This window comes from Bradyrhizobium sp. AUGA SZCCT0176 (assembly GCF_018130145.1).
Taxonomy (GTDB): domain Bacteria; phylum Pseudomonadota; class Alphaproteobacteria; order Rhizobiales; family Xanthobacteraceae; genus Bradyrhizobium.
This window is the reverse complement of sequence record NZ_JAFCMB010000023.1, coordinates 1-57,671: the sequence shown is the minus strand read 5'-3', so window position 1 is coordinate 57,671 and position 57,671 is coordinate 1. Positions and strand designations below refer to the sequence as shown.

Below are 57,671 nucleotides of genomic sequence, written 5' to 3'. Positions count from 1 at the left end.
AGTCGGTTGTTTTGAACGCGTTTTCCTGGCGCGAACCGTCTCCAAATTCGCTCGAAAACGCTATCGCTTCCTCAAGACCCCAATTGCATTGTCATGATCGAGAAAAACTACCAGCCCGCCGATATCGAAAGCCGCATGTCGGCCATCTGGGAGGAGAGCGGCGCGTTCAAAGCCGGCCGCCCCGAGCGGCGCGACGCCGAGCCCTTCACCATCGTGATCCCGCCGCCGAACGTCACCGGCTCGCTGCACATGGGCCATGCGCTCAACAACACCTTGCAGGACATTCTCTGCCGCTTCGAACGGATGCGTGGCCGCGACGTCCTGTGGCAACCCGGCACCGATCATGCGGGCATCGCGACCCAGATGGTGGTCGAGCGGCAATTGATGGAGCGGCAGGAGCCAGGCCGCCGCGAATTGGGGCGCGCGAAATTCCTCGAGCGCGTCTGGCAGTGGAAGGCGGAAAGCGGCGGTGTCATCGTCAACCAGCTGAAGCGGCTCGGCGCGTCCTGCGACTGGTCGCGCGAACGTTTTACGATGGACGAGGGCCTCTCTCGCGCGGTCGCCAAAGTGTTCGTCGAGTTGTACCGCGAAAAGCTGATCTACAAGGACAAGCGGCTGGTCAACTGGGACCCGAAGCTGCTTACCGCGATCTCCGATCTCGAAGTGCAGCAGGTCGAGGTCAAGGGCAGTCTCTGGTATCTGCGCTATCCGATCGAGGGCAAAACTTTCAGCCCTGACGATCCCACGACCTTCATCGTGGTCGCGACCACGCGGCCGGAGACGATGCTGGGCGACACGGCGGTGGCCGTGCATCCGGACAACGAACGGCTCGGGCATCTGATCGGCCAGCACGTCATCCTGCCGTTGGTCGGCCGCCGCATCCCAATCGTCGGCGACGACTATGCCGATCCCGAGAAGGGTTCGGGCGCGGTCAAGATCACGCCGGCGCACGACTTCAACGACTTCGAAGTCGGCAAGCGCCACGGTCTGCCGCAGATCAGCGTGCTCGATCAGGAGGGCTGCATGGCCCTCGTCGACAATGAGGACTATCTGCGCGGCTTGCCGGAAGGCGCGTCCCAATTCGCGGAAGAATTCCACCATGTCGATCGCTTCGCCGCGCGCAAGCGGATCGTCACGCGTCTGGAGGAATTCGGCTTCCTCGAAAAGATCGAGCCCAACACCCACGCGGTGCCGCACGGCGATCGCTCCGGCGTCGTTATCGAGCCGTATCTCACCGATCAATGGTATGTCGACGCCAAGACGATGGCGCAGCCGGCGATCGCGGCGGTGCGTGGCGGCGCGACCGCGTTCGTCCCGAAGAACTGGGAAAAGACCTATTTCGAATGGATGGAGAACATCCAGCCCTGGTGCATTTCCCGCCAGCTCTGGTGGGGCCACCAGATTCCGGCCTGGTACGGCCCTGACGGCAAGGTGTTCGTCGCCGAGACCGAAGAGGAAGCCGTCGGCAACGCGCTCGGCTATTACGTCGAACAGGAAGTCATCACGCCGGAGCAGGGGCAGGCGATGGCGGAGGATTCCGCCAAACGCGAAGGCTTCATCACGCGCGATGAAGACGTGCTCGACACCTGGTTCTCATCGGCGCTGTGGCCGTTCTCGACGCTGGGCTGGCCGGAGGAAACACCGGAGGTCGCGCGTTACTATCCGACCAACGTGCTGGTGACGGGTTGGGACATCATCTTCTTCTGGGTCGCGCGGATGATGATGATGGGCCTTCACTTCAAGGAGGAAGCGCCGTTCTCGACCGTCTACATCCACCGCCTGGTTCGCGACGAGAAGGGCGCGAAGATGTCGAAGTCGAAAGGCAACGTCATCGATCCCCTGGGCGTCATCGACGACTATGGCGCCGACGCACTGCGCTTTGCGCTGGCACGCGGCGCCGCGCACAGCCATGACATCAAGTTATCGCCGCAACTCGTTGAAACCAATCGCAATTTCGCAACCAAGCTGTGGAATTCCTGCCGTTTTGCCGAGATGAATGGTTGCGTCATGCCGGCGGGTTTTGATCACACGAGCGCCAGTGAAACCCTGAACCGCTGGATCGCGCACGAGACCTCGCGTGCCACCCGCGAAGTCACCGAGGCGATCGAGGCCTATCGCTTCAACGACGCGGCGAATGCGATCTATCGCTTCGTCTGGAACGTCTATTGCGACTGGTACATCGAACTCGCAAAACCGATGTTGCTGGGCGAGGAGGGCGCGGCGAAAACCGAGACCCGCGCCATGGTCGCCTGGGCGCGCGATGAAATTCTGAAGCTGCTGCATCCGTTCATGCCCTTCATCACCGAGGAATTGTGGGCAGTGACTGCGGCGCGTGACGGCCTGCTGGTGCTGGCGGAATGGCCACGCAAGGCGAGGGTTCCTACTGACTATGACTTGGGCACACTTGCGTATGGCGCGGATTTCGACCCACGACTGGCGTCCACGGTTTTGACTACTCGTGAGCCCGGCGAGTTCAGCGATCCCGCAGCGGAAGCTGAAATCGGCTGGGTAGTAGATCTCGTCACCGCGATCCGCTCGGTGCGCGCGGAAATGAATATCGCGCCGGCGACGCTGACGCCGCTGGTGCTGTCGGGCGCATCCGCCGAGACCAGGGATCGCGCGCAACGCTGGAGCGATACGGTCAAGCGCATGGCGCGGCTTGGCGAGATATCCTTTGCCGACCGCCCGCCGGAAGGCGCCGTGCAGCTATTGGTGCGCGGCGAAGTCGTGGCGCTGCCGCTCAAGGGCGTGATCGATCTGGCGGCCGAGAAAGCCCGGCTCGACAAGGAAATCGCCAAGGCCGACGCCGACATCAAGCGCGTCGACGCCAAGCTCGGCAACGAGAAATTCGTCGCCAATGCGCCCGAAGAGATCGTCGAGGAAGAGAAAGAGAAGCGCGAGGCGGCCGTGGCGCGCAAAGAAAAAATTCTCGAAGCGCTGGAGCGGCTGAAGAACGCGGTTTAGGGCGCAACGATATTGGCTGTCATGGCCGGGCTTGACCCGGCCATCCACGTCTTCCTTGCTTACTGTGGCCAAGACGTGGATGCCCAGCACAAGGCCGGGCATGACGAGATATACGTGATCGATGACGAAAAGTGCGGAGCTAACCCTGCATGCTGGACCACGTCTCCATCACGGTCTCCGACATCGCCGCCGCCGAGCGGTTCTACGACGCGATCATGAAAGCGCTCGGCATCGTCAAGGTTGGCCGCCGCGACGACTGGCTCGGCTATGGCGAGCGGGCGCGCCCGGCGTATCCGGACCGGGTTTATCTCACCATCCGCAAGGGCCCGAAACCGGACGACGCTTTTGGCCGCCACTGGTGCTTCAAGGCACGATGGCAGACCCAGGTCGACGCCTTCTGGGACGCCGGCATCGCCGCCGGCGGCACCGACGACGGACCGCCGGGACTGCGCGACTATCACGCGTCCTATTACGCGGCGTTCCTGCGCGATCCCGACGGCAACCGCATCGAGGCCGTGTGCCATCACGCGGTGTGAAAAGCGAGATACCGCCGCGACAAACTGACACGACGGGCAAATCACTTCTGATTGTCAGAAATTGTGTCAAGCCCCGAAATAAAAAATATTTCGCTTTCGCCGTCGGGCAAATCATCTCTACGAGTTTGCGTTATCCCGTCCCACTCAGAGGGGCGTCGGCCGTCGTCACGACGAGGGGCGGGTTGCGATGGACGTAACAGTTGCGATTGACGGTCGCGGCTGAAGCGTACGGCGAAAGCGTGTGGTCCTGGCGCCCGTAACGGCGTTAAGTCCTGCGGGAGCTAACGCTTCCGAGGGGCGACGGTGGCAATAGAGGCCGTCTCACCGGGGAGAGCGCGTCATAAGCCGTAAAGCCATTGCGCAGGGAAGGCTGGGTGTTCTCCGCTGCCCTGTATGCTCGTGTGCAGCCTACTTAGCACAATTCGCACACGAGACCGCGGGTGCAGCGCGCACCCGGTCTTCCCTGCGCCCTCTATTTTCGAGGGCAAGGAAGTTACTTGCAAACCTCGGGCGCATCGCGCCGCGAGAATGAGAGGGTGTGTTCAGCGTACTGTGCAACAACAATTACCGACGTCGTCCCGGGCTTGACCCGGGACCCATACGCCGCGGCCATCCGTAGGAATACTGGCGTTAGCGACCCTCTCCAACAACAACCGCTGCGGAGTACGGGTCCCCTGATGCGCAATTGCGCATCTGAGTTCGCCGGGACGACGCTAGAGCGGAGCACGCTTCCTCAAAACGCCTTGCTCAAAAACCGCGAGCCCTTCAGCCCGTAGCGCCACGGAAAATCCACGGCCTTGGTGATGCCGATGCGAATGCCGGTGACGATTTCCGCGTCGCCAATCCGCGCATGCAAGCTGATCGGCGGCGCATCGAGCGGCAATTCGCTGTGCTTGATCGTGATGCCCAGCGCCTCGCACAATTTGCCGGGCCCCGAACACAGGGTGCGCTCGTCGTGCAATCCGCGGCGGCGGCGCATCGCGGGAATGCCGTGGGTTGGCTGCAGCGCGCGGATCAGAACCGCGCTGGCCGAGCCTTCTTTCTCGCAGACGAAATTCACGCACCAGTGAATGCCGTAGGAGCGATAGACGTAGGAAAAGCCGGGCGGGCCGAACATCACGAGGTTCCGCGGCGTCGGGCCCCGGAACGAATGCGCGGCCGGATCGGTGTGGTGATAGGCCTCGACCTCGACAATGATGCCGCCGACGCCGTCGAGCAGCAGCGTGGCGCCGATCAGGTCGGGCGCGACCTCATGCACGCTGCGGGCAAAAAACGCGCGTTTCAGGGCTTTGCCGAGGCGAGGGGCCTTTGTTTCGGCCGGTTGGGGCTTTTGAATCATTTTGAGGTGGGAATCAGCGGGAACAGGAGGAATGCTCCCAACATGTTGCATGTTTCTGCTAGGTTCGGCGAGGTTGCGGCGCAGCGCGACACGGATTAGCTAAGGTTTCCAAGAGTTTTCGGACATTTTCGGACTTAACATGGTCGTTCTCGTCGATACCGTCTCATCCAACCAGGTGCGCCCGCGCCACCCCGAAAAGGTGAACCGGCCGGATGCGCTGTCGCCGCCGAAGCCGGACTGGATCCGCGTCCGCGCGCCGAACACGCGCGGCTACGCCGATACCCGGAAGATCGTGAAAGAGAACGGCCTCGTCACGGTGTGCGAGGAGGCCGGCTGCCCGAATATCGGCGAGTGCTGGGACAAGAAGCACGCCACCTTCATGATCATGGGGGACACCTGCACCCGCGCCTGCGCGTTCTGCAACGTCAAGACCGGGATGCCCGGTGCGCTCGATGCCGCCGAGCCGGAGCATGTCGCGGAGGCCACCTTCAAGCTCGGGCTCGCCCATATCGTCGTGACGTCAGTGGATCGCGACGATCTCGCCGATGGCGGCGCCGAGCATTTTGCGCAAACCATCCGCGCGATCCGCGCCCGCTGCCCGACCACGACCATCGAGATCCTGACGCCGGATTTCCTGCGCAAGGAAGGCGCGCTGGAGATCGTTGCGGCCGCAAAGCCCGACGTGTTCAACCATAATCTGGAAACGGTGCCGTCGCGCTATCTCACGGTGCGGCCGGGCGCGCGCTACTTCCATTCGATCCGGCTGCTGCAGCGGGTCAAGGAGATCGATCCGACCATCTTCACCAAGTCTGGCATCATGGTGGGCCTCGGCGAGGAACGCCACGAGGTGCTGCAGGTGATGGACGATCTGCGCTCGGCGGACGTCGACTTCCTCACCATCGGGCAATATCTGCAGCCGACCCGCAAGCACCACGCCGTGATGCGCTACGTGACCCCGGACGAGTTCGCCGGCTACGAGAAGGTCGCCTACACCAAGGGCTTCCTGATGGTGTCGGCCAGCCCGCTGACCCGCTCCTCGCATCATGCCGGCGATGATTTCGCCAAGCTGCAGGCGGCGCGCGCGGCGCGATCCCGCTGAGATAGCCGATGCCGAGGTTTTCAAGCAAGCGGCGGGCACATCACACCGCCCAGCAGATGTTCGATCTGGTCGCCGACGTCGAGCGCTACCCGGAATTCGTGCCGTTATGCCATTCGCTGAAAATCCGTCAGCGCACGGCGCAGCCTGACGGCACCGAGATCGTGGTCGCCGACATGACGGTGTCGTTCAAGCTGGTGCGGGAAACCTTCACCAGCCGGGTGACGCTCGATCGTGCGAATCTGAAAATCCTGGTGGAGTATTTGAAGGGGCCGTTCAGCAATCTCGAAAACCGCTGGAACTTCGAGCCCAAATCCGAAACCGATTGCGATGTCGGATTCTTCATCTCCTACGAATTCAAGAGCCGGATGCTGGCGATGCTGATGGGCACGATGTTCGACACCGCGTTCCACCGCTTTGCCGCGGCATTCGAGAAGCGGGCCGATGTGGTCTATGGAAAGCGGGCGTGACATGACGGCATTGGAACGCGTCGGCTTCGTCGGCCTGGGCGGAATGGGGCGCGGGCTGGTCAAGAACCTCCTCGCCAAAGGCGTCGCTGTCACGGCCTACGACCTGAACCCTGAGGCGGTTGCGATTGCCAAATCCCAGGGAGCGACGGCGGCGGGCGGTCTTCGCGACATCGGCGAATGCCGCATCATCATGATTTGCGTCAATGCCGCCGAGGACGTCGAGGCGCTGCTGACGGAGACCGACGGATTGCTCGCCCACCCGGCGCCGGGGCTTGTGATCGTCGATCACACCACGGGCAGCCCGCAAATGGTCGATAAACTCGATCGACTGGTGCGTGCAGCCGGCGGGCGGTATGCCGAGGCGCCGATGACACGAACCCCGAAGCATGCCGACATCGGCAAGGTCAACGTCCTTTACGGCGGTGACGGCGACTTGCTCGCGGAGCTCAGGCCCTATTTCGAACGCTATGCGGAGAACATCTTCCACATCGGCCCGCTCGGCCACGCCATCCGCCTCAAGCTGATCCACAACTACATCGCCTTTGCCAACGTTGCGGCGTGGTGTGAGGGGTTTGCGCTGGCGGCGAAGGACGGCCTCGATCTCAAGCAACTGATCACCATCATCTCGGCCGCCGGCGGCAAGAGCGGCATGCTCGACCTCTATGGCCAGGCGACGCTTGACGGCGACTTTACCCCGCTGATGTCGTTGGCGAACGCCCGCAAGGACGTGCGCTATTACGCGCGCTGGCTGGAAGACGCCGGATTGCCGGGGTTCATGGCGGATGCCGTGCACCAGACCTACCGGCAGGCCGCCTTGCTCGGTCATGACGGCGAATCCTGCACCGCCGTGATCAAGGCTTACGAGGCCGTCACCGGCGTCGAGGCCCGCGTCCGGCCGCACGATCGAAATCAAGGCAGTTGAATGCTATACGATTCAGAGCGTTTTCAAGCGAAGCATGCCCTCGGACTTGATCCGAGGGTGGATACCGGTTCGCGTGAAGAAAACGCGTCAAACAAAAAACTAGAGCCCCGTTCCGATTTTATCGGAACGGAAAAGGCTCTGCGGAACGGAAGGACCATGTGATGGACATCAAGGCACCCATGCGAAGCGGTGGGCATATTCTGATCGATCAACTGGCCCTGCACGGCGCCGACACGGTGTTCGGCGTGCCCGGGGAAAGTTTTCTGGCCGCGCTGGATGGCATGTACCAGAACCAGCGGGTCCGCTTCGTCAATTCCCGGCATGAGGGCGGCGCGGCCATGATGGCGGACGCCTATGGCAAGCTCACCGGAAAGCCCGGCATCGCCTTTGCGACGCGCGGCCCCGGCGCCACCAACGCCTCCGCGGGCGTTCATGTCGCGTTTCAGGATTCGACGCCGATGATCCTGCTGCTCGGCCAGGTCGGACGCGACATGATGGAGCGCGAGGCGTTTCAGGAAATCGACTACCGGCAGATGTTCGGGCCGATGACCAAATGGGTCGCCCGGATCGACGACGCGCGCAGAATTCCGGAATTCATCTCGCGGGCGTTTTACACGGCGACCTCCGGCCGTCCCGGGCCGGTCGTGCTGGCGCTGCCCGAGGACATGCTGACCGACGAGGCTGACGTTCCGGATGCGCAGCCTTACAAGCCGCAAACCGTCGCGCCCGGCGCGGAAAGCCTGCAACAGTTCGAGGAGTTGCTGGCCGCGGCACGCAAGCCGTTGCTGATCGTGGGCGGCGGCGGATGGAGCGATAAAGCGCGCCGCGACCTCGAAACCTTCGCGACCGCGCATGAGGTGCCCGTCAGCGCTTCATTCCGGTGCCAGGATTATTTCGACAATCTGCACGCTGCGTACGCCGGCCATGTCGGCATCGGCATCTCCCCGAAATTCGCCGAACGGATTCGTGACAGCGATCTGATCATCGCGCTCGGCACCCGGCTCGGGGAAATCACGACATCGGGCTACAGCCTGTTCGACATTCCGCAGCCGAAACAGCCGCTGGTTCACATCTATCCGGATCCCGAGGAGATCGGCCGCGTCTATGCGCCGAAATTGGGCATCATTTCCGGGAGCGCGGCGTTCGCGGCCGCGATCAGCCGACTGAAACCGAAGCATCAGCCGCGCGGCGACGAACTCAAGGCGGCGCATGCCGATTATCTCGCCTTTGCCGAGCCGACCCGTTCGCCCGGCGATGTTCAGCTTTCGCGTATCGTGCGTGATCTCAGCGAGCGGCTGCCGGAGGATGCGATCATCTGCAACGGCGCCGGCAATTACGCCGTCTGGGTTCATCGCTTCTGGCGCTACCGGCAGTTCCGGACCGAACTCGCGCCGACATCCGGTTCAATGGGATACGGCTTGCCGGCGGCGGTTGCGGCCAAGCATCTGCATCCGAACCGGCCGGTGATCGCATTCGCCGGCGACGGCTGCTTCCAGATGACCGGCAACGAGTTCATGACCGCGGTCGAAAATCGGCTGCCCCTCATCGTGATCGTCTGCAACAACGGCATGTACGGAACCATCCGCATGCATCAGGAGCGGCATTATCCTGGCCGGGTTTCCGGCACCAATCTGGCGAACCCGGATTTCGCCGCGCTCGCGCGTGCCTTTGGCGGCTTCGGCGCCCGGGTCGACCGTACCGAAGATTTTGCAAAGGCCTTCGACGAGGCGGTGGCTTCGCGCTTGCCGGCGATCATCGAACTCACGATCAGCCCGGAGGCGCTGACGCCGGCGGCTTCGCTCAGCGAAACCCGCGCCAAGGCGTTGGCCGCGGCGAAGTGATGACGCGGATCGCTAGGATCTCGGCGGCCGTCGTCGCTTGACGGCGCTGCCCCGGGTCGATCGCGCGACACGCGGGCGGAGCCGGCTCACGGCCTCGCGGCGCGGTTTGACGGATGCCTGCGGTCCGCGCGCCAGTTCCATCAGCATGCGCAGCGCCTCGACCACCGAGCGCTGGCGCACGCTGGTGCGGCCGATGGCGCCAAAGCGATGTTCGCGATGCAGGATGCGGCCGTCGCGCGAGGCGACCGCGAAATGCACGAGCCCAACCGGCTTGCCGGGTGTGGCACCACCGGGACCTGCAATGCCGGTGATGGAGACGGCAAGGTCGACGCCGGCCTTCTCCAGCGCGCCGACCGCCATAGCGGTGGCGGTCTCCTTGCTGACCGCGCCGAAGGTCGCCAGCGTCGTTACCTTGACGCCCAGCATCGCGCGCTTGGCATCGTTGGAATATGTGACAAAGCCGCGGTCGATGACGTCGGAGGAGCCGGGAATATCCGTGAGCGCGCCCGCGACTAGGCCGCCGGTGCAGGATTCCGCGGTCGCAATCGTCAGCTTGCGCATCCGGCACAGATCGAGCAGCGAGCGGGAGAGGGCGCGGGCGTCGCTGCCGCTCATGCTATTCGCTCCAGGGGAGACGGATGGTGGCGCTCGCGGTCGCGGCGATGCCTTCCTCGCGGCCGGTAAAGCCAAGCCGTTCGCTGGTGGTCGCCTTGACGGCGACGCGGGAGATGTCGAGCCCGGTGATCTCGGCGATGCGCGCGCGCATGACATCGCGCAGCGGGCCGATCTTGGGTCGCTCGCAGATCAAGGTGACCTCGAGATTGGCGATGCGGCCGCCGCGGGCGGTGACGCGATCGACCGCATATTTGAGGAACTTGTCGGAAGCGGCGCCTTTCCACTGCGGATCGCTGGGCGGGAAGTGCGAACCGATATCGCCGTCCGCCAGCGCGCCGAGGATGGCATCGACCATGGCGTGCAGGCCGACGTCGCCGTCGGAATGGGCGAGAAAGCCGCGGGTGTGCGGCACGCGGACGCCGCAGATCATCAGATGATCGCCGTCGCCGAAGGCGTGCACGTCGTAACCGGTGCCGGTCCTGATGTCGCCGAGCATGGCGCCGAGGCGGGCTTCCTCGCGGACGAAATCTTCAGGGGTGGTGAGCTTCATGTTCGCAGGATCGCCTTCAAAGGTCGCCACCGTCAATCCCGCCCATTCGGCAAGCGCGGCATCATCGGTGAAATCGCTGCGGCCCTCGCGCGCGGCGCGGCGATGCGCTTCGAGGATTACGTCGAAACGAAACGCCTGCGGCGTCTGGGCGATGCGCAGCCGCGCGCGGTCCGGCGTGGCTTCCACATCGCCGGCCTCACCGACCTGTTTGATCGTATCGGTGACGGCGATCGCCGGCACGGCGGCGCCGGTGCGGCCGGCGGCGTCGATCGCGCGCGAAATCACCGCCGGCGTCACGAATGGCCGCGCCGCGTCATGGATCAGAACGATGTCGGGCTTCTCGCTGGCCAGCGCCTCGAGCCCGGCATGCACCGACGCCTGGCGCGTCGCGCCGCCGTTGGTGGGGGGGTGATGGCGCAAACCGGCGACGGCCTCATTGAAGACCGCTGCGTCGTCGGGATTCACAACCGGTTGCACGGCGAAGACGTCGGGGTGGCGGCAGAACGCTTCCATCGCGCGGAAGATCACGGTCTGCCCGCCGATCGTACGGTATTGTTTGGGCCCTCCCGCGCCGGCGCGAAGTCCGCGCCCGGCTGCGACGAGGATGGCTGCTGTACGCTCAGGTTTCGACATTTGACTCAATTACGGACGGATCGGGTTGAGGAGAGGGGATCGGGCCCCTGCGGCGCACAGCCCTTACCATGCCGAATGCGTAAAAACAGAGCGTTTCCCAATAGCTGTGGGAAAAGCAGTTTTTGTTGCAGTGCACTTGCACAAATGATAGAACTGTCTAAAGTGTAGGCATGAAGCTTGACTGCACAAGATTTGTGCTCACAATATGCGCCGACAGTAGCAATGCCGCTGCTGCCAGACCAATGAGAACACCGTGACCGGCCTGGACGACCCACGCCCTAAGACGTTGAAGATAGGCGATATTTCGGTCGCCAACCGAGTTCTCCTGGCGCCGATGTCCGGCGTTACCGACGCCCCCTTTCGACGCCTTGCCGCCGCCCTTGGGGCGGGACTCGTCGTGTCAGAGATGACCGCCAGCGACGATCTCGTGCATGGCCGGCCGATGTCGGTGTTGCGCTGCGAGGCGACCGGGATCGGCCCGCACGTGGTTCAGCTTGCAGGCTGTCAAACCCACTGGATGGCGGAAGGGGCCAGGATTGCCGAGGCGGCCGGCGCCGACATCATCGATATCAATATGGGTTGCCCGGCGCGTCACGTGACCGGCGGCCAGTCCGGCTCGGCGCTGATGCGCGATCTCGACCATGCGCTCAAACTGATCGAGGCGACGATCGCTGCCGTCAAGGTTCCGGTGACGCTGAAGATGCGGCTCGGCTGGGACCACGGCTCGCTCAACGCCCCCGAACTCGCGCGCCGCGCGGAAACTGCCGGCGTGCAGATGATCACGGTGCACGGCCGCACGCGCTGCCAGTTCTACAAGGGCGAGGCGGACTGGAGCGCGGTGCGCGCGGTCAAGGACGCGGTCTCGGTTCCGCTCGTCGTCAATGGCGACATCACGTCGTTCGAGAAGGCGGTGAGCGCGCTCGAAATGTCTGACGCCGATGCCGTGATGATCGGGCGCGGTGCGCAGGGACAGCCCTGGCTGCCCGGCCAGATCGGACGCCAGCTGCAAACCGGAAAGCCCGAAGCCGCGCCCTCGCTGGCCGAACAGCTCGCCCACATCCGCGCGCTCTATGACGAAGTCTGCCGTCTCTACGGTTTGCGTATCGGCCTCAAGCACGCGCGCAAGCATCTCGGCTGGGCGCTCGAGATCGCTGCCGAATGCAGCCGCGCGCCGGCGGAGAAACTCAAGAGCTGGCGGCAAGAGATACTGACGTCGGAGGATCCGCACCGGGTACATCGATCGCTCGAGGACGCCTACGACGATTTTGCATGGAGTGCTGCAGCATGAATTCGGCCGCAGAACAACGCCGGCGACTGCCGTCCGAAAGCGATGCGATCCTCAATGCGCTGCCGAATCCGGTGCTGCTGATCGCGCCCGACGGGCGCATCGTCGACGCCAACATCGCCGCGGAATCCTTTTTCGAGATTTCGACCCAGTTCCTGCAACGACAGTCGCTGAAGGAACTGGTGCCATTCGGAAGTCCGCTGCTGGCGCTGATCGATCAGGTGCGATCGAGCGGCTCGCCGGTCAACGAATACAAGGTCGATCTCGGTACGCCCAGGATCGGCGGCGACCGCCAGGTCGATCTTCACGTCGCGCCGCTGACGGAGCGGCCGGGCCACATCGTCGTGATGCTGCAGGAGCGCACGATCGCGGACAAGATGGACCGGCAATTGACGCATCGGAGCGCGGCGCGTTCGGTGATCGCGCTGGCGGCGATGCTGGCGCATGAAATCAAGAACCCGTTGTCCGGCATTCGCGGAGCGGCACAATTGCTCGAGCAGGCGGCCTCATCCGAGGACCGTATGCTGACGCGGCTGATCTGCGACGAGGCCGACCGCATCGTCACGCTGGTCGACCGTATGGAAGTGTTCGGCGACGACCGGCCGGTGGCGCGCGGTCCGGTCAACATTCATTCCGTGCTCGACCACGTCAAACGGCTGGCGCAATCGGGCTTTGCCCGCAACGTCCGCTTCGTCGAGGAATACGATCCGTCGCTGCCGCCGGTGCTGGCCAATCAGGACCAGCTCATTCAGGTCTTCCTCAATCTGGTGAAGAACGCCGCCGAAGCGGTCGCCGATCTCGGCAGCGACGCCGAAATCCAGCTCACCACCGCGTTCCGCCCGGGGGTCCGCCTGTCGGTACCGGGCAAGAAGTCGCGGGTATCGCTGCCGCTTGAATTCTGCGTCAAGGACAACGGCTCCGGCGTGCCGGAAGACCTGTTGCCGAACCTGTTCGATCCGTTCGTGACCACCAAGCAAACTGGCAGCGGGCTCGGTCTCGCGCTCGTCGCAAAAATCGTCGGCGATCACGGCGGTATCATCGAATGCGAATCCCAGCCGCGGAAGACGACGTTCCGCGTGCTGCTGCCGATGTTCAGCTCCACCAAACAATTCGACCAAAGCAATCGCGATGACGTTTCGGGTACGCCATCGCCTGCCTCACAGGCCGCAAGATGAGGAATAATGATGCCCGCAGGTAGTATACTTGTCGCTGATGACGACACCGCCATCCGCACAGTTCTAAACCAGGCTCTCTCGCGCGCCGGATACGAGGTGCGCCTGACCGGAAACGCGGCGACGCTGTGGCGATGGGTGAGCCAGGGCGAGGGCGACCTCGTCATCACCGACGTCGTGATGCCCGACGAGAATGCGTTCGACCTGCTGCCGCGGATCAAGAAGATGCGGCCGAACCTTCCCGTCATCGTCATGAGCGCGCAGAACACCTTCATGACGGCGATCCGGGCCTCGGAGCGTGGCGCCTATGAATATCTGCCGAAGCCGTTCGACCTGAAGGAGCTGATCACCATCGTCGGGCGCGCCTTGGCTGAGCCGAAGGAGCGCGTGGCGAGTTCTGCCGACGAAGGCGAATTCGACTCTATCCCGCTGGTCGGCCGCTCGCCGGCAATGCAGGAAATCTACCGCGTGCTGGCGCGTCTGATGCAGACCGACCTCACGGTGATGATCTCCGGTGAATCCGGCACCGGCAAGGAGTTGGTCGCTCGCGCGCTGCATGACTACGGCAAGCGGCGCAACGGCCCCTTCGTGGCGGTCAACATGGCGGCAATCCCGCGCGATCTGATCGAGTCCGAACTGTTCGGCCATGAACGCGGCGCGTTCACCGGCGCCAATACGCGGGCTTCCGGCCGGTTCGAACAGGCCGAGGGCGGTACGCTGTTTCTCGACGAAATCGGCGACATGCCGATGGAAGCGCAAACCAGGTTGCTGCGGGTACTGCAGCAGGGCGAATACACCACGGTGGGCGGGCGCACCCCGATCAAGACCGACGTGCGGATCGTGGCGGCGAGCAACAAAGACCTGCGCATCCTGATTCAGCAGGGCCTGTTCCGGGAGGACCTGTTCTTCCGTCTCAACGTGGTGCCGCTCCGGCTGCCGCCGCTGCGCGAGCGCATCGAGGATCTGCCCGACCTGATCCGGCATTTCTTCTCGCTCGCCGAGAAAGACGGGCTGCCGCCCAAGAAGCTGGATACGCTGGCGCTGGAGCGGCTCAAGCAGCACCGCTGGCCCGGCAACGTGCGCGAGCTTGAAAATCTCGCACGCCGGCTCGCAGCGCTCTATCCGCAGGACGTCATCACGGGCTCAGTGATCGACGGCGAGTTGGCGCCGCCGGCCGTGGCGTCGGGTGGCAATGCGCCGCTCGGTGTCGAGAATCTCGGCGGCGCGGTCGAGGCCTACCTGTCATCGCACTTCTCGGGCTTCCCGAACGGCGTCCCGCCGCCGGGCCTCTACCATCGCATCCTCAAGGAAATCGAGGTGCCGCTGCTCACGGCGGCGCTCGCGGCGACACGGGGCAACCAAATCCGCGCCGCCGATTTGCTCGGCCTCAACCGCAATACGCTGCGGAAGAAGATCAGGGATCTGGATATTCAGGTCTACCGCAGCGGGGGCTAGCTGGTTAGATCTCGTCGAAATCCTGGTATCGAACGCTTTCGCGGCGGGGTGCGCCGCGGAATTGTCGCAATTTGGCAACATTGTGATATGAATGCATCAGTCCGCGGCAGGCGGACACAAAGCCTTTCAGCTCACCGATTGCCGGAATGACCACCGCAGAGACCTCGGCGCCTACGTTTGACCCGTCGCTTGCCCAATCCACAGGAGGAATCCTGCGGAAATGGGTGGCGCCGTTTGCCGTCGGGATCGCGCTGCTGTCGGCGTTCCTGACCTTTGTCGTGCTCAGCGGCCTGACGCCGATCGAACCTTCGCGCAACGTCGTCTACTCCTTCCTGTTGATCAATGCCGCGACCATCCTGCTGCTGGTTGCCATCATCATCCGCGAAGTCTGGCTGGTGGTGCAGGCGCGGCGCCGTGGCAAGGCGGCGGCAAGGCTGCACGTCCAGATCGTGGGTCTTTTCTCGGTGATTGCCGTGCTGCCGGCGGTGCTGGTGGCGATCGTGGCCAACATCACCATCGATCGCGGCCTCGACCGGCTATTCTCGGGCCCGACGCGGGAGGTGATCCAGAATTCGCTGATCATCGCGCGGGCCTACACGTACGAGCACGCGCAGCTCATCAATGGCGACATCCTGGGCATGGCCAATGATATCGCCAACGCGTGGCCGTTGTTCGTCCAGGACCGGCGTACGTTTCTGGAATTGCTGACGGCGAGTGCCTCCAAGCGCAACTTGCCGGGCACGATGCTGCTCGACAAGGAAGGCAACGTCGTGGTGTCTGCGCAAACCGGCATCAGGCAAGCCTTTGCGACGCCGCCAAAGGAATTGCTCGACAATGTCGGCGAGGACAAACCCGAGATTTCGGTTTTCCCGGAGGAGAATTACGTCGCAGCGGTGGTCCGCCTGCGGGCCTTCGACGATACCTTTCTCTACGTCGCGCGCCTGCTCGATGCACGGGTGGTTGGCCAGTTGCGGCAGACCCAGGCCAGCGTCGCCGAATATGCCCAGATCGAAGCACGCCGGCTCGGCATTCAGGTCGCTTTCGCGCTGATGTTCGCAGTGATCGCGCTTACGATCCTGATGGCGTCAGTGCTGATCGGGTTGAACTTTGCCAACTGGCTGGTGGCGCCGATCCGTAATTTGATGAGCGCCGCCAACATCGTCTCCACCGGCGATCTGCATGTCCAGGTACCCGTCCATAAATCGGAAGGCGATCTGGCCCAATTGGGCGAGACCTTCAACAAGATGACCCAGGAACTGCGCACCCAGCGCGACGAACTGGTCAGCGCCAGCGACCTGATCGACAGCCGCCGCCGTTTCATCGAAGCGGTGCTGTCCTCGGCCAGCGCGGGCATCATCGGCGTCGATGCCTCCGGCAGCGTCGGTATCCTGAACCGTTCGGCGGAAAAACTCATCGGTCATGTGGAATCAGAAACGCTCGATCATCCGCTGTCGGACGTGCTGCCCGAACTCGACGACATGATGAAAACCGCGCGCGAGGGTACGCAGAAGCTGGTGCAGGGCCAGATCACCATCACCCGCGACGGCCATGAGAGTAATCTGTCGGTCCGCGTCAGCGCCGAACAGACCGGGCAATCGCGCGACAGTTACATCATCACGCTCGATGACATCACGGATCTGGTTTCCGCGCAGCGCACCTCGGCCTGGGGCGACGTGGCGCGCCGCATCGCCCACGAAATCAAGAATCCGCTGACGCCGATCCAGCTTTCGGCCGAACGTATCCGACGCAAGTTCGGCAAGGTCATTATCGAGGACAAGGGCATCTTCGAGCAATGCACCGACACCATCGTGCGCCAGGTCGACGACATCAGGCGGATGGTCGACGAGTTCTCCCGCTTTGCGCGGATGCCGAAGCCGGTAATGGAAGGCGAGGACGTCGCCGATACCGTACGGCAGGCGGTATTCCTGATGAAGGTCGGGCATCCCGACCTCGATATCGAGACCGAAATCAAGCAAGACCCGATCCGGGCGCAGTTCGACCGCCGGCTGATTTCGCAGGCTTTGACCAACATCATCAAGAACGCGACCGAAGCAATCGAGCAGGTTCCGCCGGACGAGCTTGGCAAGGGTCGTATCGATGTCGTCGCCGCGCAAGAGAACGACGACATCGTGATCGACGTGATAGACAACGGTATCGGCCTGCCGAAGACCGCGCGTTCGCGCCTGCTAGAGCCTTACGTGACGACGCGGCAGAAGGGCACCGGCCTTGGGCTCGCGATCGTCGGGCGGGTGCTGGAGGACCATGGCGGCCGCATCGAGCTCAAGGATGCGTCTGACTTTCGGCCGGGGCAGCGCGGGGCCTGGATGCGGCTCCGCTTTGCCGTCTCCGGCCAGGCGCCGAAGGCCGAATCGAAAGAACCGGCCGCGGCCGTAAAAGGGCAGGGCGACGAAACAAAAGCGCCGGCTTCCGAAACCAATGAGGCGGCAAACGCGACTAATGATGAACCGAAAATCAAAGCCGCAACAGGCAACTGACAAGACAGGTGTAACCCATGGCCAGTGACATTCTGATTGTCGACGACGAAGCAGATATCCGGGACCTTGTTGCGGGCATTCTGGACGATGAGGGTTTCAGCACCCGGACCGCGCGTGACAGCGATTCGGCGCTTGCCGAGATCGCCAACCGCCGCCCCCACCTGGTGTTTCTCGACATCTGGCTGCAGGGCTCCAAGCTCGACGGCCTGCAATTGCTCGAGCAAATCAAGAAGGATCACGCCGACGTGCCGGTGGTGATGATCTCCGGCCACGGCAACATCGAGACCGCGGTCGCCGCCATCAAGCGCGGCGCCTATGACTTCATCGAAAAGCCCTTCAAATCGGACCGCCTGATCCTGGTGGCGACGCGGGCGCTGGAAACCTCGCGCCTCAAGCGCGAGGTAAAAGAACTCAAGCAACTGGCTCCGGCTGCTAGCGTTCTGACCGGGCGCTCGGCCTGCATGAACCAGCTGCGCCAGACCGTCGACCGGGCCGCCAAGGCCAACAGCCGCATCCTGATCGTCGGCCCTCCTGGTTCAGGCAAGGAGCTGGCGGCGCGGACACTGCATCACGCCTCGAGCCGCGCCGAAGGGCCGTTCGTCGTCATCAACGCAGCGGCGATCACGCCGGAGCGGATGGAAGTCGAAATGTTCGGGGTTGAGCAGACCAATGGCGAACAGGCGCGCAAGGCTGGCGCGCTCGAAGAGGCTCATGGCGGCACGCTGTTCATCGACGAAATCGCCGACATGCCGCGCGAAACCCAGAACAAGATCCTGCGCGTGCTGGTCGATCAGACCTTCCAGCGTTCGGGCGGCACCGCCAAGGTCCATGTCGACGTCCGCATCGTCTCCTCGACCGCGCGCAATCTGGAAGAGGAGATCGCCGAAGGGCGATTCCGCGAGGACCTTTATCACCGGCTATCGGTGGTGCCGATCCGGGTGCCCCCGCTGTCGGAACGCCGCGAAGATATTCCCGAACTGATCGACTACTTCATGGATCAGATTTCGATCGCGACCGGCTTGCCGAAACGCCAGATTGGCCAGGATGCGATGGCGGTATTGCAGTCGCATGTCTGGCCCGGCAACGTCCGCCAGCTCCGCAACAACGTCGAGCGGGTGATGATTCTGGCCGGCGGCGGGCCGGAAGCGATCGTCACTGCCGACATGCTGCCGCAGGACGTCGGCTCGATGGTGCCGGCCATGCCGACCAGCAACAATGGCGAGCACATCATGGGCTTGCCGCTGCGCGAAGCGCGCGAAGTGTTCGAGCGCGATTATCTGATTGCCCAGATCAGCCGGTTCTCGGGCAACATCTCTCGCACAGCGGAATTCGTCGGCATGGAGCGCTCGGCCCTGCATCGCAAGCTCAAAGCGCTCGGGGTTGGTTGAAGTTTATGCCGATCGGCATCCGGCCGGCGGCCGCGCCGATCCATGCACTTGCTTGAGAATATTCGTCTCTTTCCGGAGTTTTACGGAGAATGGTCACTGGGTTCCGCGGGGGTGACGCGCGAACTGGCTTGCCTAAAAAGCGCGCCTGCCTTCTAATCATTCCGCCGAGCCGACCAGAGGGGGATCTCAGGGGAAGCCGGCGACCGGGGCAGGCTCCGTGAGAGAGCAACAACCGGTTAAATAAAAAGAAGCACAAGACGGCGGGACAAAAACAATGGCGGCAGACCGCGCACAAAACCTACAAGACACCTTCCTAAATCACGTTCGCAAAACCAAAACGCCACTAACGATCTTTCTGGTCAACGGAGTAAAGCTGCAGGGGATTGTCACCTGGTTCGACAATTTCTGCCTGCTGCTTCGGCGCGACGGTCACTCGCAGCTTGTATACAAGCACGCGATCTCGACCATCATGCCGGGCGCTCCGATCCAGTTGTTCGAAGGCGGTGAGGATGCTCCGGCTTGAGAGTGACCTGATTGGAACCCCTCAATCGTGAAGGGGGCGCCGACCGTCCGCGGTCGGCGGGGGGCAGACAGACCGGGCGGGTGATCGTCATCGGTCCTTATTTGCGTATGCGCCGCGGCGATGCCGATGCGCAGGCGAACGAGGCTGTGCGCGATTCCGAGGCGCGGCTGGAGGAGGCCGCAGGTCTGGCGCGCGCCATCGACCTGGCGGTCGCCGATTCCCTGATCGCTCCGATCAGCCAGATCAGGCCCGCGACCTATCTCGGCAAGGGCAAGGTCGAGGAGATCCTCGGCCTCATCAAAGGCCATGACATCGAACTCGTGGTGATGGACTGCGCGTTGTCGCCGATCCAGCAGCGCAATCTCGAGAAGGCCTGGGACACCAAGGTGCTCGACCGTACCGGATTGATTCTGGAAATCTTCGGCCGTCGCGCCAAGACCAAGGAAGGCTCGCTGCAGGTCGAGCTTGCGCATCTGAATTATCAGCGCAGCCGGCTGGTGCGATCATGGACCCATCTGGAGCGCCAGCGCGGCGGCTTCGGATTCATGGGCGGCCCCGGCGAGACCCAGATCGAGGCCGACCGCCGCCTGATCGGCGACCGCATCACGCGCCTTGAGAACGAAATCAAGAAGGTGCAGGCGACGCGACGACTGCATCGTGCCGGCCGGCAGCGGGTGCCGTATCGCGTCGTCGCACTGGTCGGCTACACCAACGCCGGCAAATCGACGCTGTTCAACCGCCTGACGCGTGCCGACGTGCAGGCCGCCGACATGCTCTTTGCTACGTTGGATCCTACATTGCGCGCGCTGACTCTGCCGCATGGCGGCAAGGCGATGCTGTCGGACACCGTGGGATTCATCTCCAACCTGCCGACGCAACTGGTTGCGGCGTTTCGCGCGACGCTGGAAGAGGTGCTCGAAGCGGATATCATCCTGCACGTCCGCGACATCTCGCATGAGGACGCGGAAGCTCAGGAGCGCGACGTCGACGCCGTGCTGCGCCAACTGGGGATCGATCCGGAAGCTGGCGCGCGCATCCTCGAAGTCTGGAACAAGATCGATCGCTTCGATTCCGAAGAGCGCGACAATCTGCGCAACATCGCCGCGCGCCGACCGCCGGAGCGGCCGTGCTTTCTGGTTTCCGCCGAGACCGGCGAGGGGATCGAAGCTCTGCTAACCGCGATCGAGGATCGGCTCGCCGCCTTCCGCATGACGCTCGATCTTTCGATCGACGCCTCCGATGGAGCCGGCATCAGCTGGCTGCATCGTAACGCCGAAGTGCTCACCAAGGAGCTTCACGGCGAGCGGTTCGACATGACGGTGCGGGTAGACGAGACCAAGCGCGATATCGTGGTGTCTCGGTTCGGGGCCGTGCCCCACGCGGCCTAGGCCGCGAGGGCAACAAGCGACAGGGCGAACGCTGCCAGGCAGATCAGCACACGCGCCCGATGCCAGCCGGCCCAGCGCGCCAGTACGGCCGGCAAATCCTCAGGCGACACCGCGTGCCGTGCAAAGGCATCGTTCGCCGACCTGAAATAAACCAAATAGATCGCGACCAGACTCCACGCCAGAACGGCTGCGGTGATCGCCGCGGTGGTGCGCGGCCCAAACCCCTCGGATTGCAGCACGATCTGTATCGCAGCCAGCACAGCGGCCATTGGCGCAGCCGTTGTCAGCGGCGCAAAGAAGCGGTACAGGCGCGGCCCATAGCTTGGATGTAGCGCGTAGAACGTGTCCGCAGACAGCGTGCGCCAGTAAGGCAGCAGCAGCCGGTCTTCGGCCAGCAATGCACCAGCGAGAAGGCCAAGGCTGGCGGCCGCCACGAAAGGAAGCAGTTGGCTCACCAAACCGGTCAAAGGCATGGCCCCTCAATTGAGACAATATCGCGGGACGGTATCGGCCAGCTGATGCAGGTTCAAGCCTTCGCTACCGTTGTCGGCTCCGCCGGCCGCTCCTCGCCCTTGGCCTCATTCCACAATGCGTCCATCTCGGCGAGCGAGGCGTTATCGAGCGAGCGGCCCTTGGCCGTCAACGCGCGCTCGATGTAGGCAAAGCGGCGCTCGAATTTCGCGTTGGTGCCGCGCAGCGCGGCTTCGGGATCGGCGCCGACCTGCCGCGCCAGATTGACCAGGGCGAACAGGAGGTCGCCGGTTTCGCTTGCGAGCTCCTCGGTATCGCCCTTGTCGAGCGCGGCCTCGATCTCGTCGGCCTCTTCGCGGATTTTATGCAGCACGGCCCGAGGATCGTTCCAGTCGAAGCCGACGGTCGAGGCCTTGCGCTGCAATTCCATCGCGCGCGTCAGCGCGGGCTGACCGGCCTTGACGCTCGATAGCAACGATTTGGGTCCGGCCGGCTCCGGCGGCCGGCGCGCGGCACGTTCGGCCTTCTCCTCGGCCTTGATGCGCTCCCAGGCGCTCTTGACGCCGGCCGGCTGGATGTTGCCGTCCTTGTCGGCGAAGACGTGCGGGTGCCGCCGGATCATCTTTTTCGTGATCGCCTCGACGACGTCGCCAAAAGCAAAGGCGTTCTGTTCTTCGGCCATACGCGCATGATAGACGACCTGCAGCAGGAGATCGCCGAGTTCCTCGCGGAGATCATCGAGATCGCCGCGGGTGATGGCGTCGACGACCTCATGGGCCTCTTCGATGGTGTAGGGCGCAATCGTCGCAAAATTCTGTTCGAGATCCCACGGGCAACCGGTGACCGGCGTGCGCAGCGCCGCCATGATTTCGAGCAGCCGGGAAATATCGCGGGAAGGGGTCATGGGTTTACCGACGCCGGGGAGAGGACAGACATTGGCTTTATGCCGCAAGCGGCGAACCGATCCCAGCGGAACGCGCCGAAACCGGATTGATTTCCACCGATTGGCCTGCGCGCCCGGGAATGGTAATGGGGCCCCATGATCGATCCGTTCCAATCCGAAACCGCGCTGGTGCTGTTTTCCGGCGGACAGGATTCCACCACCTGCCTGGCCTGGGCCCTGCAGCGCTTCGCGCGCGTGGAAATGCTGGGATTCAGCTACGGCCAGCGCCACGCAATTGAGCTTGGGTGCCGGGATCGTCTGCTATCGGGCATCAAATCATTGCAGCCGGATTGGGCCGCGAGGCTCGGGGAGAGCCATACGCTGGAGATTCCGACGCTGGCGGAGATTTCCGACACCGCGTTGACGCGCGATGTCGCCATCGCGATGGGCGAGGACGGGCTGCCCAATACGTTCGTGCCCGGCCGCAATCTGGTGTTTTTGACGTTTGCCGCGGCGCTGGCGTACCGGCGCGGCATCCGCCACATCATCGGCGGCATGTGCGAGACGGATTATTCCGGCTATCCGGATTGCCGTGACGAGACCATCAAGGCGCTGCAATCCGCGCTCAATCTTGGCATGGCCAGACAATTCGAACTGCACACACCGCTGATGTGGCTGGACAAGGCCTCGACTTGGAAGCTTGCACATGATCTCGGCGGGGCAGGGCTGGTCGACCTGATCCGCGAACATTCCCACACCTGTTATCTCGGCGAGCGGGGCGACCAGCACGATTGGGGCTATGGCTGCGGCGAATGCCCGGCCTGCGCCTTACGCGCCAAGGGCTGGCGCGAATATGCGGCTACCTAGTTATTTGTCTTGACGCATTTTCTTAACGCGAACCGGTGTCCACCCCGGATCAAGCTTTCGCTCGAAAACGCTTTAGCTAGTGAAATCCGAACGAGTGCGGCAACCACAGCGACACGGCGGGGATGTAGGTCACGATCATCAGCACCGCGAACATAACGTAGTAGAACGGCCAGATTTCGCGCATGATGTCGTCCACGGACACCTTGCCGATCGCGCAACCGACGAACAACGTTGTACCCACCGGCGGCGTCAACAGGCCGATGCCCAGATTGAGCAGCATGACGATGCCGAAATGCACGGGATCGATGCCGAAGCTCTTGACCACCGGCAGCAGGATCGGCGTGCAGATCAGCAACAGCGGCGCGAGATCGAGCGCCGTGCCCAGCACCAGCAGCATGATGTTGAGCCACATCAGCAGCACGTATTTGTTGGCTGAAATGGCGACGAAGAATTCCGTCATCTTGGCGGGCATCTGCATCACGGCGGCGATGTAGCCGAAGCAGGATGCGGTGGCGACCAGCGTCAGCACCATGGCCACGGTCTGCAGCGTCCGGTAGGCCAGCTGCGGCAGTTCCGACCATTTGTAGTCGCGGTAGATGAACATGGTGACGAAGAAAGCCCAGACGCAGGCCACGGCGCCGGCCTCGATCGGCGTAAAGACGCCCGTGAGGATGCCGCCGAGCACGATCACAAGCGTCACGATGCCCCAGAGGGCTTCGACCAGCATTTTGGCGGCCTGTCGGATCGGCACCGGCTCGCCCTTCGGATGCTTGTCGCGATAGGCGTAGAACAAGCACAACAGCATCAGCGAAAAGCCCAGCAGCAAGCCGGGCAGGATTCCCGCCAGGAACAGGCTCGTGATCGAGACGACCCCGCCGGTCGCCAGCGAATAGATCACGGCGTTGTGGCTCGGCGGCACGACGATGGCCTGCAGCGAGGCGCTGATGGTGACGTTCGTTGCGAAGACGCGCGGGTAGCCCTTTTTGGCCATCTGCGGGATCATGACCGAGCCGATCGCGGACGTATCGGCGACGGAAGAACCGGAGATGCCGCTCATGATCGTCGTTGCAAGAATGTTGACTTGGGACAGTCCGCCGCGAATGCGCGTGAAGCCGACGATGACGGCGGCAAAGTCTACCAACCGTCGCGCCATGCCGCCCTCGGCCATGATCGCGCCGGCCAGGACAAAAAACGGAATGGTCAGCATCGACACCTTGCCGACACCGCTAGACAGTTGCTGCATGATCGCGGCGACCGGAAGGTCGATCCACAGCGCGCCGACCAGCGCGGACAGCGCCATGGCATAGGCGATCGGCATGCCGATGGCGAAGAACACACACATGCTGAGAAGGAGAACTGCGATATCCATCGGACGTCCGTGCTGGAAGAGAAACGTTATTCGATAGGGACGTGGGGATCGCCGCCGCTTGACGGCGGAGGCCCGATGGTCAGCCGTTCGATCACGAACAGCAGCATCATCGCGCCGCTGATCGGGATCGGCAGGTAAGTGATGCCGACGGAAAGCCAGGGAAACTCATCGACTGAATTTCCCCAAGTCGCCAGAGCGAGCTTCATGCCCCACACCATCATGAAAACCGCCACGGCCCCCATCAGCAGTTCGCTGATCACGGCTGCTGCCCCGCGCAGGCGAGGGGGCAGAAGATCGGTGCCCACGGTCATGTTCATGTGGATGCGCTGGCGATAGCAATTCGCGGCGCCGATGAAGGTGATGCCAACCGTCAGCAAGACGGCCAGCGGCTCAGGCCAGGACGAGGCGCTGTTGAGAACGTAGCGGGTGTAAACCGCCCAGGGAATGATCGCCGAGACCAGGACGAGCGCCGCACACGCGATCACGGCGCCGGTCCAGTAGACTGCGTTCATGGCACTGCGGAACAGTCCGGCTCCGGGATCGCCGGCCACTCCAGTCTGCGTACTCATCCGCCGGGCCTACTTCACGGCGTCGATGCGCTTGACCATCTCGGCATATTTGGCGCCGTATTTGTCCCACACCGGCTTGACCGCCTCGCGCCAGGGTTTCTTGTCGACGTCCATGATCATCTCGGTGCCGGCGGCCTTCATCTTGTCGATCGCGACTTTCTCCGCCTCGTGCCACAGCACGCGCTGTTCGGCCTGACATTCCTTCGACAGTTTCTTGATCAACGCCTGATCCGCCGGCGTCAGTTTCTGCCACGAGATCTTCGAGAACACGAGCAGTTCGGGAATGATCAGATGCTCGGTCATGGTGAAGTATTTGGCCACCTGATTGTGGTTCTGGGCGATGAAGGAGGGCGGGTTGTTCTCCGCGCCGTCGATGACGCCGGTCTGCATCGAACTGAAGACCTGGTCGAAGCCCAGGGCGACGCCGTTGCCGCCAAGCGCGTTCATCGTATCGACGAACAGCGGGTTGCCCATCATGCGGACCTTGAGGCCCTTCAAATCCGCCATCGTCTTGATCGGCCGCTTGCTGTTGTAGATGTTGCGCGAACCCGCATTCATCCAGCACAGTGCAATCAGATTGGTCTTCTCATTCGCCGAAATCTTCGCCAGCAGCTCGTCGCCGATCTCGCCATCGATCACCGCTTCCATATGCTTGGAATCGCGGAAGACGAACGGCATGTTGAAGACGTTGACGTCGTCCACGACAGGGCCGACGGCGCCGACGGAAATCCGGGCCATCTGCAGCGCGCCGAGCTGGGCCTGCTCGATCATCTCCTTTTCGCCGCCAAGCTGCATCGACGGGAACATCTGAATGGTAAGGCGGCCGTCGGTGGCGGTTTCCAGCTTCTTGCCCATGCGCACCACGGCCTCGACCGTCGGGTAGCCGAGCGGATGAACGTCCGATGCTCTGATGACCATCTTGGTCTGGGCGAACGCGCGTCCCGCACCGCCGATGCCGCCCGTCGCAGCCAACGCAAACGTCGCGGCTCCAGCTCCGAGAAAATCTCTGCGCTTCATGATTGTCCTCCCTCGATGTTTTATTTGTCGCTGCCGGCATCGTTGGCCGACAGCCTTATTTTCGTGAACAGACTATGCAGTCCGGATTGGCGAAGTAAACAGGGACCGATGCCGCGGCAGATTAATTATTGGATCGAATGATCCATTGATTGGATGGTTCAGGCACCGGCGGCCAATCGCGGGCGATCGACACGTTGGAAACAACGGGCCTCAAAGGGCGCGTACGTGAGCCTAGCCGAAATCGCCCGGCGTCAGCTCAATCGGCGCACCGTGCGGGGTACGGTCGGCGGCGTGATCCCAGGCATCGCGATAGCGGTGCAGGACATCCGACGTCGTGACGCCCTTGGCGGCGACCAGCGTCTCCAGCGTCGCCAGCCAGTGCTGGTAATAGGTCTCGCCCGTATCGGGATCGCCGGCGGCCTGGGCGCGCTTGATCTCTGCGCCGAGTGTCTCCGCCCATTCCTTCCAGGTGAAAACCCCGACTTCGTGCAGTGCCAGCGCCATGGCAAAGGCGCGGGCTTCCCAGGGCTCCCGAAACACCGGGCCATCCTCGTCGCGGGGCACGCCGGGGACGGCAACCGCCGCCCGCATCGCCTGTTGCGGGGTCAAGTTCATCACACGCGCTCCAGGTAGGATTCCCAGGCGTCGACGGATATGCTGAGCGTCGGATCGGTGTCCTTGCCCCACAATTCAGGTCCGTCGAACCGCACCGTATAGAGCCATTGCGGGCTCTCGCCGACGCCGAGCGAATTGAGATCGGCGAACACGTGGCACCCGTGATTGAGCTCGATCGTGCCGAGATGCCCGCGGACATATTGCGGCAGCCGCGTATGCGTCTGCGGATGAATCTCTTTCATCCGCACCGTTTCGCCGACCGCGAACAGCGCAGGCGACGTTGCCGTGCGTTCGGTCGAGGCGCCACGCCGGATCGTCGGCACGACGTCTTGCGGGGGCAGGGTCTTTACGTCGGGCTTCGGCGGCGAGAGCATCTTGCCGGCCTCGATTTCCTCTGATGTCACCAGTCCGCGTTCGATCATCAACGTTTCCAGACCGGCGAGCCAGATCTGGAAATAGCTCTTGCTGAGGTAGTCCTCAGGCGGGCGGTTCTCGCGCGCAAAGCGCGACATGTCGATGTTCCAGCCGCCAGGACGTGACATCGCGACCGTCAGCGCAAAAGCGCGGCGCTCCCATTCGCCATGAAACACCGGCTCGTTCGGCTCGGGCACGACGGGGCCAAAGCCTTTGGCGCCGCCCATATCGTGCGCGCCGTCCATCAGGCGGTCTCGCCAAGCTGTTTCGGCAATCCGGTGCCGATCATGCTGTCGCGGGTGACGAGTTCGGCGAGCTGCTCGGCGCTCCAGCCGTCCGTGCCTTTGGGCCGCATCGGCAGCACGAGGTAGCGGATTTCGGCGGTGGAATCCCAGACGCGGATCCTTGTCGTCTCGGGCAGGGCGACGCCAAAATCCTGCAACACGCCGCGCGGATCGGAGACGGCGCGGGAGCGGTAGGGCGCGGATTTGTACCACACCGGCGGCAGCCCGAGCACCGGATGCGGATAGCAGGAGCACAGCGTGCACACGACCATGTTGTGCTGTTCGGGCGTGTTCTCGACCACCACCATGTGCTCGCCTTGCCGCCCGCTATAGTCGAGCTCGGCGATTGCCGCCGTCGCATCCTTCATCAGCCGCGCGTGATAGGCCGGATCGCTCCAGGCTTTTGCGACGACGCGGATGCCGTTGCGCGGGCCGATCTTCTTTTCATACAGGTCGATCAGGAGGTCGAGCGAGGCCGGATCGACATAGCCCTTTTCGGTCAGGATCGATTCCAGCGCCCGCACCCGCAGCTCGGTCTCCGACAATTCCGAATGGTCGTGATCGTGGTGGTGATGATGGTCGTGATGATCGTGGTCATGGCCTGTCATGCGGCCAAGATAGTCGCAAAATCCGGGCTATGTCGAGGCGAAGACTCTGCTAGCATTTGGCCATGGGGATTGGGGCAGGGCGCATCGCAATCGCGGCGGCAGCGGCCATTTCGGCTTGGCTTCCGATTTGGTTTCCGGCCGGCGATGCGCGCGCCGCCAACGGCGCCTATGCGGTCGATGCCGCCGACATCGCCGAGGTCGGCTCCTGCAAGGTCGAGAGCTGGCTGCAGGCGGCGACCAATACGGATTTTACGGCCGTGGCCAATCCATCCTGCGCGGTCAATGTTTTCAGACCGGTGGAATTGAGCATGCAGACCGTCCGGTCGCGCAGCGACGGCGACTGGAGCAACAGCCTCGCGCCCAAAGCCAAGTGGAACTTCATTCCGACCGGAGTGGGAAGGTTCGGCCTGTCGTTCTATGCCGGCGGATCATTCGACGCGCTGACCGGAGAAAACCTCACCGCATTCGCGGTCGTGCCGGTGACCTACAGACTGTCCGAGACGATGCGGATCAACCTCAACGGCGGCTGGATGTGGGACCGCATGGCCGACCGGCATTACCCGGTCTATGGCGCCGGCTTTGACTGGAAACTCACGGACACGTTGCAGTGGACCATCGAAGCGTTTGGCCAGGCCGGCCAGTCGGACGAGCCGAGCGCGATCCGGCCGCGATTCCAGACCGGCATTCGTTACCGGCCCAACGATATATTCTCGGTCGACCTGATCTACGGCCACAACATATCGGGCGAAAACGCCAATTGGATCACGCTTGGCACCACGATCCGCTTTCCCGTCCCGGGAGGCAAACCCGACCACCAGCGTACGGGCCATTTGTGAGCCTCCACGCGGCCGGTTGCACCGCCGGGCAGGAGGGGCCGGCATGCAAACAGCGCGCGGGCCGACCGCGGACTTCTGCGCTAAGGTTCTCAAAAATAACGGGTAGGGAGACGCCGCTTGACCGGGTTTGTCACCATTGAAAGAGGCCTTGGGCCCGATGGCCGTATCGCCGTCGTCCGCTTCGACCGCGGCGATGGCATCAACGCAATGTCGCCGGAGGCGATGCGCCAGCTTACGGATGCCGCCCGCAGCTTTGAGGATGACGGCGCGACCTCGGTCGTGGTGTTGACCGGCGCCGCCAAGGCGTTCACGGCTGGCTTTGATCTCAAGGACCCCGAGGGCCGGGCGCGGAAAACCATGGACCTCGGCACCCTGCGCCGCCACCTGAAGCTCGGGCCGCGCCTGACGCGGGCCTGGCAGGACATGGAACAGATCACGATCGGCGCCATCGAAGGTTTTTGCGTCGGCGGCGGCGTCGCGCTGGCGGTGGCGCTGGATTTCCGGGTCATGGCCCGTGACGCCCATATGCGCGTGCCCGAGATTGGTCTCGGCATGAACATGAGCTGGCAGAGCGTGCCGCGCATGCTGCACCTGATGGGACCGGCGCGGACCAAGCAGGCCGTGATCCTGGCCGACCACCGCATCACGGCGGCCGAGGCCCATGAATGGCGGCTGGTCGAGGAGGTCGCCGAACCCGGGCAGGCGTTCGACGCCGCCATGGCGCTCGCCACCAAGGTCGCGGCCCAGCCGCCGCTGTCGGTCGCCATGACCAAGCTGACCGTCAACCGGCTCACGCATGCGCTCGACGATCTCACCAGCCATATGGACGTCGACCAGTTTGCGCTGGCGAGCCTGAGCGAGGATCACAAGGAAGGTGTCGCTGCGTTCCTGGAGCGGCGGAAGCCGCGGTTCAAGGGGCGGTAGGATCGGGCTTCGAGCGGGCGTAGCCGTGCCGCATCGTGGCTGTTGCCAATATCTGCGATTCGCATAAGGTATATTATGGAATATTTATATCTACAATTAGATCAGATATTTAGCGTGAATTCCTTCCAAGCCAGGTCAGATTGATCCGGTTTTTCGATCCAGACTGCCGGCCCCAAACATCTCGCAAAAGCCAACGCATGACTGCTCGCGGCTGCGTCCCGAAAACCGATATTGCCGCGGCCGGCGGACGCTGCAATAAGCCGCCCGGCGAGATCGCTCGCAGCATCCGGTCCGCATAGGATTGGGTCTCAAGAACAACAACCCTCAAGGGAGAAACCAGATGAGCTTTTCACGACGCACGCTTCTCAAGGCATCCGCTGCGTCAGCGGTGCTGGGTGGCATCGGCGCGCCGTTTGTGGCGCGTGCCCAGACCGCCGAATTCACCTACAAATATGCCAACAACCTCCCGGATGGCCATCCGCTGAACGCCCGCGCCAAGGAGATGGCGGCGGCGATCAAGGCCGAGACCAATGGCCGGTTCGACCTGCAGATTTTCCCGAACAACCAGCTCGGTTCCGACACCGACATGTTGAGCCAGATCAGATCCGGCGGCGTCGAATTCTTCACGCTGTCAGGCCTGATCCTGGCGACGCTGGTGCCGGCGGCGTCCATCAGTGGCATCGGCTTCGCTTTCCCGGATTACGACACGGTCTGGAAGGCCATGGATGGCGGGCTGGGCGCCTATGTCCGCGGCGAGATCACCAAGGCCAATCTGGTGGTCATGGACAAGATCTGGGACAACGGGTTCCGCCAGACCACGTCGTCGAGCAAGCCGATCAACGGGCCTGAGGACCTCAAGGGCTTCAAGATCCGGGTGCCGGTTTCGCCGCTGTGGACCTCGATGTTCAAGGCGTTCGATGCGGCGCCCGCCTCGATCAATTTCAGCGAAGTCTATTCGGCACTGCAGACCAAGATCGTCGAGGGCCAGGAAAATCCGCTGGCGATCATCTCGACCGCCAAACTCTACGAAGTTCAGAAATTCTGTTCGCTGACCAACCACATGTGGGACGGCTTCTGGTTCCTGGCCAACCGCCGCGCGTGGGAAAAACTCCCGGAGGATGTCCGGACCATCGTCACCAAAAACATCAACGCCGCGGGCGTCAAGGAACGCGAAGACGTCGCCAAGCTCAATGCCGGACTGCAGCAGGAATTGGCCGGCAAAGGCCTTGTCTTCAACCAGCCCAACGTCACGCCGTTCCGAGACAAACTTCGCTCGGCCGGCTTCTATGCGGAATGGAAGGGCAAATACGGCGAACAGGCTTGGGAGCTGCTGGAAAAGTCCGTCGGCAAGCTGTCGTAGCCGGATAGGGGTCTCAGACCCCTATCCTGTCTTTTGTTCATGCTGTGGTGCAGGGCGCTGCGATGGCTCATGCCGAACTGACCGAGAACGTGACCGGCGAGGTGGCAGAGCCCCCTCGCCGCCGTTCCCTGCTCGCGTCCACTGAAAACTTCCTTGGGATGCTGGTTGAGATCCCGGCAGCGCTCCTGGTCGTCGCCGAGATCGTCATCCTGTTCGCGGGCGTGGTGGCGCGCTACGGGATGCACCGGCCGTTGATCTGGTCGGACGAACTGGCCTCGATGCTGTTCCTGTGGCTGGCGATGCTGGGGGCTGCCGTGGCGTTCCGGCGAGCCGAGCACATGCGGATGACGGCCGTGGTCGCGAGCGCCAAGCCTGCGCTGCGCGCCTATCTCGATGTGGTAGCGACTTCGGCCGCGCTGGCGTTCCTTCTGATGATCGCCTGGCCGGCCTTTGAATATGCCTACGAGGAAAGTTACATCACCACGCCGGCACTGCAGGTCACCAATATCTGGCGGGCGGCGGCGCTACCGGTCGGCATCGCTCTGATGGCGCTGTTTGCGTTGCTGCGGCTGATGCGGGCGGGCAACGTCCGTACCGTATGCGCGGCCATCCTGTCCGTTGCGCTTGTCATCGCGGCCTTCTGGCTGCTGAAGGGCTCGCTGAAGCCGCTGGGCAATCTCAACCTGATCATCTTCTTCGTTGGTGTGGCCGGCTTCTGCGTGTTCGCGGGCGTTCCCATTGCGTTCGGCTTTGGGCTGGCGACCTATGGCTATCTCGCGCTGACGACCAATACGCCACTGATGGTGCTGGTCGGCCGCATGGACGAGGGCATGAGCCACCTCATCCTGCTGTCGGTGCCGCTGTTCGTGTTCTTAGGGTTGCTGATCGAGATGACCGGCATGGCGCGCGCCATGGTGGCGTTCCTGGCGAGCCTGCTGGGGCATGTCCGGGGCGGGCTGCATTACGTGCTGGTCGGCGCGATGTATCTGGTTTCGGGCATCTCCGGCTCCAAGGCCGCCGACATGGCTGCCGTTGCCCCGGTGCTGTTTCCGGAAATGAAGGCGCGGGGCGCCAAGCCGGGCGATCTGGTCGCCCTGCTCTCGGCCACCGGCGCCCAGACGGAAACCATCCCGCCCAGTCTGGTGCTGATCACGATCGGCTCGGTCACCGGCGTATCGATTGCGGCGCTGTTCACCGGCGGCCTGCTGCCGGGCGTGGTGCTGGCGATCACCCTGTCGGCGCTGGTGTGGTGGCGCTACCGCGACGAAGACCTGACACATGTCGCCAGGGCCAGCGGCGGTGAGATCGCCCGTGCGTTCATCATCGCCCTGCCCGCCGTGGCGCTGCCTTTTGTAATCCGCTACGCCGTGGTCGAGGGCATCGCGACCGCGACCGAGGTCTCCACCATCGGGATCGTCTATGCCTTCGTCGTCGGCTACCTGATCTACGGGCTGTTGATCTACCGCAACTTCGACTGGCGGCGGATCATGCCGATGCTGGTCGAGACCGCGTGCCTGTCGGGCGCCATCCTGCTGATCATCGGTTGCGCCACCGGAATGGCCTGGGGCCTGACCCAGTCCGGCTTCTCACGGACGCTGGCGGCGGCCATGACCGGCCTGCCCGGCGGTTCGGCGACCTTCATCGCGGTATCGATCGTGGCCTTCGTGATCCTCGGCAGCGTGCTCGAGGGCATCCCGGCGATCGTGCTGTTCGGGCCGCTGTTGTTTCCGATCGCGCGTGCGGTCGGGGTGCACGAGGTTCACTATGCCATGATCGTTATTCTGGCGATGGGTATCGGGCTATTCGCGCCGCCGTTCGGAGTGGGCTATTATGCCGCCTGCGCCATCGGACGCGTCGATCCGGCCGAAGGGATCAGGCCGATCTGGGGCTATCTGCTGGCGCTGATGGTCGGACTAATTATTGTGGCGATCTTCCCGTGGATTTCGATCGGGTTCTTGTAGGTTCAATTTTGCTGACGGGACAAAGCCGATGAGCGCAGCCCAAACTCCAGACCAAGGTCAATACAGCATCGGATTGGACAAGACGCCGGCGAATTACGTGCCGCTGACGCCGCTGAGCTTCCTCGCACGCAGCGCGGCTGTTTATCCCGATGCCGTCAGCACCGTCTACGAAGGCCGCGTCTTCACCTGGTCGCAGACCCATGAGCGCTGCCGGCGCTTTGCCTCCTACCTCGCCGGCCGCGGCATCGGCCATGGCGATACGGTCGCGGCGATGCTGCCGAATATTCCCGCGATGAACGAATTGCACTTCGCAGTGCCGATGGCGGGCGCGGTGCTGAATGCGCTCAACATCCGGCTCGACGCGCCCTCGATTGCGTTTCAGCTCGATCATGGCGGCGCCAAAATCATCCTGGTCGATCCGGAATTTTCCGGCGTGATCGCGGAAGCGCTGACGCTGATGAAGGGGCCCAAACCTTATGTCATCGACGTCGACGATGCGGCATTTGCCGGCGGCAAGCGGATCGGCGAACTCGAATATGAAGCGGCGGTGGCGCAGGGCGATGCTGGATTTGTGGCACGACTGCCCGGCGATGAATGGGACGCGATCGCGCTGAGCTATACGTCGGGCACGACGGGCAATCCGAAGGGCGTTGTCACCCATCACCGCGGTGCCTACCTCAACGCCGTCAGCAACATCCTGGCGGGCAATCTCGGCCAGCATCCGGTCTATCTCTGGACGCTGCCGATGTTTCACTGCAACGGCTGGTGCTTTCCGTGGACGGTCGCGGCCTCCGCCGGCATCAATGTCTGCCTGCGCAAGGTGGATCCGTCGAAGATTTTCGAACTGATCCCCAAACACGGCGTCACCCACATGTGCGGCGCGCCGATCGTCTACAACACACTGATCAATGCGCCGGACGCCCCGAAGGGCGCCAAGGCCCGGCCCGTGGTCGGGTTGATTGCAGGCGCAGCGCCTCCCGTTGCCGTGCTCGAGGGCGCCGAGAGCATCGGCATCAAGCTGACGCATGTCTACGGCCTGACCGAGGTCTATGGCCCGGCGTCGGTCTGCGCCGAGCAACCGGGCTGGGACGAACTGCCGGCCGATCAGCGCGCGCAGCTCAAGCGCCGGCAGGGCGTGCCCTACCCGCTGCAGGAAGGCGTCACGGTGCTCGATCCCGAAACCATGCGCGAAGTGCCGCGCGACGGCGAGACCATCGGCGAGGTGATGTTCCGCGGCAACATCGTGATGAAGGGCTATCTGAAGAACGAGAAGGCGACGAGCGAAGCGTTTGCCGGCGGCTGGTTTCACACCGGCGATCTCGGCGTGCTCGATGAGAGCGGCTACGTCATCATCAAGGACCGCTCCAAGGACATCATCATTTCCGGCGGCGAGAACATCTCCTCCGTCGAGGTCGAGGACATCCTCTACAAACACCCGGCCGTGCTGTTCGCGGCTGTGGTCGCCAAGCCGGATCCGAAATGGGGCGAAGTGCCCTGCGCCTTCGTCGAGCTGAAGGACGGCGCGAAAGCAACCGAAGCCGACATCATCGCGTTCTGCCGCGGCCACATGTCCGGCTTCAAGACGCCGAAGTCCATCGTGTTCGGCGCGATCCCGAAGACGTCGACAGGGAAGATCCAGAAATTCCTGCTGCGCAACCAGGTGGGTTCGGTGAAGGCGTTTTCGGCGTAAGACATGAACTCATAAACCCATAGACATTGGCGGACGTCCGCTTTGGTGGGCACTACGGACTTCAATCGGACATCGCCAGGTCCGCAAAGTGCCCAGGAGCGGACAAAACTTCGTCTGCAGTTCAAACCAACCCAGGAACACTGTTTAACTAAACGGCAACCCTTCGATAGAATTGAGACCATCGCATTAATGCGCGATTTGACAGGGAGGCGCATACTCGCGGCATGGGATTATCTTTCCTTGTCATGTGGGCGCTCGTCGCAGCCATCGTCGGATGGGGTTCGTTTGTATTTGCAAAGCACGACCCGCGCTCAACGTCGTGGACAAAGATTACCTTCGCAGCAGTTCCCTTAGGCGCCTTTGGCTTGATCTCAATCTGCTTCTTTCTGCCTAGCGGCACCCTAGGCGAGGCTCTGGGCGAGGGACTTCTCGCACACGGAATGCTTATCTTCTTTTGGCCTATGGCTGTTATCGGCGCGCCTGTGTGTATCGGCTGTATCATGGGCATTTTGCTTGGGATGTATGGAAGACAACACTGAGCACTCCTCTCGCCGCATCGGCTCAATCGAAATTTCTGGTTGAGATTGCGGTAAGGAGTTCGGAAGACACCATGTCGGCTTCGGGGTCATGTCCGGAAGTCAGTCGGCGTTCTTTCATCTTCCGCTGTGAACTCAAAAGCGAAGATCAGCCACCAAAAGAAAAGTGCCAAAAGCGAAAACGGCACTGATCTGGTCTACGCCTAATCTCGCTCGACCGGCGGATAATACTGCGGCGCCTCGGTTCGCTCGTACATTCCGTAGTCTCGCATGACTTCGAAGACGCGGAAGTATTCAGTGGTTGAATCGGTAAACAGCTTGGCGCCGAATTCGACGCCGGCTTGAGGGTCCGGCAAGTCGATCAAGTGCGCGAAGTATCCGTCACGATAGACGCTCGCGAACGCGCCATGGTGCCATTCGGTTTCCACCGGAATCGTGGCGCTCTTGCATTCCGAAGCGAGGACGTAAGTTGGCGGGCGCCTTGCGGGGTCGTTGTAGGGCGTACGTCGCTCGGGCTGCCAGACCGGCCGTCCTGGCCTGGCTTCGTGAATGACCTGGGCGACGCGAATACGATAGTCCGAAAAGACCTTCTCGCGGCCGATCGTCTGGACCTCGTGATGGTAGGCGTGGGCCCTCCAGGCCGTCAGAGCCCCCTCGTCCTGCCATATCTGGTAGGACAGCAGCAGGTTCTCCCGTGTCAGACTCCTGAAACGATCGATGAACAGACAGCCACCCATGGCCTCAAGCTCGGGCTTCAACGAAGCGGCAAGATTCAGATACTGGTCCCGGTGCCCGGGCCTTGTTTGAACTTCGAAGAACAGGCCGATCATTAAACTACCCTGCTTTTCTCCCAACGTAGTCCGTTTGCTCCACCCGCTCCAGCATCAACCGTCATGGGCCGGGATCAGCCAGCCTGCAGAGTCTGGCGCAGCACGTCATAATCCTGTTGGAGACAAGAAGTGGCGCGGCTTGAAGCGCGCTCGGACGATCTAGCTCTTTCCGCTCGCCGGCGGCTGCTCGACGAACACGACCGGCGTTCCCTTTTTGATGCTCCGGCCCAACAAGCCGGCATCCCAATTGGTCAGTCGAACGCAACCGTTGGATTCAGACTTGCTGACCGTCGAAGGGTTGGACGTGCCGTGGATGCCGTATCCTTCGGCCGATAACCCGATCCAATAGGATCCCGCCGGATTATTCGGGCCGGGTTTGATGGTGAACACCTCTTTTGATTTAACACCCTTGAATTTGTAGTCGGGATTATAGCGATAGTTCGGGTTGGCATCGACGGACACCACCTTGAGCGTGCCGCTGGGTGTCGGCTTTTCCTTACTCCCCACTGTCGCTGGAAAAAACCCGACAAGCTCACCGGACGAGGTGAAGACCTTTACCGTCTGACCTGATTTGTCCACCTCGATGCGGTCACCTTTCAATTTGGCGTCGTTGCCAGGCACGGCCGCGACCAGAACGATTTCACTAACCTGGTCGAACTTCTTCTTGGGGTTGAGAGCTTCCAGCAGCCCTTCACTCATGTGAAATTTCTCGGCGATGGCTTCGCGCGGGCTGGTGTAGCCGAGAGCTTTGAGGTGCCGCATATCTTCCATCCTGGCGGGCAGCTTTTCCAGGAAGGGTCCCTTGATGTCGCCGCTGGAAATCTTGTACTCGATAACGACAGCGTCCGAGCTCGTCCCCGCAAGCGCTTTCCATACCTCTGGCGTCAGCGCCTGAGCAGGCTTCAAGCCTTTCGCCTCGGCGAAGGCCTTTAACGCCTTCTGCGCGTTTTCGCCGAGCTTGCCGTCGATTTCTCCCGGAGAGAACCGCGCCCGATCCAGCAGAACCTGGACCTTGATGACGAGCGGATCGACTTTCCTTTCCGCCGGAGGTTTTGCAGATTCAAATTCTGCATTGTTGATCGACGCGGCGTCCAGTCCGGCCGCTGGCAATACCAGCGAGACCCACAGAACCGGTGCGGCCAACAAGCGGCGGATCATCTCGGCTCTCCTGAAAGCGGAACTCCGGTGATAATCAGTTCGTGCCGACGAAGTTCCGCCGGGCTGCCGGAGCCTCAGCCGGTCCGCTCCAGCGTTAGCCGCATCCCGTCAAAAGCCGGGGTCACGTCAGCCGGCAGGCTCTGGCGCAGCACCTCGTAATCGAGGTCGGAATGCATGTTGGTGATGACGGCGCGGCGCGGCTTGAAGCGCCCGATCCAGGACAGCGCGTCGTTGATGCTGAAATGGCTGGGATGCCCGGCATAGCGCAGCCCGTCGATGATCCAGAGCTCGAGGTTTTCGAGCAATGGCCAGCTCTCCTCGGGAATGTCGTGGACGTCGGGTGTGTAGGCGGCATCCCCAATGCGAAATCCCAGCGCGGGAATCTTGCCGTGGTGAACCAGGAAGGCGGAAAGCTCCACCGGGCCGCCCTTCCCTTGCGTGGTGTGGCTCTCGCCAGCTTCGATGGAATGACGCGTCAGGATTGGCGGGTAATCGCTACCCTCGGGCGAGATGAAGCAATAGGAGAACCGCGCCATGATGTCTTTCGCGGTCGACTGATTGAAGTAGACGGGAATGCGGCGGCGCTGGTGCAGCACGACCGAGCGCAGATCGTCGATGCCGTGGGTCTGGTCGGCGTGCTCATGCGTCAGGAACACCGCGTCGATATGGTCGACATTGGCGTCGATCAATTGCTCGCGCAGGTCGGGCGAAGTGTCGATCACGATCCGCGTGGTGCCGTGGGCGCCCGTGCGCTCAACCAGCAGCGAACAACGGCGGCGACGATTCCTGGGGTTGTCGGGATCGCAGGCACCCCAACCGAGCGCCGGACGCGGCACGCCGGCGGAGGAACCACAGCCGAGGATTGTCAGCGTCAGCGTCATGCGGCCGCTTTCGGCGCGGGTACCTTGGAGAACAGGCGAAAGAAGTTTTCGGTGGTCTGCCGCGAGATCTCCTCGAGCGAAACCCCGCGCGCCTCCGCCAGCACCTTGGCCACCTCGACCACGTAGGATGGTTCGTTGCGTTTGCCACGGAATTTGCCGGGCGCCAGATACGGCGCGTCGGTTTCGACCATGATGCGATCGGCCGGCAGGTCGGCGGCGAGTTCGCGCAAGGCTTCTGATTTCTTGAACGTCAGGATGCCCGTGAACGAGATCGAAAGTCCCAGCGCGATCGCCTTCATCGCCAGTTCGCGTCCGCCAGTGTAGCAATGCAGCACGGCACGAAACGGTCCCTTGGCCATTTCCTCCTCGAGGATGCGACCGCAACCTTCATCGGCGTCGCGGGTGTGAATGACCAGCGGCAGGCCGGTTGCGCGCGCGGCGGCAATGTGGGCGCGAAAGCCGCGCTCCTGCGCCTCCGGCGAGCCGTCGTCGTAGAAATTATCCAGCCCCGCCTCACCCAGTGCGACCACCTTCGGGTGCTTCGTCAGCTCGATCAGCTCGGCTGCCGGAATGCCGTCTTCCTCATCGGCGTGATGCGGGTGGGTGCCGACCGAGCAATAGACGTTCGGAAACCGCTCGGCGATTTGCAGCAAGCCGCCAAGCCGCCTCACCCGCGTCGAAATAGTGACGATGCGACCGATCCCGGCGCTCTCGGCCCGCGCAACGATGCCGTCGAGATCCTCGGCGAAATCGGGAAAGTCGAGATGACAGTGGCTGTCGACGAGCATGGCGTTCGAACCGATCAATCTGCCTTTGGCTCGACGTAGCGCGGAAACACCCCGACCGGCGCCGGCAAGGCTGTACCTGCGGCGATGCGCGTGGGTAGTGCTGCAAAATTACGCGCCTTGATATCTTGGGGGATACCAAGACTGTCCAGCAGCTTGCCGGAGGATTCCGGCATCACCGGCTGTGCCAGGATGGCAATCTGGCGCACGACTTCCGCGGTTACGTACAAGACGGTCTTCTGCCGCGCCGGATCGGTCTTTGCCAGCGCCCACGGCGCCTCGCCCGCGAAATAGCGGTTGGCTTCAGCCACCACGGCCCACACGGCGCTCAGCCATTGATGGATTTGCTGCGTCGCCATCGCCGTGCGCGACGCCTCCAGCATGGCGTCGGCCTGCGCCAGGATCGCCTTGTCGTTGTCGCTGAACTCGCCGGGCTCCGGCAGGATGCCGCCGAGTTGCTTTGCGATCATCGACAGCGAACGCTGCGCCAGATTGCCGAGGTCGTTGGCGAGGTCGGCATTCGTCCGAGTGACGATGGCCTCATGGTTGTAACTGCCGTCCTGACCGAACGACACTTCGCGCATAAAGAAATAGCGCACCTGATCGACGCCGTATTGCGCCGCCATCGCGAAGGGATCGACGACGTTGCCGACAGATTTCGACATCTTCTCGCCGCGGTTGAGCAGGAAGCCGTGGCTGAAGACCCGTTGCGGAACCTCGACGCCGGCCGACATCAGGAAAGCGGGCCAATATACGGCGTGGAAACGCACGATATCCTTGCCGGTGACATGGAGATTGGCCGGCCAGTAACGCTGAAAGTCGGCGCCATCAACTTCCGGATAGCCGGCGGCCGTGATATAATTCGTCAACGCATCCAACCACACGTACATGACATGAGCTGGGGAGCCCGGCACCTTGATGCCCCAGTCGAACGTCGTCCGCGAGACCGACAGGTCCTGCAAACCACCTCTGACAAAGCTCGCGACTTCGTTCAGCCGCTCGCGGGGGAGCACGAAGTCGGGAACGCGCGCATAGAGGTCGAGCAGCTTGTCCTGATAGGCCGACAGGCGGAAGAAATAGGTCTCCTCCTCGGTCCACTCGACCGGCGAGCCGAGCGGCTCGCGGCGAACACCGTCGGCGTCAACGGTGGTTTCCGTTTCGTCGAAATAGGCTTCCTGACGCACCGAATACCAGCCGGCATACTTGCCGAGATAGATATCGCCGTTGTTCTCGATCGCGCGCCAGAGTGCCTGGCAAGCCTGTTCGTGGCGCGGCTCGGTGGTGCGGATGTAATCGTCATATGAGATGTTGAGCGCGGTCATCATGTCGCGGAAGCGCGCGGAGTTGCGATCCGCAAGAGCGAGCGGCGTGAGACCCTCCGCAATCGCGGTTTGCTGCATCTTGAGGCCGTGCTCGTCGGTCCCCGTCAGAAAGCGGACATCGAACCCGTCGAGCCGCTGAAAGCGGGCGATCGCGTCGGTGACCATCGCGGTGTAGGCATGGCCGATGTGCGGTATGCCGTTCGGATAGAAGATCGGCGTCGTGACGAAGTAACTGTTGCGTGGCGTCGCCACCGCTGGCGTTGCGGCAACGGGTGCCTCCGGGCGCGGCGTGGCGGCCTTCGGGCGCTTCGGTGCGGATGGCTTCTTTTCGGCTGACGAGGTCCTGCCGACGGCACTCGGCGTTTTGGGGGCTGCAACGGATTTCTTCGCCGCCGGTTTCTTCGCTGGTTTCTTCGAAAGTGTCTTCGAAGACTTCTTGGCGGTCTTCTTCGCAACCGACTTCTTTACGGCTTTCTTCACCGTCTTCTTCACTGCCTTCTTGGCAGCCTTCTTCGGCGCCTTGCGCGTTTTTTTCACGACGCGTTTTTTGGCGCCGGCCTTTTTGGTGGCGCGCGCAGGCGAAGACTTGCGGGCCTTGGCCTTTTTCTTTTTGGAGGTCTTCTTGTTAGCCTTCGCCACCACGAATTTCCTTTAAGCGTTCAAATCAGATTGTCCGGATTAATATCGAACGGAGAAGTCACCGCCGGAGAGTCACCGCGTGGCTTCCGCGAGCATCCCGAACACCGAGAAAACCAGCGGTTTTCGTTCCAGATTGTACGATTCCGTATCGCGCGCGGCGCGGATGATCTTTTCCCATACCTCCGCCAGCCGTGCAAGGCGCGGCAGGTTGGCGTTGGCGTCACCAGCGCGCAGCTTTTCGCCGATCCAGCGATCGATGCCGTCGACGAAGGCCGCAAGGGCCACGCGGTCGCTGCCGCCCAGAGCGTCACCCAGCGCATGCAATTCGCGCGGGTCAACATGCGGCAGGGTCGCCAGCAGCGCCGCGGTCCGTTGCTGCAGCTTGAGCGCATCGCCGCCGAGCAGCGTGACCGCGCGCGAGACGCTCCCCTCCGCCGCCTCTGCGGCTTCCGCGAGCGCTGGATCATCGGCCATTATGTTCGCAGCCTGTGCGGCTGCGCGGATGACGTCTTCGGTCGCCAGCGGTCGCAGCGGCAATTTGCGGCAACGGGACAGGATGGTCGGCAGCGCCCGCGCCGGCGAATGACTGACGAGCAGAAACAGCGATCGCTGCGGCGGCTCCTCGAGTATCTTGAGCAGTGCGTTTGCCGCATTGGGATTGAGCTCGTCGACGGTATCGACGATGCAGACCCGCCAGCCGTCGACCGCCGCGGTCGAGCCGAAGAACGAGATCGTCTCACGCGTCTCGTCGACGGTAATGACGGTGCGCATCACGCCGCGGTCGTTGAGGCTGCGCTCCAGCACCAACAGCCCGCCATGGGCGCCGTTCGTGACCTGCCGCGCAACGGGATCGGCGGGATCGACCGCCAGCGTCTCCGCGCGTTGCACGGATAGCGACAGCGGGTCGGGATGCGTCAGCACGAACCGCGCCATGCGATAGGCCAGCGTCGCCTTGCCGATGCCCTGCGCGCCGCCGATCAGCCAGGCATGCGGAATGCGGCCGCTGCGGTAGGCGTTGAGCAGTGCGATCTCGGCATCGCGATGCCCAAACAGGTCAGGCGTTTCGCGGGGATGCCGGACTGTGGTGTCCTGCTCGACCTTGCGGGCGCTCATGCGGAACTCGCCGTCGAGGAAATAGCGAACAGGTGATCGCGCAAGGCCTTCCAGACGTGGGTGGCGACTGTGTCGGTATCGGCATTGGCATCGATCAGCGCGCAGCGCTGCGGGTCTTCGGCGGCGATCTGCTGGTAAGCGTCGCGCAGATCCTGATGGAACTTGACGTCCTCCGCCTCGAAACGGTCGGGAGCGCCGGTGCCGCGGCGGACGGCGGCGCGCTTCAGTCCGACATCAACGGGGATATCGAGGATGATGGTCAGGTCCGGCTTGAGGTCGCCGATGGTGACCCGCTGCATGGCGTTGAGCACGGCGGGCGAGACCTGTCCCAGCCGCCCCTGATAGGCACGCGTCGAATCCGAAAACCGGTCGCACAGCACCCAGATCCCCTGGCTGAGCGCGGGCTGAATCACCGTGCGCACATGGTCGTCGCGGGCGGCGGCGAACAGCAGCGTTTCCGCCTCCGGCCCCAGCAATTTGCCCATGCCCGACAGCACGAGATGACGGATGATTTCGGCGCCAGGCGAGCCGCCGGGCTCGCGGGTGACGATCGCGCGCAGTTTTGCCGTTGCAAGCCGATCGGCAAGTTTCTTGATCTGCGTGGACTTTCCGGAGCCCTCGCCGCCTTCGAACGAAATGAACTTTCCGCGTCCCGAAGGCCGGCTAACCGTTGCTTCGGCCATAATCAGAGCTTCTCTGCGCTCGCGCGGAACATGCCGATGACAAGCTCGCTGGCGCCGTCGATCGCCCGGCGCATCGTCGAACCGGTCGCGACCGCCTCCGCAGCATAGACCGGCGCCTCCATCGCGACATTGCCGCCGCGCCAGACCCGCACCACTCCGACCGGCTGGCCCTCGGCGACCGGCGCCCGCACCGGGCCGTTATAGACCAGGCGCGCGATCAGTTTTTCGCTACCGTTCTTCGGCACCATCACCTTGATCGGCTCGCGGCTCGCCAGCTTGACCGATCGGCTTTCACCGCCGAACACCTTGGCGTATCCGACCTGTTGATTGGCCGCGAACAGCGTCCGCGCCTCGAAATTGCGGAACCCCCATTCCAGCATTTTCTTGGCTTCCGACGCGCGATCGTCGGGGTCTTCAAGCCCGTTGATCACGACAATCAGCCGGATGTCGTTCTGGACGGCGGAGCCGACCATCCCGTAGCCGCCGTCCTTGGTGTAACCGGTCTTCAGCCCGTCGGCACCGTTAAGCGAGTTCAACAGCGGATTGCGGTTCTGTTGCCGGATCTTGTTCCAGATGAATTCCCTCTCCGCGAACAGCTTGTACATGTCCGGATAGGTCAGGATGATATGACGCGAGAGGTTGGCCAGTTCCCGCACCGTCATCTTGTTGGCGGGATCGGGCAGCCCGTTTGAATTGCCGAAGGTCGACCTGGTCATGCCGAGCTCGCGCGCCCGCTTGGTCAAGAATTCGGCGGCAAAGATCTTTTCGTTTCCGGCCATCCCCTCGGCGAGCGCGATGCAGGAGTCGTTGCCGCTCTGGATGATCGCGCCCTTCAGGAGGTCGTCGACCGAAACCTTGCTGTTGAGGATGGCAAACATGGTCGAGCCGCCCGCCGGCGCGCCGCCTTTGCGCCAGGCGTTTTCGCTGATGCGGTATTCGTCGGTCAATTTGACCTTGCCGGTCTTGACGGCGTTGAACACCACCTCGGCCGTCATCAGCTTCATCATGCTCGACGGCGCCCGCAACTCGTCGGCATTCTTCTCGAACAGCACGCTGCCGCTGGTGCCTTCGATCAGGATCGCGGTCGGCGCGTCGCCGTCAAAGCCACCCTCCGCTTCCTTCTTGGCGCCCTGCACGCTGTTGTTGGCGGCGTAGACGATCCCGCCCCATCCGACGGCCAGTGCCAGCGTGGCCGCGATCAGGCCCCGCCACGGACGTGCGGCCGCGGCGTCAGATTTGCGGGAAACGGGTCTGTCGGCAGCCATTGGCGATGTCCTGAATCCCGGCGTTCTAACAGTTGGAAGTATCGCAAACAACACAGGTTTTTGGACTTGTGGATCAGCCGATCCAATTGCGGCGCCGACCGAACGACCGTATCCTTCCCAAGCGCTGCAATTTCCCGACAAGATACGAAAAACAGGGCGGAAACGCGATGCCATCCTCACGCACCATTTCCGCAGGCGGGATCGAGTTATTTGTGCTCGAGCAAGGTCAGGGTCCGCTGGTGCTGCTCTGTCACGGCTGGCCGGAACTTTCCTATTCGTGGCGGCACCAGATCCCTGCGATCGCGGCAGCCGGTTTCCATGTCGTGGCGCCGGACATGCGCGGCTTTGGCCGCAGCAGCGCGCCCGCCGAAATCGGGGCTTACAGCATCTTCGACAATGTCGGCGACATGGTCGCGCTGGTGTCGGCGCTGGGCGAAAAGCAGGCCGTCATTGTCGGCCATGATTGGGGCGCGCCGGTTGCATGGCACGCGGCGATGTTCCGCCCGGACGTCTTTACGAAAGTCGCGGGCCTCAGCGTACCGCCCCCATTCCGCGGCCGCGGCCGGCCGCTGGACAGCCTGCGCGACGGTGGGATCACCAATTTCTATTGGCAATACTTTCAGACCCCCGGCGTTGCCGAGGCCGAGTTCGAGCGGGATGTCGCCTTGACCATGCGCCTGGTGCTTGGGCGCGGGGTGTCCGACCCCGCCGCGCTCTACATCACCGAGGGTAAGGGCTTTCTCGGCAACATCAGCCCCGTCGTGAAGCTGCCGGATTGGCTTGATGAGGCCGACATCGCCTATTTTGCCAAGGTCTATCGCGAATCCGGCTTCCGCGGCGGACTGAACTGGTACCGCAATCTCGACCGCAACTGGGAACTAACCGCCCCCTGGCAGGGCGCCCAGATCCACCAGCCGTCATTGTTCGTCGCGGGGTCGAAAGATTCCGTTATCACCGGCCTGATCGGCGCCAAGCGCGTCACGGAACTGGAGCGGGTGCTGCCCAACCTGCGGCAAAAGCTGATCATCGACGGCGCCGGTCACTGGATTCAGCAGGAACGGCCCGATGAGGTCAACGCCGCTTTGATAGCCTTCCTGAAGAATCAGTAGAGCCCGCGCCCGCTCAGAACCTCGCTCGGGCCCCGCGGATCGATCGGCAGATAGGCCGAGCGCGGCGTGGCCGCATAGCCCGCCTCGTTTTCGTAAGACACCGCACGTGGATTTTCCAACGCCCGGCCGCGCGAGCGGTTGGAGGCCGATATTTCCGAGGTGGCATTGATCGAGGCGTAGTCGGCCGAGCTGTTGCCGAGGCTATAAGGCCGCCCTTCCGGCATCGGAACCTCGCCCCGGATCCGCCCCGCGGTGGACGGCATCTCGGGAACGAACGGCCGGGCGGAAGCCACCCGCACTGTGGATGGTGACGGCGCCGGAACGCCGGTCCGCAAGGTCGCCATGAGCTGGCGGTCGTCGGAACCCTCCAAGGGGGCCCGCCCGACATATTCAACACGTACCTTGGCGACACCATTGCTTTTGAAATCAAGGAGTTCGGCCGCCTTGTTCGAGACGTCGATGAGGCGGTTGCCATGGTATGGGCCGCGGTCATTGACGCGGACGACCAGCGATTTGCCGTTACGCAAATTGGTGACGCGGGCGTAGCTGGGGATCGGCAGCGTTGGATGGGCTGCGGTCAGCGAGAGCATGTCGAATACTTCGCCATTGGCGGTCAGCCGGCCATGGAAATCGTCGCCATACCAGGAGGCCATGCCTTCCGCACGATAGTCGGGGTCTTCCTCGGGCACGTAGACCCGGCCGGCCACGGTGTAGGGCTTGCCGATCCGGTAGGTGCCGCCGCCCTTCGGCACGGGTTCACCCATCGCCACCACCCGGGGGCTTGAGGAAACTCCGTATTTGGGATCGACGCGGCTCGCGAACTTGCCCGACGAGGCGCAATTGGCAAGCAGGAGACAGGCGGCCACGGCAGCAGCACCACGCGCCACCCGGACCATCGATTTCGACCGTCGAATCCCCATTTGCCCCAAATACCATTCTCGCGGCCGCATGCCTACGTAGAGGCTGCATGGCCTGATTCCTTGATACGGCCCACCTCCGCACCAAGTCGTAAAGATATCGCAACCCGAACACGGCGGAAATGCGGTGCGCGCCGCCGTGGTGAATCAATGGTTGCTATCCACCGTCGCCTCGGGATTGCCTCGGTCCCCCGGCGATTTACGGGCTTCATTGTGACGATCGCCCATAAACCATCCCTGCCCTGTCCCGCTTTCAGACAATCTGTTGCAGCAAATCATCACTCGGCCCGGACTTTCGTTTTGGCCACGGAATCTTTTTGACTGTGCAACGGCGCAGTCGTTCTGTGCGTGCAGGGGCGCAAAGGATTTGTGCGATGATTGAGACGGTTACAGCGATTATGGGCCTGGTGAGCGCGGCGATTTTCCTGGCTCATGCATTCGAAGGCTATCGATCCCGGGCCTGAGTTTCAGGCCCTGCTTGAGGCTGAGCCCCAAGCAGAAAGACGCATCACCTCTTTCGAGGCGGGAGATTCGGAAAGCTTTAATCAATTCGGACGAGCATCCAGAGTGGCAGGTGTATCATGCGCAACCACGATTTGGTCTCTAACGGATTCCTCGCACTGACCACGGCCAGCCTGGTGCTGCTGTGCTCAAGCTTGCTGGCTTTCGCGCTCGGCTAGACCGCAAGCCTTCCGCATTGCTGGGCGGGATGGCACCGTCACCGCGCGAATTGACGCTTTCCCCGGCGGCACGCCCCTAGCAAAATGGCAGCAAGCCCGTTCACCACTTGTTCGTAGGCGGTGACTTCCTTAAGCCGATTCCGAAATTTTTAATAAATGCGGGCCAGCCTCCAGTTAGCGGCAGGAGGTGTACCATGAGTAATCATGACTTCGTGTCTGACGGGTTCCTTGCGCTAATCGTCACCGCCCTTGTGCTGTTGTGCTCAGGTTGGCTCGTTCTCGCCTTCAGCTAGTCCTGGGAGGGGGGCCTCGTCCCACCTCTGGACGTAGGGCGTCGCGCCGGGCGATTGAAAAAGGCCACCTGAGGCCAATCGGCCGAGGGCTATGCGTGGTCCTTCCGGTGGATTTCCCTGCGAGTTAGGCAGCGTGCGGCGCACAACGGGGAGTACCGGGCCTGAAGGCGAAAGGAATAAAATGAGTGACTCGCTTTTCTGCGAGCGGAAAAGTTGGGAATTGCGGTTTACGGGCTCGTTAATGCGGGACTATTCGCACTGAGCGCGTCGGTCGCAGCCGCTGCCGAGATAAAGTCCCTTAATCTCAAAGACGATCACGTCGAAATTTCCATCTCCGGCAATATTGCGCCTGGCGATGCTGACTTACTGCAAGCGCGCATCAAAGCGGCGAATGACGCGGGTAAACTGGTGACCTCGCTGCGGTTGCACTCTGATGGCGGCAACTTGCGAGAAGGTGTGCTGCTGGCAGCCGTGGTCAAGTCTGCAAAAATCTCAACGAATGTAGGGCGGGACGCAACTTGCGCATCGGCGTGCTTTCTCATTTTTGCGGCCGGGGAAACAAAAACCGCAAACCATCGCGCCCGCATCGGAGTGCATGGCGCCGCCGATAAAGGGACCGAGTCTCGTTCTGCAACACAGTCGATGGCTAGCGTTGCAAAAGAATTGGGAGTTACCTCGTCAATCATTCGTCGCATGTTAATCACGCCATCCAGCGAAATGGTCTGGCTTAGTCTCGCAGATCTTCAATCGATGGAAACGAATGTCGCTCGCGGCGGCGACGGGCCAGAGCGATAATGAGCCAGGTGACTATAGAGTACCAGTCGATCGCGCCTAGTGCCAAAGAGCCCGTAAATACCAGGGTTTTCACAGCCGAGTTGATTCTCTGGTCCTATCTCGTTCCACTCCGTCCCAAGCAGCTGGTTTGCAAAAGTGTTAGCAAACCTCACACCTTCTGGAACGGCCGCTGTATCGGGAGCCGGGGATTTGGAGTTACCCAAGGGGCGTCATCGACCGGACCACGGGTAATATGAGAGTGTTGTGCTCCCGGCTTCAAGGGACGCGACACATGTCCAAATTCGACCCGCCGAGACTTCCTTTTAAGCGCCCACGTTTCGATTGGCTGTTCTGGGCATCCGTTGTCGGGTCAACGGGTTTGCTTGCGCTGTTCATAGGCGCACTCGGCACATAGGCGGGGTCGCCCGTCAGAATCATCGGCACACCGGCGCTCCTCGGGAACGATAACGCGGCATCCGAATTTGCGCCGACGAAGAAGCCCCGCCATTCTCGGCGGGCAAGTGGGAAAAAAACGCGGGGCATTGTTACCGCAAGTCGCTTGACCCTTTCGAACTAGTTCGGAGTACCCCCGGGGCTGGCGGTGATCAGGGTCGGTGACGGACAGTAGGCCCGCCTGCGCGCAGACGAGTGATTCACCCAACGATCGCCACAGTAATATTGATTCCCGCTCAGGTGTTGCAGCGCGATCACACATGCGTCCGCCCGATTTGATAGAGTGAATCGGGTCATACGATTAAAGGATGCTGGGAATGAAGCGTGTGCTGCTTGGTATGGCGATCGCAATCGCTACGGTCGTAACCGCTCAAGCGGCGGATATTCCCGCCAGGCCGGCAAAGGCTCCGATGGCCGCATCCGTCTATAGCTGGACGGGTTTCTATGTTGGCGGCAATTTCGGATATGGAGTCGGACACAATTCCAGCGAACCGTTCTTCGGCGCACCTCCGACCGACAGGGTAACACTCGCCCCGCGCGGTGTGCTCGGTGGCCTACAGATCGGATATAATTGGCAAGTAGGCAATTGGGTGCTCGGCGCCGAAGCCGACTGGCAGTGGACGGACCAACGGGATTCGTATTGCTTTAACTGCATCAGTTTCCCTCCTGGCGTTATTGGTCGTGGTGTCGCCCAGGAGATGCCGTGGTTCGGAACCGTGCGCGGGCGGTTGGGATATGCGGCCGGACCGGCCCTGTTCTACGCCACCGGCGGCGCGGCTTATGGGGAAATCCGACAGACCCTGGATTGCTGCTTCGGAGCGCCGTCGGCGACCGCAACCAATAGCAAGACGGGATGGACCGCCGGCGGCGGCGTCGAGGCAGCGCTCGCCGGCAACTGGACAGCCAAGGTCGAATATCTCTATGTCGATCTCGGCAGTGTTTCGAACACGCAGATCATCCCTCTCGCCTTCGGCGGTGGTACGCAAGTCGCCACCAGCGATGTGCGCAACCATGTCGGACGCGTCGGCGTGAACTATAGATTTGGCGCCCCGCCGGCCCCGGCAGCTGCGCCTATGTTCGCCAAAGCTCCCGTTCTGCTCGCCTACAATTGGACCGGCGCTTACGTCGGCGGCAATGTCGGCTATGGCGTCGCCCGCAATGCTGGCGTCCAGACCTTTGTACTGCCCAATGATCAGCTCACCATCGCGCCCGACGGCGTCGTCGGTGGCGCGCAGGTTGGCTACAATTGGCAGGTCAGCAATGTCGTGCTGGGTCTGGAAGGCGACTTTCAGTGGAGCGGCCAGAAGGACACGATCTGCAGACTATGCCAGCCGACGCTGGGCACCCTGACGCAGAATTTCACCCAGGAGCTGTCGTGGCTCGCAACGGCGCGCGGACGGCTGGGCTATGCCGCCGGACCCGCGCTGTTCTACGTCACAGGCGGTGCTGCGTTCGGTGAGATCAAGACCACCATCAATCAGCAGGTTCCGCCCCTGAACCAGACCACGCACTTCAGCGACAGCAAAGCCGGCTGGACCATCGGCGGCGGCATTGAGGCCGCGCTCGGCGGCAACTGGAGTGCCAAGGCCGAGTATCTCTACGTCGATCTCGGCAGCGCCACCTACGCGGTAACCCAACCTGGATTCGGACCGCTCACGCTGGTCACAGACCTGCGCGATCACGTCGGACGCGTCGGTGTAAACTACAAGTTCGGCAGCGGTCCGGTCGTCGCCAAGTATTGAGACGGCGAGCGAGCGGCGTTGGCAGCAACTCACGCCCGGTCGATCATCGGAAACCAGGAATCGATGGCCGATCCTTTCGTTCAAGCCAACGCCGCTGCCGCGCGCTGCATATTGGCCGGCATGTCGCCTGTCACCGCGCTCTGCTCGTTTACGGCAGCCGCGGTACTCGTCACGTATTCATTGACTGTCCAATAGCCGCTTTGATCGTACCCAGGGCCGCAGCACCCAGGCGCGCAGCCTGGGCGTCTGCCGCCCCGATTTGGGAATCCTACCCTGCCCTCAGCCTCTGGCGGGCCGCAGAGTCCAATGAAAAACTTGTCTAAGGCCGCTTGTGAAAATCCCAAGGATACAGATGCGCCATCTAGAAGAGAGTATAAATAAAAGGCGCGATCGCGGAGCCTTTCGTCAGCACCACAAGTCCGCCAAGCACGACCATCATGATCAGGATCGGCAACAGCCAAAACTTCTTTCGGAACCGCATAAATCGCCAAAGCTCAGCTACGAATTCCATGTTTCGTCCTTCAGAACATTCTTTCATCGTCTCGGCCGCAAGGGTGCTGCCGGCTTCGCTTTCTGGGGATCAAAATTGAGAGGCAGGCAACTACGGATTCCATAGACGAGAGACATCATCAGAGTTTGTCGATCACATCGAGCGCATCAGGAACAATAATACCATATCGCTTTGTGATTAAGGAACTGTCGAGCGTGGTGTTGCCTGGGGTTGCGCCTCTGGGCATGCCGCTTTCGAGCGCACTAACCGCCTCTACCAGTCGCGGATCGACGCCGTTCTTCTTTGCGAGAAAGCGCGCTGTATCAACGTAAGTGACATCTCGTGGCCCGGTGAGCTAGGCGATGACCGACAAGCGTTCCTCCATCATTCGAGCGATCGATATCGCCACCAGATCTACCGGTGTGGGTGCCATTGTCATGTCGCTGAAGGCACGAATCGCACGTCCACGCGCTAGCTCCTGCGTCCATGTGGACAGCAACGTCATTCCGGGCGAAACCACCTTGGCAAGACGAAGTACCCCGATTGGTGCACCGTCGGCCATGCGCTTATGCAGCAAACTTTCTGTTTCAGCCTTCTGTCGACCATATTCGCTGACAGGCGACATCGGTGCGTCTGCGGCGACATGGGGAGTATCGCCGTCGAAAACCTGATTGGTAGACAAGAACAGGGTGTAGATGCGCCGCGCCACCAGCAGGTCGATCAGAGCAATTGTCCGCGTGACGTTGATGAGAGATGAACCCGCCCGATCGGCTTCACAGGCAGCGAGTCGAGCGACCGCGACGAAAATACAGGCGCATCGTACCCCTTCAGGTATCGCGAAACTCTCAATTGGGGAGTTGAAATCGAGCTGCACCTGATGAGACGAAGTCAGAGCCCGTCTGCGTGTTGAGAGCGCCTAGCCAAATCTCGGAGAGCAGAGAGCCTGTCGGCTTCGGTGAGCTTTCTTGGTCAAGCCCGAGCAGCACGTTGCGGCTGCGGCTTGAGAGCCCCGTCACCGGCCGGCTTCACGCGCAATTCATCATACGCATTTTTGGAGCTCCGCAGGCCGCGAGATTATTCAATCATCCCACATTGATCTTGACCACAAGAAGGAAGCGAACGTTGACATCAACTTCCCTCAATCGACGGACAAGATCGCCCGCAGGGCCATCGAAACTTGGCTGAGCTGGGAAGGCACGGACGATTTCCGTCTTAGAGACTTGCCGTCGATTTGCTAGACCGGCGTTTTCATCAGCGAGCTGAGCATCGTAGGCCCTATCTAGGGGCGACGAGCGTGGTTTGCTTTTGCGGAATTGGGCGGTGTCGCTTAACGTGAGATCGCAGTTTTTGGATGGGCCGGTCGATGCAGAAGTGTAGTAACGAGAGACATCAGGAAGCCGCTGAGAACGTAGAACGAAAACACCGCTTGCCAAGCTAACCACGGCGCGCCCCAGGCGAGCAGATGGCCCTGTACGACAAGGAGCGCCAACACGAACCGATAGACATCAAGCATGTTTAGCCAGTTTCGAATTCAGGGCCGAAGCGACCCAGCTCATTAACATATTTTCGAAAGGCGGGACGCTCACAGCTTGGTCCAGAAAAATTCTCCGGATTCTTTTTGGAGGTTTTTACGTGGATGAGCGTGAAACGGATGAGAATAAAAACGCCCGACCTCGGTGGAAGGTCCCCGGTGGGGGTGGTCCCTCTCCTGCATTGAGCCGCCCGGCGGCCGTCAGGCCGCGACGGGCTGCAGACGCTTCTTGATCTTCGCGATCGTCGCGCGGCTGCATCTGGAGGCGCGCTGGATCATACTCCAGGACTGCCCGGCGGTGAGCATGGCGGCGATGTCTTCGTTGCGCTTGGTGTCCTCCAGCCTGCCCTTGTAACGACCGTCGGCCTTCGTCTTGGCTTGACCCTGCGCCTGTCGCCGGCGGCGATCATCGTAGTCCTTGCGGGCGCAAGCGCCGAGCATGTCGAGCAGAATCGCGTTGACGGCCTCGAACATGCGGCTGGTGAATTCGTCGGCGCTCGTCGTCGCCATCGTCCATGACGTCGGCAGGTCGAGCGCCATAACGCGCACGTGCCGTGACGTCTGTTCGACCTTGAGGGGTTGCCAGTCGGCCGAGGTGAGGCGCGACAACCGGTCGACCTGTTCGGTCAAAGGTTGCCCGCCGCACCGGGGTCATCGGTTTCGCTAGCACCCGCTTCCACGACTTTCGGGCATCGATACCACCGCCCTCCTCGACGCTGGCATCCCGGTCCACACCGTGGCGCTGCGCATCGGCGACGATCCGGCGGTTGTCCTCCGGAGCTACGCCAAGCGCAAAAGGAGCAAGGCGGCCGACGCCAATCTGGCGGATGCCATCGGGAAGTTTGCGGCCCGTTTCCTCGATCGGCGCTGAGATTGGCCCCCAAATTGGCCCAGAAAGACTTGTTCACAGACCGTTCTTGATCTCCTGCCCCCTAAGTGCTTGATACCGCAGCAACGGAAGGGTGGCCGAGTGGTTTAAGGCACCGGTCTTGAAAACCGGCGTGCCTGCAAGGGTACCGTGGGTTCGAATCCCACCCCTTCCGCCAAAATGTTATCCTGGGCTTTTCATCCCTCGGGCTTTGGCAAGTGGTGGCGATGCGTGATTTCGAGAAAGCGACGCGCGTACTGGACGCCTTGAAGGCCGCCGAAGATCAGGCGGCGCAGTTGGCCTTGCCGATACTGAACGGACTGGTCGGCCTGGTTCAGGGAAGCGGCGAGCAACCGCTGGAGGTCGAAGAGGCGCGCTCTGGTGCATTCATGGCGATTTGCGAGGTCGGCAAAGCGCTGCACCGCGGTCAGCCTGCGGACCAGCTTTGGTCGGCGGCGATCGGCGCCACGGAGCGCTGGATGTCGTTGACGAAGTGAGGCCTCCCCTCACCGCCTGATCCTCAGGTTCCGACGCGCAGGGCTGAACCTTGCTTGCGCAAGTATGCAATGACCGAAAGTGCCGTGATGCGGCCGGTCTTGGGGTTTTCCGAGGGAATGTTCTCTATCGTCATCGAAAAGCGCGCGGAATCCGATTCCACTTCGACGCGGTGCACGTTGCGGGTCACCGTTGGATCGGCCCAGATCTGCAGCGTGGTCTGGTCGGGCCCAAGGCCCGCCAGCGAAAGCGCCACGGCAACATTGAGATTCGCCGGAAAGCCCTTGGCCGCATCACGGGCGGTGCCCTCGAAAATCTTCAAGGGCTCGGTGATGCCGGCAATGTCGATGTTGTTTTCGACCAGATAGGGAGCCCCGGCGAGGCCGTTGAGCGGCTTTCGCGTCACCATTCTGACCGACTGGATCTTGCCTTCCGCCGCGGCGGTGACCGCGTCGAGACCGATCAGCGCACCGGTCGGCACGACGATCTGGCCGCCGTTTTGCCTGGCCAGCGCAATGAGATCCTCGTTCTCGAGAAGCGCGCCCACGCTCAGGACGATCGCAGTTTTACCGCGGCTCACGAACGGGATGACAATCGATCGAACGAGCTTGCTGGGTGCGCACTCGATCACGATATCGGCCGCCGCGCAGAGATCGTCGATTGGCAGGACGGCGGGCGAACGCTTCAATTTGGCGAGAAAATCGCCATGCTTGGCCGGGTCCTGTACCGATACTGCCGCGAGGACCAGGCCGTCGATGCCTTGATCCAGGGCTTCCACGACCTTCCGCCCGATCGGACCAAGGCCGACGACGGCGACGCGCCGTGATGGGTTGGGCATCTTACGAACTCCGCAGAAATTGCTCACGTGCCCTGCATAGCATTTCCGGGACGCGCGTCGAGAATGGCAACGCGGTCACTTCAGATGACGGAACACTGGCCCGGAGCGGCGCGGCTCGCTGGAATCCCGATCGCCGGTCTATCCGGGCGTATTTTGCTTTGGGAACATCAGCAAGGGCCGGAAGATGAACCGGCCATAGTATTCGTAGTGCCGCTGGGTGGAAGTCGCCAGTTTCAGCGGCGTTGCATAACTGCCCTCGAAGGTCAGCGACGGCGCCATCGTCCACGAGAAACCCACCCCGATCGAACTCAATTCCACGATGCCGGGGAACGTGGAGAACACTGCGCCCCAATCGGTGAACACATACGTGTCCAGGCCCTTGAGAATGGCCGACCAGTTGTAGTGCAGTTCGGCGTTGACGTAGTAGCCGCTGTCGCCGGCCACCGCATTGGTGGGATAGCCGCGCACGGTGGTCGGGCCGCCGATCGAAAAGATCTGGTCGCCCGGCAACAGCTTCGTCGGCGAATATTGCCAGCTGCCCAGCAGATTGGCGCTGAAATTGGCAGGCCCCATCCCCGTCGCTATCGCACTGCCGGTATAGGTATTGAAGGTTCGGTTGCCGTTCAGAATGTAATCGTGCCATTCGATGTAGTTCATCGACGGCGAGACGGTGATGGAATAATTGTTGCCGGAATTGGTCAACGAAAACCCACCCGTGGTTCGCTGATAGCGGTCGCTGGTGACCGCAACGGTGCTAAACCGGCTTACCGTATTGCCGTCGGTCTGCGCCGCATTGAGCAGCAGCAGCCAGTTTTGTGTAACCCAGGCCGGCTGGCTGAAATTGATGGAGGCCTGGGTCGATCGCCCGGTTACGTCGAGCGCGACGAACGGTCCGTCGATGATCTTGATCTTCCCTTGCGTGTAGCTCACGCCGACGCGGCCGCCCCACGGGTTTACCGGAATGTTATAGGCGACGTTGCCGTTGAGGTTGCCGTCCGACCTCACCCCATAGAAGGTCAGGCGATCATCCACGCCGAACAGGCCGTGACGCCGGTAAAACGCGCCGCCTTCGAACCGGCCGGTGTTCTGGACACCCTGATTGTCGACAAATAATTGCAGCGTATCGGTGGGTGGTTCGATAACGGCGAATTGCAGGTCGGTCAGGCCGAAGCTGGTCCCCGGCTGCAACAACGCCTTGATCTGCACGTCGTTGGTTCGATTGAACCAGATCACATCGCGGTTGAGCTTCGGCACATCGAGGACTTCACCTTCCGGCGCCTGGACGCGCGGCAGGATATAGGATGTCGACGTCTGCTTGTTGCCCTCGATGGTGGTCTTTTGCAGACGACCTTCCGTCAGCTTGATGCGAACGATCCCGCCCTTGGCATCCTGATCCGGCAGCGTCGCGATCCCCGTGACGATCCCGCGTTCGGCGTAGACCGCGTTGATGTCGGCTACGACCTGCTGAAGTGTCGCGATATCGGCGTCCTTGCCGATATATTTCTTCGCAATCTCGTTGAGCTCTTCGGGCGTAATGAACTTGGATGAATCGAATTCAAGCTTGCGCAGCAGGAATTTTGGACCACCTGGTTTCAGGGTTTGGGTCTTTTCCCGCTCGCCGCCGACCACGCCCGGGCCCTGGAGCTTGGGTGGTTGGCTCTGCCGCTCGAGTTGCTGCCGCTGGCGGTCGATGTCAGTCTGGATGGCGCCGGGGTTGACCTGCGGGGCGAGCTGCGCGCGCGCGGATGCACTGCACAACAGTGCAAGTCCGACGCCCAATGCTATTGCCTGCCTACGCATTGAAAACCTGTCGCCTTAGAACTGAACTACCGGATTGCCATTCTCCCTGGCATCCGCGAACCGATTAGCATTCCCTTTTGCGCGTCCATCAAGCCCGGTGCTGTTCCAGCCCGGACGGCTATTCTTGCGGCCTTCACGATGGAGCTGCCGAAGCTTCCTGGCTTCCGTAAGCCCCTCAATATTCACGGCCGGTCCCGATCCGATCACCTCAACCGGCTTCGGGGTGAGCAGCGCCTCCAGTCGCGCGTTTCCGGCAAGACCAAGCAGATAGAACGTTTCGGCTCCGCTCTTTTGCGCCAGCCAGGTGGTGAGCGTTTCCGTGCCCTCGGTGTCGTTCGCGATGTTGCGGATCGCCATCGAGCCGGTGAAGTTGCTGCAGCAGGTGTGAGAACCCACGTAGTTGGTCACGGTCGCCGAGATGTCGCCATTGTAGAGGACGACGTAGCTGTCGGTGACGTTGGCGTTGCCGTTGTGGCTCATCGTGAACACGCCGCTCGGCTGGTAGAGCTGCAGCGTCGCCCAGTTCGACGGCGACGGCGAACGGTTATCCAGCAATATCCGTTGGGTCAGCGTCGTCAGCATCAGCTGGCCGGGCACGAAGCCGTTGACGATCGTGACGTTCGGCGCGTCGGTGACGAAGTTCGCGTCAACGACCCTGAACTGGTTCACGATGATCGTATCCGGATCGATGTTGAGATTGGCCGAGGTCGCGACACCGCCCTTGTAACCGGTGACGTTCATGATCAGCGGGATCGACGGCGTCGATGGAATTTGCCCGCCGACGACGTTGATGGTGTTGGCGGCGAGATCCAGTTGCTTGACGACGCCAACCCATTTGATGGTGAGGTCGCCGGGAGCGGACAGCGCGACCGTATTGCCCCTGATCTGATCGAGCCTGATCGAACCCGCCGTATCGAAATGGGTGTCGCCATTGGCATAGACCGATCCGCCCAGGATTGAGCCGAAGTCGGAGCGCAGATTGACGTCACCGGCGTCGCCGGGGATGCCGTTGGCGGTCAGCTGCTTGAAGACGATGTCGCCATGTGCCTGCAAGGTCTGGGTGCCGCCGCTGATCGCCGTCCCGAGGGTGATCCCGCCCGTCGTCGCCGTAATACCGAGTGCGCCGGCCAGCTGGAGGTTGGCCCAGTCGATCAGCGTTCCCTGCAGCAACGCGCCGCCGGTGACGGTGGTGAGGTTGGCGCCGGTATTGGTGGTCGCCGCGATCAGCCTGGCGGAACCATGGGCATTGATCGAGCCGCCGGCGAGTTTGCCGGTATCGGCGTTGATGTTGACGTTACCTGCGTCGCCCGTGATCCCGCTGGTCGTGAGCTGGTCGAACGTCACGTTCTGCCTGGCGTGCAGCGTCTGGCTGCCGCCGCTCTGCGCGGTCTTGAGCGCGATGCTGCTGCCGGTCGAATTGACCCCCAGCGTCGTACCTGCCGTCAGCGCGGTCCAGTCGATCAGGCCGGCGGCCTGGAGCGAGGCCGAACCGGTGGTAGCGGCAAGCGTCGTGCCGGTGATGGTCGTGGCTGCGGTCAGCGAAGCCGACCCATTGGCCGCGACCGAACCCGGCGTCGTGACGCCGCCGGCAACGACAGTCTCTGCCAGGATGAAGCCGTTGTCGGCATTGACGTTGATGTTTCCGGCATCGCCGCTGATGCCGTTGGCGGCCAGCTGATTGAACGTGACATTCTGGTTGGCGTGCAGCGTCTGGCTGCCGCCGCTCTGCGCGGTCTTGAGCGTGATGCTGCTTCCGGTCGAATTGATCCCCAGCGTGGTACCGGCGGTCAGCGTGGCCCAGTCGATCAGGCCGGCGGCCTGGAGCGAGGCCGAACCGGTGGTAGCGGCAAGCGTCGTGCCGGTGATGGTCGTGGCTGCGGTCAGCGAAGCCGACCCATTGGCCGCGACCGAACCCGGCGTCGTGACGCC

At 62.4% G+C, this 57,671-nt stretch carries 50 protein-coding genes, 1 tRNA gene and 1 pseudogene; 26 read left to right on the top strand and 26 right to left on the bottom strand.

Translation table 11 applies throughout. The annotated features are described in order from the left end of the window. Positions 1-93 precede the first annotated feature (93 nt). Entirely contained in the window at positions 94-2,964 is a 2,871-nt protein-coding gene (locus JQ600_RS31730; RefSeq protein WP_212389229.1) for a valine--tRNA ligase, read from the top strand. Between the two features lie 149 nt (positions 2,965-3,113). Beyond that, positions 3,114-3,500: a VOC family protein gene (locus JQ600_RS31725; RefSeq protein ID WP_212389228.1), complete on the top strand. Its 387-nt coding sequence runs from the start codon at positions 3,114-3,116 to the stop codon at positions 3,498-3,500. A 733-nt stretch (positions 3,501-4,233) separates the two neighbouring features. Here the strand turns inward: JQ600_RS31725 and JQ600_RS31720 are convergent. After that, complete coding sequence (locus JQ600_RS31720; protein WP_212389227.1) at positions 4,234-4,839, bottom strand: DNA-3-methyladenine glycosylase; 606 nt, start codon at positions 4,837-4,839, stop codon at positions 4,234-4,236. A gap of 139 nt (positions 4,840-4,978) precedes the next feature. Here JQ600_RS31720 and lipA point away from each other — a divergent pair, with 139 nt between their 5' ends. The 4 genes from lipA (at position 4,979) to JQ600_RS31700 (ending at position 9,168) form a co-directional block, all read left to right on the top strand. Next, positions 4,979-5,938 (top strand): lipoyl synthase, encoded by a 960-nt coding sequence (gene lipA / locus JQ600_RS31715; RefSeq protein WP_212389226.1) that lies wholly within the window; start codon positions 4,979-4,981, stop codon positions 5,936-5,938. Between the two features lie 8 nt (positions 5,939-5,946). After that, positions 5,947-6,405, top strand: coding sequence for a type II toxin-antitoxin system RatA family toxin (locus JQ600_RS31710; RefSeq protein WP_212389225.1), 459 nt, complete (start codon positions 5,947-5,949; stop codon positions 6,403-6,405). 1 nt (position 6,406) lies between these two features. Next, on the top strand, positions 6,407-7,327 hold the full coding sequence (locus JQ600_RS31705; RefSeq protein ID WP_212389224.1) for an NAD(P)-dependent oxidoreductase: 921 nt from the start codon (positions 6,407-6,409) through the stop codon (positions 7,325-7,327). Positions 7,328-7,488: 161 nt separating this feature from the next. Then, positions 7,489-9,168: a thiamine pyrophosphate-binding protein gene (locus JQ600_RS31700; RefSeq protein WP_212490268.1), complete on the top strand. Its 1,680-nt coding sequence runs from the start codon at positions 7,489-7,491 to the stop codon at positions 9,166-9,168. A gap of 12 nt (positions 9,169-9,180) precedes the next feature. Here the strand turns inward: JQ600_RS31700 and JQ600_RS31695 are convergent, their stop codons facing one another. Together JQ600_RS31695 and JQ600_RS31690 are read right to left on the bottom strand one after the other, a co-directional pair. Next, positions 9,181-9,783, bottom strand: a complete 603-nt coding sequence (locus tag JQ600_RS31695) for a CinA family protein (RefSeq protein WP_212031415.1) — start codon at positions 9,781-9,783, stop codon at positions 9,181-9,183. Between the two features lies 1 nt (position 9,784). Further along, a complete protein-coding gene (locus tag JQ600_RS31690) occupies positions 9,785-10,966 on the bottom strand; it encodes a bifunctional 2-C-methyl-D-erythritol 4-phosphate cytidylyltransferase/2-C-methyl-D-erythritol 2,4-cyclodiphosphate synthase (RefSeq protein WP_212389222.1) in 1,182 nt (393 codons plus the stop codon). Between the two features lie 286 nt (positions 10,967-11,252). On the opposite strand from JQ600_RS31690, the gene dusB reads away from it, so the two are divergent. The 7 genes from dusB (at position 11,253) to hflX (ending at position 20,672) form a co-directional block, all read left to right on the top strand. After that, positions 11,253-12,254: a tRNA dihydrouridine synthase DusB gene (dusB, locus tag JQ600_RS31685; protein ID WP_212389354.1), complete on the top strand. Its 1,002-nt coding sequence runs from the start codon at positions 11,253-11,255 to the stop codon at positions 12,252-12,254. Continuing rightward, complete coding sequence (locus JQ600_RS31680) at positions 12,251-13,426, top strand: nitrogen regulation protein NR(II) (RefSeq protein WP_212264669.1); 1,176 nt, start codon at positions 12,251-12,253, stop codon at positions 13,424-13,426. The genes dusB and JQ600_RS31680 overlap by 4 nt, the downstream gene beginning before the upstream one ends. Positions 13,427-13,435: 9 nt before the next feature. Then, entirely contained in the window at positions 13,436-14,878 is a 1,443-nt protein-coding gene (gene ntrC, locus JQ600_RS31675; RefSeq protein ID WP_192735943.1) for a nitrogen regulation protein NR(I), read from the top strand. A 146-nt stretch (positions 14,879-15,024) separates the two neighbouring features. Next, positions 15,025-17,373, top strand: a complete 2,349-nt coding sequence (locus tag JQ600_RS31670) for a PAS domain-containing sensor histidine kinase (RefSeq protein WP_212466045.1) — start codon at positions 15,025-15,027, stop codon at positions 17,371-17,373. 17 nt (positions 17,374-17,390) lie between these two features. Next, on the top strand, positions 17,391-18,761 hold the full coding sequence (locus tag JQ600_RS31665) for a sigma-54 dependent transcriptional regulator (protein ID WP_212264664.1): 1,371 nt from the start codon (positions 17,391-17,393) through the stop codon (positions 18,759-18,761). Between the two features lie 274 nt (positions 18,762-19,035). Next, positions 19,036-19,284 (top strand): RNA chaperone Hfq, encoded by a 249-nt coding sequence (gene hfq / locus JQ600_RS31660; RefSeq protein ID WP_006020546.1) that lies wholly within the window; start codon positions 19,036-19,038, stop codon positions 19,282-19,284. Between the two features lie 11 nt (positions 19,285-19,295). Next, positions 19,296-20,672 carry a GTPase HflX gene (gene hflX, locus JQ600_RS31655; RefSeq protein ID WP_212389220.1) on the top strand — a complete coding sequence of 459 codons (1,377 nt, stop codon included), beginning with the start codon at positions 19,296-19,298 and terminating at the stop codon, positions 20,670-20,672. Here hflX and JQ600_RS31650 read toward each other — a convergent pair. Then, positions 20,669-21,145: a hypothetical protein gene (locus JQ600_RS31650; RefSeq protein WP_212389219.1), complete on the bottom strand. Its 477-nt coding sequence runs from the start codon at positions 21,143-21,145 to the stop codon at positions 20,669-20,671. The two genes, hflX and JQ600_RS31650, sit on opposite strands and share 4 nt — an antisense overlap. Positions 21,146-21,198: 53 nt before the next feature. Then, positions 21,199-22,047 carry a nucleoside triphosphate pyrophosphohydrolase gene (gene mazG / locus JQ600_RS31645; RefSeq protein WP_212389218.1) on the bottom strand — a complete coding sequence of 283 codons (849 nt, stop codon included), beginning with the start codon at positions 22,045-22,047 and terminating at the stop codon, positions 21,199-21,201. A gap of 135 nt (positions 22,048-22,182) precedes the next feature. On the opposite strand from mazG, the gene queC reads away from it, so the two are divergent. Then, positions 22,183-22,893, top strand: a complete 711-nt coding sequence (gene queC, locus JQ600_RS31640; protein WP_212389217.1) for a 7-cyano-7-deazaguanine synthase QueC — start codon at positions 22,183-22,185, stop codon at positions 22,891-22,893. Between the two features lie 76 nt (positions 22,894-22,969). On the opposite strand, the gene JQ600_RS31635 is transcribed toward queC, so the two are convergent. From JQ600_RS31635 to nthA, 6 genes are all read right to left on the bottom strand, one after another. Next, entirely contained in the window at positions 22,970-24,262 is a 1,293-nt protein-coding gene (locus tag JQ600_RS31635) for a TRAP transporter large permease (protein WP_212264655.1), read from the bottom strand. A gap of 26 nt (positions 24,263-24,288) precedes the next feature. Then, complete coding sequence (locus JQ600_RS31630; RefSeq protein ID WP_212264653.1) at positions 24,289-24,831, bottom strand: TRAP transporter small permease; 543 nt, start codon at positions 24,829-24,831, stop codon at positions 24,289-24,291. A 9-nt stretch (positions 24,832-24,840) separates the two neighbouring features. Then, positions 24,841-25,848 (bottom strand): TRAP transporter substrate-binding protein, encoded by a 1,008-nt coding sequence (locus JQ600_RS31625; RefSeq protein ID WP_212264651.1) that lies wholly within the window; start codon positions 25,846-25,848, stop codon positions 24,841-24,843. Positions 25,849-26,079: 231 nt separating this feature from the next. Next, positions 26,080-26,463, bottom strand: coding sequence for a nitrile hydratase accessory protein (locus JQ600_RS31620; protein WP_212389215.1), 384 nt, complete (start codon positions 26,461-26,463; stop codon positions 26,080-26,082). After that, a complete protein-coding gene (gene nthB / locus JQ600_RS31615) occupies positions 26,463-27,122 on the bottom strand; it encodes a nitrile hydratase subunit beta (protein ID WP_212389214.1) in 660 nt (219 codons plus the stop codon). The genes JQ600_RS31620 and nthB overlap by 1 nt, the downstream gene beginning before the upstream one ends. Further along, positions 27,122-27,769, bottom strand: coding sequence for a nitrile hydratase subunit alpha (nthA, locus tag JQ600_RS31610; protein WP_212389213.1), 648 nt, complete (start codon positions 27,767-27,769; stop codon positions 27,122-27,124). Before nthA ends, nthB begins: the two co-directional genes overlap by 1 nt. Before the next feature lie 62 nt (positions 27,770-27,831). Between nthA and JQ600_RS31605 the strand changes: the two genes are divergently transcribed. From JQ600_RS31605 to JQ600_RS31585, 5 genes are all read left to right on the top strand, one after another. Then, positions 27,832-28,605, top strand: a complete 774-nt coding sequence (locus JQ600_RS31605; protein ID WP_212389212.1) for a hypothetical protein — start codon at positions 27,832-27,834, stop codon at positions 28,603-28,605. A gap of 117 nt (positions 28,606-28,722) precedes the next feature. Beyond that, positions 28,723-29,529 carry an enoyl-CoA hydratase/isomerase family protein gene (locus JQ600_RS31600; protein WP_212389211.1) on the top strand — a complete coding sequence of 269 codons (807 nt, stop codon included), beginning with the start codon at positions 28,723-28,725 and terminating at the stop codon, positions 29,527-29,529. Positions 29,530-29,869: 340 nt separating this feature from the next. Beyond that, a complete protein-coding gene (locus JQ600_RS31595) occupies positions 29,870-30,889 on the top strand; it encodes a TRAP transporter substrate-binding protein (RefSeq protein WP_212389210.1) in 1,020 nt (339 codons plus the stop codon). Between the two features lie 62 nt (positions 30,890-30,951). After that, complete coding sequence (locus JQ600_RS31590; RefSeq protein ID WP_212389209.1) at positions 30,952-32,850, top strand: TRAP transporter large permease subunit; 1,899 nt, start codon at positions 30,952-30,954, stop codon at positions 32,848-32,850. A 28-nt stretch (positions 32,851-32,878) separates the two neighbouring features. After that, positions 32,879-34,540 (top strand): acyl-CoA synthetase, encoded by a 1,662-nt coding sequence (locus JQ600_RS31585; RefSeq protein WP_212389208.1) that lies wholly within the window; start codon positions 32,879-32,881, stop codon positions 34,538-34,540. A gap of 739 nt (positions 34,541-35,279) precedes the next feature. Here JQ600_RS31585 and JQ600_RS31580 read toward each other — a convergent pair. The 5 genes from JQ600_RS31580 to metG all read right to left on the bottom strand — a co-directional run bounded on the left by JQ600_RS31580 (position 35,280) and on the right by metG (position 40,304). After that, positions 35,280-35,906: an antibiotic biosynthesis monooxygenase gene (locus tag JQ600_RS31580; RefSeq protein WP_212389207.1), complete on the bottom strand. Its 627-nt coding sequence runs from the start codon at positions 35,904-35,906 to the stop codon at positions 35,280-35,282. A 159-nt stretch (positions 35,907-36,065) separates the two neighbouring features. Further along, complete coding sequence (locus JQ600_RS31575) at positions 36,066-37,064, bottom strand: L,D-transpeptidase (protein WP_212389206.1); 999 nt, start codon at positions 37,062-37,064, stop codon at positions 36,066-36,068. A 74-nt stretch (positions 37,065-37,138) separates the two neighbouring features. Then, positions 37,139-37,945 (bottom strand): MBL fold metallo-hydrolase, encoded by an 807-nt coding sequence (locus JQ600_RS31570; protein WP_212389205.1) that lies wholly within the window; start codon positions 37,943-37,945, stop codon positions 37,139-37,141. Beyond that, a complete protein-coding gene (locus tag JQ600_RS31565) occupies positions 37,942-38,733 on the bottom strand; it encodes a TatD family hydrolase (RefSeq protein ID WP_212389204.1) in 792 nt (263 codons plus the stop codon). Before JQ600_RS31565 ends, JQ600_RS31570 begins: the two co-directional genes overlap by 4 nt. Positions 38,734-38,747: 14 nt before the next feature. Beyond that, the gene (gene metG, locus JQ600_RS31560) at positions 38,748-40,304 is read right to left on the bottom strand and encodes a methionine--tRNA ligase (protein ID WP_312010984.1); all 1,557 of its coding nucleotides are present in this window, start codon (positions 40,302-40,304) and stop codon (positions 38,748-38,750) included. Here metG and JQ600_RS37480 point away from each other — a divergent pair. After that, positions 40,288-40,707 carry a hypothetical protein gene (locus JQ600_RS37480; protein WP_312010983.1) on the top strand — a complete coding sequence of 140 codons (420 nt, stop codon included), beginning with the start codon at positions 40,288-40,290 and terminating at the stop codon, positions 40,705-40,707. The genes metG and JQ600_RS37480 overlap by 17 nt on opposite strands. A gap of 56 nt (positions 40,708-40,763) precedes the next feature. Here the strand turns inward: JQ600_RS37480 and JQ600_RS31555 are convergent, their stop codons facing one another. The 3 genes from JQ600_RS31555 to JQ600_RS31545 are packed head-to-tail and all read right to left on the bottom strand — an operon-like array spanning position 40,764 to position 43,752. Further along, positions 40,764-41,804 (bottom strand): DNA polymerase III subunit delta', encoded by a 1,041-nt coding sequence (locus JQ600_RS31555; RefSeq protein ID WP_212389202.1) that lies wholly within the window; start codon positions 41,802-41,804, stop codon positions 40,764-40,766. After that, positions 41,801-42,487: a dTMP kinase gene (gene tmk, locus JQ600_RS31550; RefSeq protein WP_212490267.1), complete on the bottom strand. Its 687-nt coding sequence runs from the start codon at positions 42,485-42,487 to the stop codon at positions 41,801-41,803. The genes JQ600_RS31555 and tmk overlap by 4 nt, the downstream gene beginning before the upstream one ends. A gap of 2 nt (positions 42,488-42,489) precedes the next feature. After that, positions 42,490-43,752 carry a D-alanyl-D-alanine carboxypeptidase family protein gene (locus tag JQ600_RS31545; protein WP_212389200.1) on the bottom strand — a complete coding sequence of 421 codons (1,263 nt, stop codon included), beginning with the start codon at positions 43,750-43,752 and terminating at the stop codon, positions 42,490-42,492. 167 nt (positions 43,753-43,919) lie between these two features. Here JQ600_RS31545 and JQ600_RS31540 point away from each other — a divergent pair, with 167 nt between their 5' ends. Next, complete coding sequence (locus tag JQ600_RS31540) at positions 43,920-44,861, top strand: alpha/beta fold hydrolase (protein ID WP_212389199.1); 942 nt, start codon at positions 43,920-43,922, stop codon at positions 44,859-44,861. Here JQ600_RS31540 and JQ600_RS31535 read toward each other — a convergent pair. Further along, a complete protein-coding gene (locus JQ600_RS31535; RefSeq protein ID WP_212389198.1) occupies positions 44,855-45,781 on the bottom strand; it encodes a septal ring lytic transglycosylase RlpA family protein in 927 nt (308 codons plus the stop codon). The genes JQ600_RS31540 and JQ600_RS31535 overlap by 7 nt on opposite strands. A 1,183-nt stretch (positions 45,782-46,964) precedes the next feature. Here JQ600_RS31535 and JQ600_RS31530 point away from each other — a divergent pair. After that, entirely contained in the window at positions 46,965-47,546 is a 582-nt protein-coding gene (locus tag JQ600_RS31530; protein ID WP_212389197.1) for a hypothetical protein, read from the top strand. A 749-nt stretch (positions 47,547-48,295) separates the two neighbouring features. Next, positions 48,296-49,720 carry an outer membrane protein gene (locus JQ600_RS31525; protein WP_212389196.1) on the top strand — a complete coding sequence of 475 codons (1,425 nt, stop codon included), beginning with the start codon at positions 48,296-48,298 and terminating at the stop codon, positions 49,718-49,720. A 361-nt stretch (positions 49,721-50,081) separates the two neighbouring features. Here JQ600_RS31525 and JQ600_RS31520 read toward each other — a convergent pair whose 3' ends face one another. The 3 genes from JQ600_RS31520 to JQ600_RS31510 form a co-directional block, all read right to left on the bottom strand. Further along, positions 50,082-50,231, bottom strand: a complete 150-nt coding sequence (locus JQ600_RS31520; RefSeq protein ID WP_212264617.1) for a DUF5989 family protein — start codon at positions 50,229-50,231, stop codon at positions 50,082-50,084. A 334-nt stretch (positions 50,232-50,565) separates the two neighbouring features. Then, positions 50,566-51,084, bottom strand: coding sequence for a sugar nucleotide-binding protein (locus JQ600_RS31515; protein ID WP_212490266.1), 519 nt, complete (start codon positions 51,082-51,084; stop codon positions 50,566-50,568). 858 nt (positions 51,085-51,942) lie between these two features. Further along, positions 51,943-52,371 carry a recombinase family protein gene (locus JQ600_RS31510; protein ID WP_212389194.1) on the bottom strand — a complete coding sequence of 143 codons (429 nt, stop codon included), beginning with the start codon at positions 52,369-52,371 and terminating at the stop codon, positions 51,943-51,945. 106 nt (positions 52,372-52,477) lie between these two features. On the opposite strand from JQ600_RS31510, the gene JQ600_RS37295 reads away from it, so the two are divergent. The 3 genes from JQ600_RS37295 to JQ600_RS31500 all read left to right on the top strand — a co-directional run bounded on the left by JQ600_RS37295 (position 52,478) and on the right by JQ600_RS31500 (position 53,106). Beyond that, positions 52,478-52,612: a hypothetical protein gene (locus JQ600_RS37295; RefSeq protein ID WP_283814729.1), complete on the top strand. Its 135-nt coding sequence runs from the start codon at positions 52,478-52,480 to the stop codon at positions 52,610-52,612. Positions 52,613-52,697: 85 nt separating this feature from the next. Continuing rightward, positions 52,698-52,787: transfer RNA gene (locus tag JQ600_RS31505), tRNA-Ser, on the top strand. Between the two features lie 49 nt (positions 52,788-52,836). Beyond that, on the top strand, positions 52,837-53,106 hold the full coding sequence (locus JQ600_RS31500) for a hypothetical protein (protein ID WP_212389353.1): 270 nt from the start codon (positions 52,837-52,839) through the stop codon (positions 53,104-53,106). A 23-nt stretch (positions 53,107-53,129) separates the two neighbouring features. On the opposite strand, the gene JQ600_RS31495 is transcribed toward JQ600_RS31500, so the two are convergent. From JQ600_RS31495 to JQ600_RS31485, 3 genes and pseudogenes are all read right to left on the bottom strand, one after another. After that, positions 53,130-53,942: an aspartate dehydrogenase gene (locus tag JQ600_RS31495; RefSeq protein ID WP_212389193.1), complete on the bottom strand. Its 813-nt coding sequence runs from the start codon at positions 53,940-53,942 to the stop codon at positions 53,130-53,132. A 138-nt stretch (positions 53,943-54,080) separates the two neighbouring features. Further along, complete coding sequence (locus JQ600_RS31490; RefSeq protein ID WP_212389192.1) at positions 54,081-55,742, bottom strand: ShlB/FhaC/HecB family hemolysin secretion/activation protein; 1,662 nt, start codon at positions 55,740-55,742, stop codon at positions 54,081-54,083. A gap of 15 nt (positions 55,743-55,757) precedes the next feature. Further along, a pseudogene (locus JQ600_RS31485) lies at positions 55,758-57,671 on the bottom strand (leukotoxin LktA family filamentous adhesin); the annotation flags it as partial.

What these genes read in the sequence shown, in the direction of transcription:
- JQ600_RS31730 (WP_212389229.1), top strand. Translation starts at nt 94, where the DNA reads ATGATCGAGAAAAACTACCAGCCCGCCGATATCGAAAGCCGCATGTCG.
- JQ600_RS31725 (WP_212389228.1), top strand. Translation starts at nt 3,114, where the DNA reads ATGCTGGACCACGTCTCCATCACGGTCTCCGACATCGCCGCCGCCGAG.
- JQ600_RS31720 (WP_212389227.1), bottom strand. Translation starts at nt 4,839, where the DNA reads ATGATTCAAAAGCCCCAACCGGCCGAAACAAAGGCCCCTCGCCTCGGC.
- lipA (WP_212389226.1), top strand. Translation starts at nt 4,979, where the DNA reads ATGGTCGTTCTCGTCGATACCGTCTCATCCAACCAGGTGCGCCCGCGC.
- JQ600_RS31710 (WP_212389225.1), top strand. Translation starts at nt 5,947, where the DNA reads ATGCCGAGGTTTTCAAGCAAGCGGCGGGCACATCACACCGCCCAGCAG.
- JQ600_RS31705 (WP_212389224.1), top strand. Translation starts at nt 6,407, where the DNA reads ATGACGGCATTGGAACGCGTCGGCTTCGTCGGCCTGGGCGGAATGGGG.
- JQ600_RS31700 (WP_212490268.1), top strand. Translation starts at nt 7,489, where the DNA reads ATGGACATCAAGGCACCCATGCGAAGCGGTGGGCATATTCTGATCGAT.
- JQ600_RS31695 (WP_212031415.1), bottom strand. Translation starts at nt 9,783, where the DNA reads ATGAGCGGCAGCGACGCCCGCGCCCTCTCCCGCTCGCTGCTCGATCTG.
- JQ600_RS31690 (WP_212389222.1), bottom strand. Translation starts at nt 10,966, where the DNA reads ATGTCGAAACCTGAGCGTACAGCAGCCATCCTCGTCGCAGCCGGGCGC.
- JQ600_RS31680 (WP_212264669.1), top strand. Translation starts at nt 12,251, where the DNA reads ATGAATTCGGCCGCAGAACAACGCCGGCGACTGCCGTCCGAAAGCGAT.
- ntrC (WP_192735943.1), top strand. Translation starts at nt 13,436, where the DNA reads ATGCCCGCAGGTAGTATACTTGTCGCTGATGACGACACCGCCATCCGC.
- JQ600_RS31670 (WP_212466045.1), top strand. Translation starts at nt 15,025, where the DNA reads ATGACCACCGCAGAGACCTCGGCGCCTACGTTTGACCCGTCGCTTGCC.
- JQ600_RS31665 (WP_212264664.1), top strand. Translation starts at nt 17,391, where the DNA reads ATGGCCAGTGACATTCTGATTGTCGACGACGAAGCAGATATCCGGGAC.
- hfq (WP_006020546.1), top strand. Translation starts at nt 19,036, where the DNA reads ATGGCGGCAGACCGCGCACAAAACCTACAAGACACCTTCCTAAATCAC.
- JQ600_RS31650 (WP_212389219.1), bottom strand. Translation starts at nt 21,145, where the DNA reads ATGCCTTTGACCGGTTTGGTGAGCCAACTGCTTCCTTTCGTGGCGGCC.
- mazG (WP_212389218.1), bottom strand. Translation starts at nt 22,047, where the DNA reads ATGACCCCTTCCCGCGATATTTCCCGGCTGCTCGAAATCATGGCGGCG.
- queC (WP_212389217.1), top strand. Translation starts at nt 22,183, where the DNA reads ATGATCGATCCGTTCCAATCCGAAACCGCGCTGGTGCTGTTTTCCGGC.
- JQ600_RS31635 (WP_212264655.1), bottom strand. Translation starts at nt 24,262, where the DNA reads ATGGATATCGCAGTTCTCCTTCTCAGCATGTGTGTGTTCTTCGCCATC.
- JQ600_RS31630 (WP_212264653.1), bottom strand. Translation starts at nt 24,831, where the DNA reads ATGAGTACGCAGACTGGAGTGGCCGGCGATCCCGGAGCCGGACTGTTC.
- JQ600_RS31625 (WP_212264651.1), bottom strand. Translation starts at nt 25,848, where the DNA reads ATGAAGCGCAGAGATTTTCTCGGAGCTGGAGCCGCGACGTTTGCGTTG.
- JQ600_RS31620 (WP_212389215.1), bottom strand. Translation starts at nt 26,463, where the DNA reads ATGAACTTGACCCCGCAACAGGCGATGCGGGCGGCGGTTGCCGTCCCC.
- nthB (WP_212389214.1), bottom strand. Translation starts at nt 27,122, where the DNA reads ATGGACGGCGCGCACGATATGGGCGGCGCCAAAGGCTTTGGCCCCGTC.
- nthA (WP_212389213.1), bottom strand. Translation starts at nt 27,769, where the DNA reads ATGACAGGCCATGACCACGATCATCACGACCATCATCACCACCACGAT.
- JQ600_RS31605 (WP_212389212.1), top strand. Translation starts at nt 27,832, where the DNA reads ATGGGGATTGGGGCAGGGCGCATCGCAATCGCGGCGGCAGCGGCCATT.
- JQ600_RS31595 (WP_212389210.1), top strand. Translation starts at nt 29,870, where the DNA reads ATGAGCTTTTCACGACGCACGCTTCTCAAGGCATCCGCTGCGTCAGCG.
- JQ600_RS31590 (WP_212389209.1), top strand. Translation starts at nt 30,952, where the DNA reads ATGGCTCATGCCGAACTGACCGAGAACGTGACCGGCGAGGTGGCAGAG.
- JQ600_RS31585 (WP_212389208.1), top strand. Translation starts at nt 32,879, where the DNA reads ATGAGCGCAGCCCAAACTCCAGACCAAGGTCAATACAGCATCGGATTG.
- JQ600_RS31580 (WP_212389207.1), bottom strand. Translation starts at nt 35,906, where the DNA reads ATGATCGGCCTGTTCTTCGAAGTTCAAACAAGGCCCGGGCACCGGGAC.
- JQ600_RS31575 (WP_212389206.1), bottom strand. Translation starts at nt 37,064, where the DNA reads ATGATCCGCCGCTTGTTGGCCGCACCGGTTCTGTGGGTCTCGCTGGTA.
- JQ600_RS31570 (WP_212389205.1), bottom strand. Translation starts at nt 37,945, where the DNA reads ATGACGCTGACGCTGACAATCCTCGGCTGTGGTTCCTCCGCCGGCGTG.
- JQ600_RS31565 (WP_212389204.1), bottom strand. Translation starts at nt 38,733, where the DNA reads ATGCTCGTCGACAGCCACTGTCATCTCGACTTTCCCGATTTCGCCGAG.
- JQ600_RS31555 (WP_212389202.1), bottom strand. Translation starts at nt 41,804, where the DNA reads ATGAGCGCCCGCAAGGTCGAGCAGGACACCACAGTCCGGCATCCCCGC.
- tmk (WP_212490267.1), bottom strand. Translation starts at nt 42,487, where the DNA reads ATGGCCGAAGCAACGGTTAGCCGGCCTTCGGGACGCGGAAAGTTCATT.
- JQ600_RS31545 (WP_212389200.1), bottom strand. Translation starts at nt 43,752, where the DNA reads ATGGCTGCCGACAGACCCGTTTCCCGCAAATCTGACGCCGCGGCCGCA.
- JQ600_RS31540 (WP_212389199.1), top strand. Translation starts at nt 43,920, where the DNA reads ATGCCATCCTCACGCACCATTTCCGCAGGCGGGATCGAGTTATTTGTG.
- JQ600_RS31535 (WP_212389198.1), bottom strand. Translation starts at nt 45,781, where the DNA reads ATGGGGATTCGACGGTCGAAATCGATGGTCCGGGTGGCGCGTGGTGCT.
- JQ600_RS31525 (WP_212389196.1), top strand. Translation starts at nt 48,296, where the DNA reads ATGAAGCGTGTGCTGCTTGGTATGGCGATCGCAATCGCTACGGTCGTA.
- JQ600_RS31520 (WP_212264617.1), bottom strand. Translation starts at nt 50,231, where the DNA reads ATGGAATTCGTAGCTGAGCTTTGGCGATTTATGCGGTTCCGAAAGAAG.
- JQ600_RS31500 (WP_212389353.1), top strand. Translation starts at nt 52,837, where the DNA reads ATGCGTGATTTCGAGAAAGCGACGCGCGTACTGGACGCCTTGAAGGCC.
- JQ600_RS31495 (WP_212389193.1), bottom strand. Translation starts at nt 53,942, where the DNA reads ATGCCCAACCCATCACGGCGCGTCGCCGTCGTCGGCCTTGGTCCGATC.
- JQ600_RS31490 (WP_212389192.1), bottom strand. Translation starts at nt 55,742, where the DNA reads ATGCGTAGGCAGGCAATAGCATTGGGCGTCGGACTTGCACTGTTGTGC.